Consider the following 41,856-nt stretch of genomic DNA (forward strand, 5'->3'; position numbering starts at 1 on the left):
CCCGCGGAGCGGGTGCCTATCGGCTGCGCCGATAGCAGCGAGCCGGCGCGCTGCGCTCCCCGGCCGCTCCCGCTCCGCGTGAGCGGAGCGGCTCGCTTCGCTCCCCGCCAGCGGTACGCGCTGCGCGCGCACCGCCAACTACAAGGCGAGGGGCCCGCGTTGCGGCCCCCGGTCGCCTGCGCTGCGCTCCGGCCACCCGGCACGCTCCGCGTGCCCAGGCGTGCCACGCTCCGCGCGGCCCACCTACGGGCCTGCGGCCCGAGCGGCAGCAAGGAGGGGGCGGGTGTCCAGTGCGGGAACGCGCGCCGATTCGCCGGCTTCGACCGGTCCCAGCCCGCTGTCGCGGACCGGGCCGTATACGGGGCACCGGGGGCTAGTGTGCGGGGCCGGCTGGAGGATCAGTTGGGGAGGTCGACTACGTCGGCTTTCGGGGGCTCGACATTCAGTGGAGTGTCGAAGTCGCTGAAGGAGGTGACGTTGCGGAAGCCGGGGCTCTTGTACACCACCTGGTAGAGGTAGGGCTTGCCCTCGGTCGCCACATGGAAGGTGTACGTGGCGCTCTTGTCCGTCTTGTCGGTGACGATGAGGCTGGTCGTGGATACCCCGTCGATCTTGCCGGTCTTGCCCTTGACGGCCTTCCCGAACGAGGCGAAGGAGTGAGTGCAGTCAGTCAGTCCGTTCTCGCCGGTCGACGCGGCCGGATCGACGGTCGTCCTGCCCCAGTTCTTCTGATCCTTCCGGCCCTTGGTCTCCATCCCCGACAGCTGCATGTGCTTCAGGTTGGGACGGATGTAGTCGGTGTTGCCGATACGGATCTGCTCGAGCTTCTCCCCCGCACTGCCGGCCGACGTGAAGGAGCAGGTGCCCTTCAGGTCGGTCCTCATCCGGGTGGACCCCCAGCGCCCATCCTCTGTCGTCACGCGCCCCGTGATCGTTACCGCCTGGAGGGACTTCATGGCCTTGTTCGCCTCGGCGAGCATCTGCCCGGCCGACCGCTCCTGCGGCTCCGCGTCCCCGGAGCACCCCGAGAGCATGACGACCAGGGCGATGCACGCGACGCCGGATGCCACAGTGCCAGAAAGTATTCGCACGATCATTCCCCCAGAGTTTGAATCGATCATGATAGCGGCACCGGCCGCCTTGCCCGCGCAAACGTTCGCCCGCATGAGGGACTCCGGGCTGCGCCCGTAGCAAGCGAGCCGGTGCGCTGCGCGCGCGGAGCGCCCCGGCGGCCGGCCTTCGGCCGACCCGTGGCCTCCGCTGCGCACCAGCCACCCCAGCGCACCCGGCACCAGCTCCCGTGCAGGCCAGGCGTGCCACGCCCCGCGCGGCCCACCCACGGGCCTGCGACCCGAGCAGCGGCAAGAGGGAGGGGCGGTCGGGCAGCATTCGCCTGCTACGTTTTCGGGCCTCTCGTGTCACGCAGGTAGTGCAGTGTCAGGAACAACATGGTTGGGAAGAGGACTGATCCGAACCCTGTCAGAAGCAGGATCCACATTCGCGGATCCTCTCTCGTCGCCGTTGCTAGGAATGCTGCTAGCTCAAGGATGGCGAATGCAGCGAACACCCGTGCGTAGGCCTTGAGTTGCTTCGGAGTTTTGCCCTTGCCGAGGAACCAGTGCCCCTGATCTCTTCTCATGGCATCGTGCTTCCCGCAAGACGCACCTCCATGCCCCTGATCGGCCTACGCGGTACATGCGACCGCGACTGAAAACACCCTCAGGTTCTATGTGTTTCTTTCTTGAAAGCAGATAAGCTATGGACTCAGGGCACCCCACCCCGGAGCGCTCCGGGAGATTTTGGAGATCCATCACACGGCCTGACCAGCGATCGGGAGGACGGAGCCACAAGCCGACCGGGTCAGTTCAATCCTAGCTCTCCATAAGCTCCCTAGGTGCAGGTTTCCCGTTTCCCCGCCGCTCCAGTCGACCGGACGGCACCCACGAGAAGGCAGACGGATATGTCGACCACTCACCGCGTTGACCAGCGTGAGGCAGCCCAGCGAGAAGCCATTGACGCGGTCGTGCGTGCCCTCGAATTGCCTGCAAGATCGCTCGTGCCCGAGCGGGGGCTCCGCACGCAGGTGATCATGGCGACCGGGTCCGGGAAGACGAGGGTGGCTGTCCGCAGCGCGGAGGAGCTCCACGCGGGCCGGGTGCTGGTGCTCGTGCCCTCGCTGGACCTGCTCGCCCAGACCGAGGCCGCGTGGCGCGAGGGGGGCCGCCGGGGGCCGATGATCGGGGTGTCCTCACTGCGGGGCGAGGAAGCATCCTTCCCCAACACCACGGACGTGCACGAGCTGGTGGAATGGACACGCGGCCTGGACAAGGTCACCGTCTTCGCCACGTACGCAAGCCTCGGACTCGGCACACTGGAACGGGCACACGCCCGGGGCCTTCCGGCTTGGGACCTGATCGTCGTGGACGAAGCCCACAGGGTTTCGGGACGGATTGGCAAGCCGTGGGCGGTCGTCCACGACAACCAGAAGATCCCGTCCCTGCGCCGCCTGTACATGACGGCCACGCCGCGGCTGTGGCAGCTCGGAGACGAGGACGAGGCCGGCGCACCGGCCGAGCTGGTCGCGAGCATGGACGACGACCCCCAGGGCCCCTTCGGCAGCAGGGCATTCACCCTGACGCTCTCGGAGGCCATCGACCGAGGAATCTGTGCCCCCTACCAAGTCGTCTGCGTCGACGTCACCGACACCGCGCTCCAGGCCGCGCAGCTCCTGGGCGCCGAGAGCCGCTCCGCAGAGGTGCGCGGGGCCCGGCTCGCCGCGCTGCAGACCGCCCTGATGAAGGCCTCCGCCGAGGAGGGCTTCCGCCGCACGCTCGTCTTCCACCACACGGTCAAGGAAGCCGAAGCCTTCGCGGCCGGCCTCACCGACGTCACCTCGAAACTGCACGCGGACGACCCCGAGCTGTACCCCAAGACGATCTGGGCGGACTGGCTGTGCGGGGACCACAAGCCGCTCCACCGCCGTCGGCTTCTCGGGGAGTTCGCGGCCGGGATCGCCACGGACGGCACCGTGGTGGAGAAGTGCTACCTGTGCTCGGTGAAGGTGTTGGGCGAGGGCGTCGACACGAAAAACTGTGACTCCGTGTACTGGGCGGATGTGCGCGGTTCGATGCCGGACCTTGTCCAGGCGGTGGGCCGGGCGCTGCGGATGCAGCCGGGCGAGGGGAAGATGGCCAGCCTGGTCGTGCCGGTGCTGCTCGGGCCCGGCGAGACGGCCGACAACATGCTGACCTCAAAGGCGTTCGGCGGGTTGGCGAAGCTTTTGGAGGCGCTCAGGGCGCACGACGCCAGGGTGGTGGAGAGACTCGCGGAGCAGCAGGCCCCGAGCCGCGTGAGAGGCGTTCAGAGCCGCAGTCAGGGTCAGGAGGGCCCAGGCGAGGGGGATGGGTCAGGGCCGTCGGCGCCCGCCCGGCAGCTGCTGAAGTTCTCCACGCCGCGCGACCCGGCCGCCCTCGCCGCGTTCATCAACCTGCGCGTCCTCAACCCGGAACACGAGCACTGGCGGCGCGGCGTGGAAGCGGCCGCCCTCTACGCCCGCGAACACGGCGACCTGAAGGTGCCGTTCACGTTCCGCGTGCCCGCCGTCGAGGACCAGGAGGTGGAAGTCGCGGTGTGGCCGGCCTCGCTCGCGAACTTCCCGCTGGGGCAGTGGACCGCCGACGCGCGCCGGTTCTACGCCCGCGGGGACATGGACGAAGACCACATCGAGCAGCTGGAGAAGCTCGGCATGATCTGGTCGCACTACGACGTCGCGTGGGAGGAGGGCCTGTCCGCCGCGCGCGGGTGGGCTGCCGAACACGGACACCTCCTGGCACCCGCGGACGCCACGTTCCAGGGCGCGGCGGTCGGGATCTGGTTGAAGAACGCGCGGGCGGCAGCGAGGAGGGCGCAGGAGATCGAGCGGCGGCGTGCTGAGGGGTTGCCGGTGGGGTCGTCGGCCGGGGCGCTGTCGGAGACGCGGCGTGAGCAGCTGGAGGAGATCGACCCGTCGTGGTGCCCGGCGTGGCCGGTGAGCTGGCAGCGCTGCTTCCACCTCGTACGGACACACCTGGACACGGGCGGAGCGCTGCCCACCACGCCGGGTGAGATCCTGCGCCAGGGCGAAGACCTCGGACGGTGGGTACAGACGGTACGGCACGGGTGGGAACAACTCACCAGCGTGCAGCAATGGATGAGCGAACACATCCTCGGGATCACACCCGCGAGCGAGGACGAGAAGCCGCCACGGCCCCGTACGCAGGCCGACAAGTGGATGGCCAACCTGACCGCCGCCCGGCAGTACTACGCACGCGAGGGCCACCTCAACGTCCCGCGCAAACACACAGAGACCGTACTCACCGAAAACGGCCGGGCAGACCAGTACCGCCTGGGAGCATGGATCAACAACCAACGCAGCAGAGCCACCGGACTGACCCCGGAACGGGTGGAGCAGCTATCCAGCATCGGCATGCGCTGGACGTGAGAGGCACCGCTGACACCGCGCGCCGCAGGTCCGAACGTCTGGAATGAGCGAACCAACTGAACGATAGGGCGATCAGCGCAGTGTCGCGATCAGCATGTCTGCTCGATGTAGAGGAGCTGGTGGCCGTCCGCAGAAATGAACTGGAAGGCCCGGTAACTCGGCAGGCCGTCGCTACCGATACGGTCCTTGATACCGGCCCACGCTGCACCCCTTTCCTCTGCGGGCACGCACCGCAGACGGTCACCGGCACCCTCACCGATGATCATCACATCGGCTCCGCGGACAAGCCGCTTCGCCAGTCGCACATCCAACGGGCCCCGGAGGACCTTCCATCGGCATCCGTCCGCGTCGACGAGCTCCCCCGCACCCGCAGGAGACAGGACAAACGGACCGCCGTCGGGTTCCACCGGCTCCAGAGACTCCAGCACCACGGCGAAGCTCACAGTTCTGGGGCGCTTCTTGGGCATCCCAGCAGTCTCTCATCACGCATGACGCAATAGATGCACTGTCACCCGCCCGTTGACGGTCTGCGTTGAGTCTGCGCAATGGCAGTGACCGTCGGCACCGCACTCCGCTGGCCGACGATGCCGCTCGGTTGCCGGCAACTCGCCCACGCTTCTTGATCACAAAGACGTCAGTCTGCGCCGAGGCTACCCCGCACCCGTCAGAAACGGGCCGGGATCGCCGCCGCCCAGTGCCGGACCGGAAGGGTGTAGCAGCTCGATGTGGTCACTGACGGTCTCGTGCCCGGCTTCGGTGGTGGTCACCGCGCGGACCCGGAGCCGGTCTCCGGGAAGGAGAACGATCAGGGCCAGCGGGAACTGGACAGGACGGCAGTGACGGGTGTGCCTGGTCAGGTTTTCCACTTCGAGGGCCGTAGCCCCCGGTGCGATGAGGAGTTGCACGGTTCGCACGAGTTCGTCACCGTCGTCCTCGGGCAGCCTTCTGGTGTGCACCAGGGATTCGGATTCGGTGACGATCGCCATGTCGCGGCCGGCAAGGATCTCCGCCCGGGCCTGCGGATCCTGCGGGTCGACCCCCAGCAGCCCGCCGCTGAGGTGGTCGCAGTCGGCCCAGTCCGCCGTCCCGGCGCCCTCGCTGGGGTCATGCAGGGAGTAGAACAGTTCCTCCGCGAAGTGCCCGTCGTCCCTGCGGTGGACGAGCAGGACGAAACCGAGGCCGTTCTCGGTCCAGACGTCCGCGACGACCGGACCGGCGCCGTGGCACGTGTTGGCGGTCGCTCCCGTGGTGCCGCAACCAAGGGCCTCCCGGGCGATCTTCGCCAGCGGTTGCCGCATCAACTTGCCCTCCATACGGGTGCCGGGCTTCACAGGTAGGAGGAAGGGCGTGCCATGACTCAATCCTTTCACGGGATCGAGTATCTATCGGACACGAGGCGGTGCACATGAAGCAGCTCCTGGGCGCTCTGACACGGCGTCAACACTGCGTTCAGGCAAACCGGCCAGTAATCCAAAGTGGCCTCGGTCACGCCCTGTTGTTAAGGCGTGCGGTGCTGCGGCGGCCGGGCCGACGCAGCCGAGCCTCAGGGCCGACGCGCGTTGACGAACTACCAGCGGGCGAGGTTCCCACACGCCGCCGCCGAGGAGGTCACAGCGGACCTGGCCGCAGCGCAACCCGACACGGGGGTCGCCAGCGAAGGCGGTGCGGCCGGACGTGCCGCCGGAGTGGTGGCAGAGGCCGGGAACCGGCGGAGTGGGAGGCCGATGCACTAAGACCTGTCCCGTAAGTGCTGGTCACAGGTGAGATGATCTTGGGATGGCTGGTGTGATCACGGCGTCGGAGCCCTCTTGGATCGTCCCGTTCACCGGGTTGAGCCCGCGGCAGTTCGGCAGGCTGGTGACAGTGCTCCGGCGCGAGGGTGCGGACGTGGTCCGCAGGGGCCGGCCGTGGAGCCTTCCGCTGGAGGATCGGGCGCTGCTGGTCGCGGCCTACTGGCGCACGAACCTGGCCATGCGCCAGCTCGCCCCGTTGTTCGGGGTGTCGAAGTCGGCGGCGGACCGGATCATCGACCATCTCGGGCCGATGCTCGCCCTGCAGCCCCGCAAGCGGTTCGCCAGGGACACCGTGCTCATCGTGGACGGCACCCTGGTGCCCACCCGCGATCACGCCGTTGCCGAGCGGTCGAAGAACTACCGGTACTCCACGAACCACCAGGTCGTCATCGACGCCGACACCCGCCTGGTCGTCGTGGTCGGCCGACCGCTGCCTGGCAACCGCAACGACTGCAAGGCGTGGGAGGAGTCCGGCGCCAAGGCCGCCGTCGGCATGACGATGACCATCGCCGACGGCGGCTATCCGGGCACCGGGCTCGTCATGCCCCACCGCCGACGCAAGGGCGAAGACCTGCCCGTCTGGAAGGAAGCGCACAACAAGTCCCACAAGAAGGTCCGCGCCCGCGTCGAGCACGCCTTCGCCCGCATGAAGACCTGGAAAATCCTCCGCGACTGCCGCCTCAAAGGCGACGGCGTCCACCACGCCATGCTCGGAATCGCCCGCCTGCACAACCTCGCCCTCGCCGGATAGACCAGCCGGACGTACCGCGGCCAGTCATGCCCGAGACGACCTGAAGATCATTTACGGGACAGACCTTAGGTGCCGACGAGACCGGTCATCAAGGCGGCGCCGTCCCGTTGGGGAGGTCGAGCAGCAGACCGCCGAACGGCCCCCGCCGGCCCAGCGCAGGCTTGCAGCCCGGCCGCGATAGCCGTGGTCCTCTCCGCAGATCCCGCGAAAGATCGCTGCGTGCGCAGCACTGCACTGGCACCGGAACAGAGCCACGCCGCCGATCACATCGGTGCTTCGCGCGGACCAGGCCGTCCGGCCTGAGCGTCAGGACCTGTCAAGCAACCCCGCCCGGAGCCGAGAATCCCCGCGCGTGCCCGTGCGGCGGCCGTCCCCCACCTCTTGGAGGGCGCCCGGCAAAGTTGCTCACCGCCAAGGGAACGGTGGATATCGGAAAGATCGTTCAGACGGCAGAGCAGATCAGACTTCGGTGCGCGGGACCCCGCTCCTGTCCGGCTGCCGTCCGTTTAACCGGCTGCGGGCCGCGGCTCGGGCGTGGCCCGCTGCGCCTGCCGGAGTACGGGTCGCGACGGGTCATGTACCCAGACGTACTGGGTGGCCCCGTGATCGGCAACGGTCATGCCGTAGTCGTAGACGGTGGGGGCTTTGGCTGCGGTCCACTGGTCCCAGGCCTCGCTCAGGGCCTCCACGAGGCGGCCGGGGCCGCCCTGTGTGGCGATCGTCCGGCCGTCGCCGGACGCCGCGAGGACCGCCCAGGAGGAGCCGTCGTGGAGCCAGGCGTTCAGCCCGTCCTCGTCCCATGCGGTCCTGAATCGGAGTTCGGGCATCACCACGCGCAGGTGGAATCCGAGCCCCCAGGGGTCTTCCAACGGTGCGAGGTCCCGGGTGAAGGAGCACTCGGTGTCGCTGTCACTGCCCGCGCGGACGTCCGTGAAGGAGGGGGCGGGGGCGGGCGTGCTGCGGGCAGGCATGAACTGTCCCAGGCCCTGCATCCACCCGCTGGCGGCACTGCCGGTTTTGTTGACGGTGAGGGCCACGTGGCCCAGGTGCCCCCACGGCGTGACAATGCGTCCGCCGGGACGGGTCTGCGCCACCCAGGACCACGGCACCGTGTCGACCGCGTACGTCGCGATGACCCGGTCGTACAGTGCTCCCGCCGGCCAGCCGGCCGTCCCGTCCCCGACGACGACCGGCACCTCCGCGTCCGCCTCTTGCAGGCGCTGGCCGGCCGCTGCCGCCAAGGCGGGGTCCGTCTCGACACTGAGGACATGTCCGGGCCCGGCGCGGGAAGCGAGCAGGGCAGCGTTCCAGCCTGTTCCGGTGCCAAGCTCCAGTACCCGGTGGCCGGGCTCGAGGAAGAGGGAGTCGAGCATGTCGACGACCACGCCGGTGGAGGAGAGGCTTGAGGTGGGGCGGCCGTCGGTGAGCTGAGTGATGGCCGGACGGTCGGGATCGCCGTAGAGCTGTGCTGCCCAGCCCGCCGGGTCCGCGGCCCGGTCGACGGCCCGGTACCGGTGGCCGTCCCACCGCCACAGCCGCTCCGGTGCGAACCATTCGCGGGGCAGCTTCTCGACGGCTGTTCTGATCCACGGTGAGCGTGCGGGCCACGCCCCGCGCTCCTCCAGGACGGCGGCCTGACCGGATGCAGAGGTGACTGAGGCGGTCACTTCTTGTGTTTCCCGTCGGAGGGAGGCGGCTTCGGTACCTGGCCATCGGCGTTGTCCGGCGGCGGGTTGCCCTGGCCCGGCGGCGGCTCCGGCTTCTCGTGCTTGCCCACAGCATCTCCCGGCGCTCGTCGCAATGAGACCCCATCGTGGCGCACCCAAGGGCCGCCCGGTAGTGGGCCGCCGGGCAGAAAACCGTTCGGTTAGTGGTAGCAGAGCACGGTCGCCGTCCCTGCGGGGCCGTGTGGGGCGGACGTGCGCGGCGTGCCCCGCCGACGGCGAAACACCAGAGCGCAGCCCGTCACCCCCATTCACTCGTAGGTGTACAACGTGGGGAATTCGCTCCGGTACTGCCTGCGGTAAGTACCGTCGAAGTGGCAGGCGCTTCTCTTTTGATGCCCTGTCACTTGTGTTCGGTTACCCGTAAGGAGCGGCAATGTCTGGCCAGGATTTCCTCACATTGAAGATCGAGCAGGGTTTCGATCAGCTCGACGTGAACGGCAACGGCATCCTTACCGAGGACGACCACGTGGAGATGGGACGTCGGGTGGCGACCTCGCTCGGCCACTCTGAGGGCTCCCGGCAGGCGGATCAGATCATCGGCGCCTACACCACCATCTGGCGGGACGTGCACGCGCCTTTCGTCCCGGCCGGGAGCCAGGGCATCTCCAAGAGCCAGTTCGTCGCCTCGACCCGTACGCTGGCAGACGACTCCGAAGCCGCCAGGGCAGCCCTTGGAGCGCTCGCCGAAACCTACCTGGCCATCGCCGACATCAACCAGGACGGCCAGATCAGCCCAGAGGAGTTCCTCGCGTTCCAGCGCGGGCACTTCCCCCAGCTCACCGAGGCAATGGCAGCCGAGGCGTTCACCCATATCGACACCGACGGCGACGGAATGCTCTCACCCGCCGAATTCACCAACGCCGTCATCGAATTCTGGTCCAGCACAGACCCCCACGCCACCGGCAACTGGTGGATGGGACACCACCCGTCCCCACAAGGCTGAACCAGCCGCGCCGGCTTCCCGCGGATACTCCAGCCGGTCACCCCCGGACAGGGCACGCTGATGCTGCGCGGCACCCGCAACGGCGCGCAAATCGGCAGCGGCCTATGTGCAACGACGACCGTGGCCCCGGGCACGCCTGCACCCGTGATCATCATCTGCTCCGATCCCGGCGCCGGCATCGCCCACGCCGTTCGCACCGCCCTTTGCCACCGTGGCCACCGAGCGAGGCACCTCCGCCTTGGCTAGGGCGGTGCGTTACGGGACGTGTGGTGCGTGATCCGGCAGGAGTGTCAGCAGCCGCTCGCAGCCGTAAGTCAGCATGTGCAGGCGGTCGGTCGCGGCGGCCAGGCCCGTGGGAGTCGCTGCCAGGGCGTTTGCGGTCTTCTCGTGGGAGACCTTGGCCCGGTCCCAGTCGATGGTGCTGTGGTCCATGGCGTCCAGGGCCGACAGCGTCTCCTCCAGGAGAGGCGGACGTGCCCGGACAGCAGCGACGCCAGGAGTTCCACGTCGTCAAGGCGGGGCAGCGGGTGCGACGTGAGGAGCACGGATTTCGCCTGCCGGACCGTCTCCCTCATCAGGGTGGTGTCGAGCGGGAGGCCGTGCACCTCCTGGGTGGCGGGCACGGCAAGGTGGCGGGAGCCGGCCCCGTCGGCACCGTGGTGTTCCGGTGTGTGGTGCGCGCTCATTGGTCGCCGTCCTCTTCGCTGTCGTCGTGGGTACGACCCTTCAACGGCCCGGCGGGGCAGGCAATGGGGAGAACCCTGACGGCGGTCCGCGAACTCACATTTGTGCAGGCAGGCGCACGACGTCCGCCAGGCGGCGCATGTCCGGCGTCAACGTGCGGCGACGGCTGATGACCTTGGTGAGGATGTCGGCCGCGAGCCGTTGGTTGGGCAGCCACTGGGGTGCCGCCGTCTCGACCCGGAGCAGTGTGTCGACGGCGCCCGCGTAGTTGCGCACGTCCGCTTCGGCGTTCGCCACATCCAGCAGGTGCCGGTTGAGGTTGTTGGACGTCGCGCGCTGCCCGGCGGCCGGCACCAGGGCCGCCAGGCGCAGCACCTCGTCCGGGCGCTGGGTGATCGAGGCGTTCTCGGCGCGCTTGAAGATGACGGTCGTCGGGCCGAACCGGCGCAGGAAGTCGCCGCCCGGGGTGTGCTCGCGCCCCAGGGCCACGGCGGCGGCCTGTGCGAACTTCAGGGCGTCCGCGGCTTCCCCGGGGCGTTCGTCGCGGACGGCGTCTGCCGACAGCCGCAGCAGGATCCACCCCCACGCCGCGAGTTCGTCCGGCGTCGCGCGCGAGAGCCGGTTCCAGGTCGTCCGCCCACCGCACCGCCAGGCTGCGGGCTTCCTCCAGGCGGCCCTGGCGCAGCAGGAGCCAGCACTGCGTGGTGACGGTGGCCGCGCCCTCCAGGCGGTCGGCGGCGCCGTCCAACGCCCGCTCAAGGGCGACGTGGGCGGCGTCGAACTGGCGGGTCTGCACCATGGCCCATCCCCCGAGCTGCAACAGGCGCACCCGCAGGGCGCGTCCGTCGTCGCCCAGGGCCTCCGCGTCCCGCAGCAGCACGGGCAGTACCGCGGCGGCTTCGGCGAGGCGGTCGCTGGAGAACAGCGGTTCGGCTGCGTGCAGCGCGGCGCGCACCCCGGCGAGGGTCGGTGCGTCGTCGAGTTCCACCAGGGCGGGCGGGCCCAGCAGCGCGGTACGCGCATCGGCCCACAGGTCAGCGGTCTGCACGTCAGGGCCGACGACGCTCTCGCGGGTGCCGGCCTGGAGGAACGTGGTGGTGGTACGCAGCGGGACAGCGAGCTTGCGCAGGGTCTCCAGGCGGGGCGTCGTGCCGCGTTCCTGTTCCAGGTCCTCGATCGTGCGCCGGGACACCCGGGCCGCACGGGCCAGTTCGCTCTGGGTGAGTCCCGCACGTTTCCGCAGTCCCCGCAGGCGCTGCCCGACAGTACTCATACCCCGCAGGGTACGACCACCACGGGCTGCTGTGCCGGGCGAACCGGCCACCGCCCACTCCTGCGGGTGAGGACGAACTTCCCGTAGAGCAGGGGGCGTTGCGGGGGCCAGCGCGGACGAAGGCGGTTACATGTCCGGTTCGACAGGCCCCCAAAGCGCCCCGACCGGCAGCACAGAAGCCCGGGCAAGTTCACCTCGGTGACCGTCCCCGGGCTTCGCTGTGCGGTGGTGCGCCCCTCCATGGGAGCGGGGTGCGCGCGAGCCGGCCGCGCTATCCCGCACCCCACCTCGTCCCGCCGGGTTCGGTGAGATCCGTTGCGGACGGTGGGCAGCCGCGACAACAGACCGTACGACACGGGATCCGGGCAGCCCGGTGTCGGACAGGGGGCGCGGCGCACCTATGCCGGGTCTTCAGCAGTCGGCTGGCGTTTGGTGAACCGGTGCCACCAAGGGCGGCGTCGGGGATGCACTGCGCGACCCATCCTGCGGCCGATCAGCAGGTAACCCATGAGGGCACCTGCGGTGTTGAGCAGTACGTCATCAACGTCGAAGGCGCGCCCGGTAATGAGGGCGCCTTGGACGAGTTCGACGAGGATCATCACGAGAGCGGTGGCCGCCGCTACGCGGACCAGTCCTCGCGTCCGGGGTACCAGTACCGGCAGCAGCACACCGAACGGTATCCCCATCACGATATTGCCGCCGAGCTGCTTGACTGTGTCCGGGGCCATGGGATGCGCGAGGTACGCACGGATGGAGTCACCAGGACGCAGGTTATTGTGCGTCAGCGGCACGGACGCTGCCGAGGGTTCCAGAGTCAGCCGGGCCAGAACCACCGCAAATACGACCGTCCCCACAAAAGCCAGCATCATGGCCAGCACCCGACCGAACGTAGAAAGGGGAGGTTTTCTGCGAACCCACTCCCCAGGATCCTCAGCGGTCTTTTCACGCAGGACTATCCGCGCCATTACGAGCTCCCAGCCAGGGGTAGTTTGCTTGGACGTTCCGATATCCGAGCTGTGGAGCGCCGCGCTGGGCGGCGGTTCACGCAGGGGACGTACGTGTCCGTACAGTCGGCTCGCCCAGGAGACGGTGGGCGAGCACGGGGCGCCACAGCGCGTCGTCGGGTACCTCAGCGACCGTGGCGGAATTTGACCATGGATCGGTTTTGATTGTGTCATGGCCGGGTTCGCCGGCGGGATGCCCGGGTTGTTGCAGTCCTTGCCGTTGGCGACGGCAGCCGACGGCCCAGCCAGTGAAGACGGGATCACGACCAGCTCGTGCACGCGTCACGACGGCGCGAGGTCCGCCGCCTTCGGCGACGCTGATCACCCATCCTCGCGGTCTGACTCAACGAGCCAGACCCTCGAAGGGCGTGAACTTTCGGGCGTCGACACCGGTTCACTTTGGGGCCGTCGCTGAAGCCGCTGAGCGCAGCGCCTGACCACGTCCCTGCCCCTGAGCAAGGCATCGCGTAGGCATAACCACCCGTTGAAGCGGGCCGAGTGTATTTCTCTGCCGCTTGCAGGCCCGCGGGTACGGGAGGGTGACTTGGGTGGATAGGGGTCGTTATGGATGCGTCCGGGTCAACGGAGGCACTCCAGTGCCGCGGGAAGTAAGGGTGTTGCATGGCGACCTTGTGTCGGCCGGCCGTCTCGGTTCCGCAATACGTCATCACCATGGAGGAGACGCTCGAACTCGCCCGCTCGCGGCATGCCGATCACCCCCAGCTGGGCCTGGCGTTGCGCCTGATCGAGAACACCGGGGTACGCACCCGCCACCTCGTGCAGCCGATCGCTGAGACACTCGCGCACCCGGGCTTCGAGGAGCGCAACCGGTTGTATGCGGCCGAGGCGAAGGCACGTGTACCGCTGGTCGTGCGGCGCGCGCTGGAGGACGGCGAGTTGCGGGCCGCGGATATCGACATGATCATCTACGTGTCGTGCACCGGGTTCATGATGCCTTCGCTCACCGCTTGGCTGATCAACACGATGGGGTTCCGGGCCGATACGCGGCAGTTGCCGATCGCTCAGCTGGGCTGCGCGGCGGGCGGGGCGGCGATCAACCGGGCGCATGATTTCTGCACAGCTCATCCCGGGGCGAACGCGCTGATCGTGGCATGCGAGTTCTGCTCCTTGTGCTATCAGCCCACCGACATCGGTATCGGATCGCTGCTCTCCAACGGTCTGTTCGGTGACGGTGTGGCCGCCGCGGTCGTCCGCGGGACGGGCGGCCACGGCATCCGCCTGGAACGCAACGGCTCCTACCTCATCCCAGGAACCGAAGACTGGATCACGTACGACGTGCGGGCAACCGGCTTCCACTTCCTGCTGGACAAGCGCGTGCCGGGCACCATGGAGCCGCTCGCCCCGGTGCTGCGCAGCCTCGCAGACCACCACGGCTGGGATGCTTCGGATCTCGATTTCTACATCGTGCATGCCGGAGGGCCGCGGATCCTGGACGACCTGAGCACTTTCCTCCAGGTCAAGCCGGAGGCGTTCCGTCACAGCCGGGCCACGCTCACCGAGTACGGGAACATCGCGAGCGCCGTCGTACTGGACGCGCTGCGCCGGCTGTTCGACGAAGGAGGCGCCACCGACCGGGCGCGCGGCCTTCTGGCCGGGTTCGGCCCCGGCATCACCGCCGAGATGGCGCTGGGCCGGTGGAACGGCACACCACGCCCGGCAGCACCGCAGGGTTCCCGATGACCGCCCACCCACTGATCACGACGGCTTTGAGCAGCGGCCTGGTCGTGCCGCCCGGCGAGGGCCGTGCCCTTCGTGCGGCCGCCCAGGATGTGACGTTCAAGGTGACCGGCGGCCGCTCGCGCTTCTCGTCGAGCTTCGAGGTGCTCGTGCCACCGGGCTTCGACGTCGGCGCGCACGTCCACGCCCGGAGTGAGGAACTGTTCTACGTCCTGGAGGGCGAGCTCGATGTGCTCGCCTTCGAACCGCGGGTGCGCACCGCGGACAGTTGGCGGGGGTGGCGGTCGCCGACGGGTGAGCGTGTGGTCCGTGCCACGCCCGGCACGGTGATCCTGGTCCCGCCCGGCTGCCCGCACGCCTTCGCCAACCCCACCGGCGTCCCGGCCCGGATGTTCTTCCAGTCGTCCCCGCCCCCGGACCACGAGCGCTATTTTGAGGAACTCCTGGAGATTCTGTCCGCCGACGGGCCCGTGGACCACCAGGCCATCGCCGCGCTGCGGCGCCGCTACGACATCGAGCAGCTCACACCGCTGCGCCATGAACAGCCGGTCAGGAGCCAGGAATGAAGAAGGACGCAACCGCGCCGTTGTACGAGGTGCCGGACCTGGCTGCCCTCGACTTCGACCCCTTCCTCCGTGAGGCGCTGCAGGCCGAACCGGTCATCCGGATCCGGCTGCCGCACGGAGCTCCCGGCGAGTGCTGGCTGGCGACACAGTACGACGCCGTCCGGTTCGTCACCTCTGATCCCCGGTTCAGCCGCGACATCGTCGGCCAGCCGCTGCCCAGCATGAACAGATATCTCATCCCGCTGGACCGTGCGGTCAGCTTCGTCGACCCGCCCAACCACACCCGGATCCGCTCCGTGGTCTCCTCGGCGTTCAACCGCTTCGGCACGGCAGCCCTGCGCCCCCGCGCCCAAGCCGTACTCGACCAGCTCATCGACTCCATGATCGCAGCCGGACCGCCCGCCGACCTCGTCCAGCACGTGACCTCCCCCTTCCCCATGCATGTCATCGGAGCTGTGCTGGGTGTGCCGGAAGCAGACCGGCCGCGCTTGCGCACATGGGCCAACACCGTCCTGACCCGGCCGAAGGACGAAGCGGGGGTCGAGCGTGCCCGGCAGGCCAGAGAAGAAGTCCGCTCCTCTTTCCGAGGGCTGGTTCGCGAACGCCGGCTCCAGCCGCAGGACGACCTCCTCAGCGAACTCGCAGCCGCAGCCGACAGCGGCAGGATCGAGGAAGAAGAAGTCCTGGCCCTAGCCATGCTGATGGGGATCAACGGCTGGCACGCGGTGCGCAACCACACCTCCAACATGGTCTACTGCCTGCTCACCGACGACCATCTGAAGAGCCGGCTGCGCTCCGACCCGCAGGCCGTACCGGCGGCCGTGGAAGAACTGCTGCGCTGGATCCCCCACAAGCACGGCGTGGGACAAGCCCGCATCGCCACCGAGGACGTCGAAGTGGGAGGCGTCCTGATTCGCCGCGGTGAGGCCGTCTACGTCTCCTACGTGGCAGCCAACTGGGACGAACGGTGCTACCCCGAACCGCACCGGATCGACATCGATCGCCAAGGCCCGCCCCAGCTGGCCTTCGGCCACGGCCCCCACCATTGCCTGGCACCACTACTGGCCCGCATGGAAGCCGAACTGCTGCTCACCACCCTCCTCACCCGCCTCCCCGACCTACGGCTGGCCACCGACCCCGAAAACGTTCCCTGGCAAAAAGACGTACTCATCCGAGGACCGGAAGCACTACCGGTCACCTGGTAGACCCGGCCCCAAGAGGGCCAGCAGAACCCGCCACGGCAGGCACCGGACCGTTCGACCTCCGTCAGGGCCGGCGACGGAAGCAACTAGGGACGGGCGGCTGTACGGGCTGGCCTTGGCGGAGCCCGGAAGGAGAGCTCGCGAAGCAACTCCGGGAACATGCGGGAGGGGCCCGGTGCCATCCGGCACCGGGCCCCGAAGGAACTGCTACACCATCTGCCGGCCCCAGGACTGCGCCGGCTCACTGTTTCCGCCCGCCGGGCCTGCGTGCTGCCCGGAGTGCGGGGATCGCGGTTGCTTGACCTCAGACCACCTCACTTACGCGATGTCCTGCGGTACCCGGACTCCTAAGCTCGTGCGTCCGGGCGATCCTGATGGCGCTCTGAGTGTTCCTCCGTTCATCCCTCTGGAGGCGAGTTTCACTCAACTGCGGGTACTGCGAACTGCTGTTACCGCGAACTACGGGTAATACGTACTGCGCCTGTGGCCCAAGAGGCGCCACATTCTCCGGCAGCCAGCCCCGTCGCCCGTCCTGCGTCTGCTCTGGCTCAGAACCCCACTGCCGGACCTCCCGGTGCGCGCGCCCGCAGCCGACGCCTTCACCGAGGTGCCACTCACCTACCTGCACTGCTGAGTACTTCCGAGTACTGCGTACTGCACCTGCGCTGCTGGTGATGGCCCCTGATCACTGCGGGCCACCCGGTCCGGCCGTCAGTCCCGTCGCCTCCATGCCACTCACCGGCTTCGGAACTCCACCACCGCACCATCCTGCGAACTGCAACTGCTTACTGCTGCCAGGCAGTTCATCTCTGCCCGGCCCTGCTGTCCCTCTGGGTTACAGGAGAAACATAACCACACCACGACCCAATGTCTACTCCCACCATGGGAGATTTTCGCCCGTGCTGATCTGAGGGAATGTCTTTCAGTCATACACGTAACCTGGGTGAAGGACTCTGCCGCCACCGCAGCGCCAGGTCCTCAGCGCCCTCGAACGCCTCCACCAGCACGCACCCACCCCATCCCCTCCCTCACCGGCAGGGCCCGTGGCGGACCCCGAGGCCACCCCCGGGCTGCGTCCACGCGTGCTCCGCCACCCCTTTGCAGCACAATCGCGCGGACGGTCCGATCACGCATCGCCAGTAGCCAGCCTGCCCCAGGGGCCGACTTGGCTGCGCAACAGGCGTGTTGCTCGTGCGGAGCGCCGGAGTCCGGACCGCGAAGCGGACACCGGGGCCCCAGGCCGCGTAGCGGGAACGTCACCGGGACCCGGTCGTCTGCGTCGTGGGGCAGGTGGAGCGCACCGCACCGGTCCTGGTGGTCGGGGCCGGGCCGAAGAGAGACCGACTGGCCAGCGCGTCGAACGTGATCTCATCGGCAACCAGGACAGCACCTCGGTGACGGCGGGCGCCGGTACGCGCGGGCTCGTGCACCTGCTGGAGCTCCTGGGCCGTCAGGAGCCGCATAGGGCAGGCGGGGGCAGCCGCATGGCCTCATGCTCCTCCGCTCTGCGTTCTCTGCCGGGCAGCGGCTGATCGAAGAGGCCATCGAGGACCACCGGCCTCGACAGGTGCATGATGCCCGTCGGCAGGGTGGGAGACTGGCGCGTAGTCGCTGTCCTGACTGGCCGCCCCCGCCGAAGGACGGGGCGAGCTGGGCGCGCCGGTGTCGTCCCTGCGGGCTGAGATCCTGCTTGCCGGTGGTGCATGCGTTTGTCGATTCGAGGCCTGTGTGGCTTCGCTCTGGTGGGGATGGTCATGGCAGTAGAGGTGCATGTCGGCGGTGGGCTGGAGCCCGGGCTGCGGAGCAGGGCGTGACGGCGCCCGATGTGGCTCGGGCGCTGAGCGGTCTGCTGGAGGCCAGTCACACGGCGCCCTTCGAGCAGTTGCCCCGTTTGCTCGACAGCGCCGCGAAGGAGGCAGGTGCGGGCGGGGCGTGGCTGTTCGTGGCAGACCTTCAGGAGGAGGTGCTGCGTGAGGTCACCGGCTTCGGTCTGAGCGCCGGCGAGGGCGGCGAGGAGTTTCCGATTGAGGGCACGCTGCCCGGCCGCGCCTATCAGACAGCTGTGGTCACAGCGCCGGCCCGCGGCGGGGCGTGCTGGGTAGGGGAGACTGCCCTGGTCCTGGAGGAGGGACACGGCCTGGGCCATGCCGCGGCTCAGCATTCCCGCTCTGCTCCGCCGCAGCGGCTGCTACACCACAGCCCCGGACCAGCGCACCGCTGCACGACGCGTCCGGCGGCGCAGAGGCGAGGGGTGGTCGTGTTGGCGCCGTCGGCACGTACGGTGTGACCGGCGGGGGCGGGGAACGGCGCCGGCCCGCGGGGGTGCGGACGCTCGGGGAAGACGCGGAAGGAAGGGGTGGTTCTGATACAGGCCTCGGGATCGCGTACCCGGCACGACCACCACCCCGCAGACCTCGGGGGCATTCACAGCCGGACACATGCAGGGAGAACACATCAGGGACGGGCCCGCACCACGGACTCCCAAAGAGCGCGGTGACGTGCGGACCTGACGTGCAACCCGGGCCGGAAAAATCCACGAGCCCCGAAGGCGCATACGACATCTGCAAGCTGCGCCCAAGCTCGGGACGCACCCCCAGCCTACGCCCGCCCCGACACCCGGACAGAACTGTCATACGGTCCCCGCACATCCTGCACGGCGGACACACGAACTTGGGCAGCTACCGGTCCAGCATCAGCGCCTGCGGCGGAACGCCGTACGTCATCGTCGGCGGCCCGTCTGCAGAGCCGGACATCATCATCGGTCCCGGTAGGCGCTGCACCACGCCGGATGGGCGGGAGTACGCCACCACGCGGGGCACCGGAACCTGGAGCGCGCCGGGTCCAGAGAGCCCGGTGATGGTCAACGGCCTGTACGCGGTGGAGGCCGGCACGCCTGCCCGGCTGCTTGCCACGCTGCCTGCGCTCGCGGGCACGTGAGAAGGGGCACCCACAGGCGCCCCTCCGCCCAGCCCATGGTGCTGTTGAGCTGAAGAGCACGCCCGTCCCCGCTCGCCACATGGAGCAGAAGCAGAGCGATCCCGTGTCGGTAGCTCCCCGTACTGCTGGGCGGGAACCGGAGCGTGGTAGGTGAAGGCCACGTCGTCACCGTACGAGCGCGCACTGACAGAGGGGATCGACTTGCCAGATGCCCTGAATCGGACCCGGCGTTACGGACCGTCGATGACGTTCGGACGGCCCGCTGGTTAGTCTTCGCGTTCTGCCCCGCTGCGTCAGACGCAGCAAGCGTTTTCGTGAGAGGTCGTCATGAGCCGTAATCCCTGTGGTGAGATGAGTGCCGGTGGGGTCGGCCCTCGCGTGGGCTTCCTGCCTGTGTCGAATGGCATCGATTCTCTTTCGGAGGTTGTCTCCCGGCTCGCGCGACCTGACAGGGACGTCACCGCCCGGGATCTGAAGTACGCGGTCCTCCACCTGCAGGCCGCCACCAAGGTGTTGGTCAAGGCACGCCTCCAGACAGCCCACTGGTCGCCCGTGGTGAAGGACCTCAGCAAGTGCACCAGGGAGAAGTACGACGAGGGAAAGTGCGAGAGCGCCACCATCGCTGAGTCGATGCGCCGGCTCGTCGACGTGATCGGGCTCCCGATCGAGAAGAGGGACCGCGAGGCGGTGGAAGAACTGGGGAGGCTCCGCAACCGTCTTCAGCACTGGGGCCTGCAGGAGACAGCCGCCCTGGTGAGAAAGCAAGCAGCGAGTGTGCTGGACTTCCTCATGAGGTTCCTGGACGAGCAGCTGATACCCCAGCTGGGAGAACAACAGATCGCCTCCTTGCAGGAAGAGATGAACCTCGTTCGCCATGGAGTGCGGAAGATCGGCACCTACGTGGAGACCCGCCGCGCTCGCTTGCGTGACGAACTCAAGGAGCACGCCGACACGGCAGTGCGATGTCCGTCGTGCCACGAATGGGCCCTGGTGGTGGAGCAGGAGAACAGCAAATGTCACTTCTGCTCTCGCGCCTGGGACAGCAAACAGCTCGCGTACGCCTACGAAGAGCGCTTCGAATCAGGGAGCACCGCAGACGAGATTTCCTCAGGTGACTGCCCGAAGTGCTGGAACCGAACACTCATCATCGGGGTACGCACAGCAGCAGCTCGTGACCGGCGGATCGACATGTGCTTCTCCTGCGTCGAGGTATTCACGGGACTCCGCATGTGCACGTGTTCCGAGTGGTTTCTCCCCAGGGACGGAGAGGACAGCTGCCGCCGATGCATCGACCTGTACATGGAGGGATCTGGTAAAGGCTGGGCTGAATGGGTCGCGGTCTGCACGGGCGAAGAACCCCCGGCCAGGGGAGGAACACAACCGATCGCACAAGCAGGTCCGGATCCGCGCGGTGACGCGGACTGAGTACGCCCGGTGCAAGCCACTGGACTACGCTGCCGCCGTCACTGAGGGACTGCGCCGGGCACTGAAGGGGGATGCGGCCTATTCGGGGCTCATCACGAAGGATCCGCTGCACACGGACTGGAGCACTGAGTGGCTCCATGGCGGTCTCCACACCCTCGGAGGGCTGGAGGAGGCGCTAGTGCTGTATCAAGCAAGCGTTCGCCCTGTTGTAGTCCTGTGCCATGGAACCTCAGCGGGAACGAGTCGATGGGCTGTTAGAGTCCGGGACCGACGAAGGGGGGCCGCTCGTGGCCAAGGTCAACATCAGTCTTGATGCCGAACTGGTAGTGGAAGTGATGGTCCTGGCCGGGGTCGGCTCGCCCCAGGACGCCGTCGAAGCGGTCGTGCGCGACTACATCGCCCGTGGACACCGCACCGAGGCGCGCACCGAGCTCAAAGAGCAGAGCCTGCGCGAGGTCGGGGTCAAACCGCAGGAGCCTCAAGGCTGACCACTGTGATCGCGAGACGTCGTTCCAGCTCCGTTGGCACGTGCCCGGCCGGCTGTGGCGAGACCGCCGCGGCGACGACCGGCTCCTACGCGTCGTCTCCAGGAGGGCGAACGTAGCCTGATGCGGCACTAGGCGGTCACATGGAGCCTCCCCGCCGCCACTGCCGCCCTCTGACCCGGCGCGACAGCGCGGGTTCAGGGCGCGCCTGGCCGCGTTGATGACGTTGTGGGCGGCAGCCCCGTACACGGCGGCTTCCACTCGCTGAGCAGGGCTTTGTGATCAGGATGACGGTCCCTACCGGTGGATACGGCCCTGGCTACGATGGAAAGCGCCCTGACCTTGGCAGTTGCGATGGTGGGGTCAGGGCGTTGTCACGGGGTGGCTACCCGAGCCAGACGATGTTCAGGACCGTCAAGCTGTGCAGAGGCCGGTTGATCCAGTAGGTCAGGGAGAGCTGGCCGACGGCCGCGTAGCGGACGTCCTCGCCCTCATCGTCGTCCGTGTCGAACTGAGCGAACCCCCACGGATCTGCGGCGGCCGCGGCCAGGATGTCCCACACGGTGTCCGCGGCGTGCCCGGGCAGGGCGTCGAGGGCCTTGGCGGCCGGGGCACAGACTCGGACCGCGTACGGCGACGGGCTCACCGGCGCCGTCGGCGGAGCTCCGCCAGGTCGACGGCGTCGCTGTCGTCGTAGCCGGAGGCGACGAACGCATCGACGGCCGGGGCGTGCGCGATGCGGCCCTGCCAGTTCTGGAGGACCTCGTAGAGCCGGGCGAGGGAGAACGTGCGCCGCGATTCCTCGAGGGCGGCCGCCCACTCGTGCTCGAAGGCCGGCACCCAGGTGCTCGCACGCTTGTCGGCGCGCAGCTGGGCGAGGAGTTCGGCCGGAGCTCCCGGGGCGGGGGCGTACGGCGTGAGGGGTGCGTGGTCGGGCTGCGCGCTCATCTGGTCCTCCCGGCGGGTCGTCACCTCACGGTACGCGCGCCGGGTGGCCGTGGATGCGGGCATGGGCGGATCTCCTCCTAGCGGGTGCGCAGGGTGCGGACGGCGGCCTGGGCGTGTCGCGCAGCGGGTGATCCTGTTTGTCCCAACTGGCGGCCACGTAGTTGAGAAGTTCGGCCGTGGCGCGTTCCGAGTCGCGCGGGTCGCTGGCGAGCAGCTTGTCGGCGGCGAGTGCGACGTCGAAGGCGGGGTGGGCAGGTCTTCTGGGGCAAGGGCGTTGCCGCGGTCGACGTCCAGAGCCATGGGCGGAGATGTGACTGAGCCGTGCAATTGGCGAATGAGCGTCTGAGTTGGCGCGAGTGGCAAGCTCGTGTCCGAAGTGGAGGATCCCGGTCCTGACAGGGTGAGGGCCCGTCAGGTGTCGGCGCGGCGGTGGCGCTGGTAGTGGCGGGCGGAGCGGGCTCGGTTGCCGCAGGCTGCGGAGCACCATTCCCTGCGGGGGTGGTTCTTGAGGAAGTACAGGACGCATCCCGGGGCCAGGCAGGCTCGGAGCTGGTCGCGGGCGTCCTGGCTGAAGAGCTCGATTGATTCTTCAGCGACGGCCGAGACGACGGCGAAGGCTGCCTGACCACTGGTGCGGGTGTGGCGTGAGGGTGCCTGGCCGGGTGTCCAGGACAACGCCGACCAGTGAGGTGTCTCGCCGGCGGCCTGGTTGAGCACGGTGACGGCTGCATGCAGTTCGCGCGTGCAGGACGCGGCTGCGGGGCGCGGGTCCTCGACGGCCTCGGCGGCCAGCCGGCGCAGAGCGTCACGCAGGCTGATCAGCTGGTTGCCGAGGCGGTCCAGGTCGGCAGGGGCGAGGGCATCGAGGTTCTCCGGCGTCATCGGATCCGTTCGGGAAGAGACGGCGTGCAGCCAGGACCTCGTGCCGTCAGGATCGCGCAGCGCGTCGTGCACGCCGTCCCGGTCGGCCCAGATGGTGTTCATCAACTCCACCGGGAGCGGCTCGTCCAGCAGCCGTGCGTTCGTGCTCATGTCACCGAGACTATCGCACTTCTAATGGTTGCGCCCCCTTTCATCCGTTGACGCGAAGGCGGGTACGTGTCATGGTTCCCCTAATGGTTGAAGGCGCACCCAAGCGTCAGAGTTACAGCGATTGAAGGAGTGCCTACTCATGGCCGTTTTCGCCCCCGTTGAGCCCGCTACTGCGACCGGCAAGGCCGCCGAGCTGCTTGCCGATGTACAGAAGACCCTCGGCCTGACGCCGAACATGACCAAGGTGATGGCCAACAGTCCCGCCCTACTCACGGGCTACCTTGCCTTGTCCGGTGCACTGGCCGGCGGCGTGCTGAGCGCCCCGGTCCGTGAGCGTCTCGCGCTGGCCACCGCCGAGTACAACCGCTGTGAGTACTGCCTGTCGGCCCACACCTACATCGGTGCGAACACCGCCAAGATCGACTCCGGCGAACTGGACGCAGCCCGCGACGCTAAGGCGTCCGACCCGCACACGCAGGCGCTGTTGACCCTGTCCGACGCCATCGCCCGCGGCCACGGCCAGGTCGACGACGCCGCTCTCCAGGCCACCCGCGACGCCGGCGCCACCGACGCCGAGATCGGCGAGGTCATAGGCCACCTGGCCCTGAACATCCTGACCAACTACTTCAACATCCTCGCCAAGGTCGACAACGACTGGCCCGTGATCACCCCGCGCATCGTGGCCTGACCCGCGCCCGCCCCGCCGACCTGACCGCACCGCACCGACTGGGGTCAGGCCGCGGTCACACCCCTCGCCCACCCCTCGGCGCTCCAACGGCAGCACCTGGGAGGAGAACAATGTCCGATCCGGTACACAACACCACTGCGGGGTTCCACGAGGGTGAGCTGGTCGTGCAGCGCCATGCGGGCGTGGCCAAGGACGCGGCCCGACTCTCGGACATGCTGGCCCCCGCTCAGCTGCGCGGCGGCGTGATGCGGTTCCTGGCGGAGAGGACCTTCGCGGCGATCACCGCCCGCGACACGACCGGCATGCTGTGGATCTCCCCGCTCACTGGCCCGCCCGGTTTTCTCCGCGTCACCTCACCGGCGACCCTCGATGTGCGAACCCTGCCCGCCGAGGGCGACCCGCTTCATCACCTGCCGACGGATCAGCCGGTGGGACTGATCGTGGTCGAGTTCGCCGCCCGTCGGCGCCTGCGGATCAACGGCACTCTGTCCCACACCGGGAGCGGCGCGCTGCGCATCGCCGTGGAACAGGCCTACGGCAACTGCCCGCAGTACATCCAGCACCGCCGCCTCGAACCCGCACCCGGCGCCCCCTCCGGCGCGGAGCCGGTGCGGCACGGAAGCACCCTCACGCAGGATGACCTCGACCTGATCCGCCGGTCCGACACCTTTCTGATCGGCACAACCCATCCCGCCCGCGGCAACGACGCCTCACACCGCGGCGGGCCTGCTGGATTCGTCCGCGCAGAGGACGGAGGGCTGTGGTGGCCCGACTACCGGGGCAACAACATGTTCAACACACTCGGCAATCTCGAGGCCGACCCCACCGCCGCTCTGCTCTTCTGCGACTTCACCACCGGCCGCACCCTGCACCTGTCCGGTCGGGCCGCCCTGGAATGGCCCCAGCCGGGCGCCCCCGGCGATGACGACCGCACTGGCCGCCGCGTTCACCTCGCCCCCCAGCAGCTGGTGGCCGGCCGGCTGTTGCCGCTGCGAGCCGACACCGTCACCGCCGCCCCCGACAACCCGCCGCTGACCGACCAGCCCTCCGCACGGTGAAGGACACCTCCCATGACCGACGCGCGCCCGCCTTTTCCACCGTTCGATCTCGACAGCGCCCAGGCCAAGGTCCAGGCCGCCGAAGATGCCTGGAATACCCGCGACCCGCACCAGGTCGCCCTCGCCTACACCGAGGACTCCGCCTGGCGTAACCGGGACGTGTTCCTCACCGGCCGCGACAAGATCGTCGTGTTTCTCACCACCAAGTGGGAGCGCGAACTCGACTACGCCCTGCGCAAGAGCCTGTGGGGCTTCCGCGAGAACCGCATGGCCGTCCGATTCCAGTACGAGTGGCACAACACCGAAAATCAGTGGTTCCGCTCCTACGGCAACGAACTGTGGGAGTTCGCCGACAACGGCCTGATGCGCCACCGCGAGGCAAGCATCAACGACCTGCCCATCAGCGAGGCCGACCGCCGCTACCGCGGCCCCCGCCCCGAAGCCGAGCGCCACCCCGGACACAACCTCCCCCTCACCTGAACCACCGCCCGGCCCCGGGGCCGGCGTCAGCCCCCGTACACGTCACTGCCGTTCTCCCTTTGTCCTGCAACGGGCCGACGGCGCCACTCCAAGTCCATCGGCCCGGGCGTCCTGGCCAGCGTCTGCCGGGTCTCGGTGAACGTGCCCGTCTCTCCGGTGCCGCCGACGACCTGCCAAGCCACCGTCCAGGTCGAGGTGGCGGCCCCCCGGTACGGCTGCCCCAGCGGGCGGGCGAGTTCGGTGTAGCGGTGCCCGCAGTCCGGGGACGGGGACGTGCCCCGGGCCGGGGAGTACGGGGTGCCCGGACCCGCGCAGGTGACCGTGGCCGTCGCGGAGACCGTCACGCCGCCCGCCGTCGCCGTCGCCGTGGTCGGCCCGTACGTCGACTCCGACGGCTCCACCCTCGTGTGCACGTGGTTGGTTTCCGGCCGGAGGTGGGCCGGAGGTAACCACGCAACTAACCATGGACTCACCACGGCCATCAAGCGACCGGCCTCCGCGGGCGTGCGCGGCCCCGGCCAGTACTGCGGTCGGGCCTTCCCCCATGAAGGTGGGCACGCGGTTATTGGTCACGCGGCGAGCGTGAGTTTAGCGGTGTGCCGTCGTTCGTATTCGTCGGGGCTGAGGTGGCCGTTGGTGGAGTGTCGGCGGCGGGTGTTGTAGCGGGTCAGCCAGGCGAAGACCGTTCGTCGGCAGGTGGCCGCGTCGCCGTAGTCGTGGGCGCCCTGGAGGGTCTCGCGTTTCAGGGAGGCGTGGAAGCTCTCGCAGGCGGCGTTGTCGGCGCTGGTGCCGACCGCGCCCATTGACCGGGTGACCTCGAGCTGGTCGCAGAGGCCTGCGTAGGCCCGGGATCCGTACTGGGCCCCGTGGTCGGAGTGGAACACCGCTCCGACCAGTGAGCCGCGGGTCAAGACGGCCATCCGCAAGGCGTCGGCGACCAGGTCCGTGCGCATGTGGTCGGCGATGGACCAGCCGACGATCTTGCGGCTGAAGCAGTCCAGCACCGTCGCGAGATAGAGGAACTTCCCTCCCTGGAGCGGGAGATACGTGATGTCGCCCATGAGCTTGCGCCCGGGTTCGGTGGCGGTGAAGTCCCGCCCGAACAGATCCGCGACCTGCTCGGACGCCGGGTCGGGGAGGGTCGTGCGGACACGTCTGCGTAAGCGGACACCCGCGATGGAGAACGTCCGCATGATCCGTGCGACCCGCTTCTCGTTGACCCGGTGTCCCTTCTCGCGGAGCTCGGCCGTCACGCGCGGGGACCCGTAGGCGCCGCCGGACTCGCCGTGGACGCGCCTGATCTCGTCGGCCAGGACTTGATCCTCCTGTTTCCATGCCGGCCCCTGGATTCGGCCCTCACCTTCGCCCGCATGCAAGCCCTGGCTCTGCGCTACGAACTGCACCCCGACTGGAAGGAACACTGGCACCCCTGAAGCGCGGCATCCGCCCGAGACAGGCGCCGCCACCCGTCGTGCGAAGCAGTGTCCTCTCTGCCTCGCGCGACTCATGCACGTCAGGCACCTGTCTCGTCTGCCACTGGACGTCACGCAGGCGAGGTTTCTCCTGTCCCACCCGGTGTTACCCCTACAAGGCGGGGCAAACGCCCGCCAAGAGCATCCACCTCACCGGAGGACGATCATGACCACTGCTGTCAAAGCCATGCTGGACACCCACCCCGCCGACCTGGGCAACGTCGACCGCGGCAAGCTCATCCGCTGTATCGAGGAATGCCTCGCCTGCGCACAGGCATGTACCGCCTGCGCGGACGCCTGCCTGTCGGAGGACATGGTCGCCGAGCTGACCAAGTGCATCCGCACCAACGCCGACTGCGCCGACATCTGCACCGCCACCGCCGCTGTGCTCTCCCGCCGCACCGGCTATGACGCCGCCGTCACCCGCGCGACCCTTCAGGCGTGCGCCACCGTCTGCAAAGTCTGTGCCGACGAGTGCGGGCGCCACGCAGAGCAGCACGACCACTGCCGCGTGTGCGCCGAAGCCTGCCGCCGCTGCGAACAGGCGTGCAACGACCTCATCACTTCCCTGGGCTGAGCCACCGGCCGGCTCTCCCGGGCAGCAGCCCCTGCTTCCCCCCAGGCTCGTGGACCAGCACCGCCGAGAAAACCTGAATACCCGCCGACTCCCGGTGAACGGCGAATCTCGCACAGACCGCTGTCACGATCTCCGGGCCGGGCAGCCCGGCCCACCTCGCGCGTCAGAACCGTCGGCGGTCTCGGGGGGCTGGGTGCGTCGCGGAGGCCGCACACGCCGGCGCGCCGGGTGGGCGAGGCCCGGGTAGGGGGATGTTCTGCTTCGTGACGGCTGGCTTTGGGCTGGATCGGATCGGGTACGCGACGCGGGTCCGCGCCCGTAGGCACGGGTACCGCGTGTTCTCGTGTGACATGCCCGGTGCGCCGAAGGCACGAGGCATGGGATGTCGATCGAGGTAAGGACGGGTGTGTGGTGGTGCACGGAGCATGGGTTGCCGGTGCGTGGGGGCTCTTCGCGGGAATGGCGTTGCTTCTGGGCGCGGCGGTGAGTTCGTTCGTACGCGTGCCGCGACGGCTGATCGCGTTGGTGATGGCGTTCGGCAGCGGCGTGCTGATGTCCGCGGTGGCGTTCGAGCTGATTGCGGAGGCGTACGACCGTTCGGGAATGTGGCCCGTCGCGGCGGGTGCGCTCGGCGGGGCGGTCGTCTACTCCGGAGCCAACGCCCTGCTCGCACGGCACGGGGCCCGGCACCGCAAGCGGTCCGGCGGCCAGCAGCCCTCGGAGAGCGAACAGCCCGGGTCGGGCAACGCCATCGCTCTGGGCGCACTGCTCGACGGCATCCCGGAGTCCATCGTGATCGGCACCAGTCTCCTGGGGGGCGGCCAGGTGGGCATCGCCACGGTGGGGGCGGTCTTCATCAGCAACCTGCCCGAGGGGCTGGCCAGTTCGGCGGGGATGCGCAGCGCGGGACGCAGCCGGAAGTATGTGTTCGCGTTGTGGGGCGGTATCGCCGTGATCAGCGGACTGGCGGCCCTGGCCGGGTACACGCTGCTGGGCGACGCCTCCGCCTCGGTGCTGGCGGTGATCACGGCCATCGCGGGCGGCGCGATCCTGGCCATGATCGCCGACACCATGATTCCCGAGGCCTATGGAGAAGTGCACCTCCTGACCGGGCTGGTGACCGTCGTCGGCTTCCTCTCCGCATTCGCCCTCTCCCAGATCTGAGAGGCGACGCATCCGCGCCGCGGGCACGGGGCCACGGACAGGCAAGCATGAGCGCAGCCGGGAGCCCTTGATGCGGGTGGAGCAGGCGTAGCGCAAGGCGTTGTCCGAGGGGACGGACCAGGCGCGCTTCCGTGAGGCCACCACCGAATCCGAACACGACCGGCCCCGCTGCTCGCCCCCTCCCAGTCCTGTTGGGCGGGTGTCGTACCGGGCGGGGTGATGTTCCCGGTTTTGACGGCACTTGAGTCCTGGCGGTGGGACGATGGGTGTGCTTCTCCCGTTAGGGCTGGATGTGCCGCGCCGCCCACGGCGATAAGGAGGCCACCAAGGGTGTGTCAAGGACCCGGAACACGGACCACGAACGTCTGGCAGCCGGACTCGCGGTGGCGGGGGCCGGCCGGGGCACTGACCGCGGACGCGGACGCCCTGGAAGCCCGCTAGATCGCCGACAGCGACACCATGAACCGCTGGCGCCCGCATCCGCGTCGAACCCCGCGCTGGTCGGGCACGGGGACTGCGGTCACCTTGCTCGACGACCGGCCGTTGCACCTGCCGGCCAGCTCTCCCGGGCAGCAGCCCGTCCGTGACCGCCAACGACCAACAGGGCACACCGAGCGAGGGAGAAACGGCATGAGGACCCAGCTCGAGCGAGAACTGACCGAGGAAGCCGCGGCCCCGGCCCGCACACAGCGCACCCAGGCGAGCTGAAGCGTGGACACACTCACCGACCTGACGCATTTCCTACGTGTCCGGTGGAGCGAAGAGGAACGCCAGAGCGCCCTCTTCCACGAGTTCGGCTGCTCCGCCCACGACACGCCGCGCACCCGCTTCTGCGACTGCCCCAGCCCTGCCCGGATCCGTGCATGTACCGGCATCAAGCGACAGATCCTCAACCGGCTGGAAAAACGGATCGCACACGAGCGCCGGCAACAATGCTGGCCCCTGGACTCGACCCTCGCCTTCGCCAGCATGCAAGCCCTGGCCCTGCCTTACGAACTGCACCCCGACTGGACGGAACACTGGCACCCCTGAGGCGCGCCATCCGCCCCCACCCGTCGTGCGAAGCAGCGTCCCCCCTGCCTCCTCGCACGACGCGCGCCCCTTCGCGAGCAAGCACCTGGGAGCGGGAGTTCCCACAGCACCAGTACCCCGAAGAGGTCACACAGTGGCCCCCCTGGTTTCCCCGGAGCCGGAACAACCAACCGCCGGGCCTTCTCTCAGCTGCGAGCGCCTTCGCATCCCGCCAGCATGCGAGGCGCGGACTCATCCAGCTCTCTTCCGAAGCCAGCATCAAACGTCTTCCGCGGACACCCACTGCCAGCGGGGCGCGAGCGCTTGGCGAACCCGAGGGCCGGACCCACGCCCTGCGCCCTTCAGGTCGGCCTGTCCTCCGCGGAGGCAGGAGGTCACGCTGCGGTGCTCCGCTGGCGGAGGGCGTTGATCAGCTGCTGGCGGTTCATCTTCGACCGGCCGGGGATGTCGGCCTTGGATGCCAGCTCGTACAGCTCGGTCTTCGTGTGGCTCTCCAGGCCGTCGGCGCCGCGATGCCCGGCACCGGCCTTCTTTCCCGGCTGCTTCTTTCCCGCGCCGTCCCGATTATGGGTCGGTAGCCGGTGCAGCTGACCTGCGGGCTCCTTGTCCTCCCCTCTGGAGGAGCGGGCCTGCTCGACGCTGCGTTGGAGGGCTTCCATCAGGTCGATGACGTTCGTTGCCTCTGGCGGGCCGGCTTCGCTGACGATCTCCTGACCGTCCCGTTTGGCGTCGACCAGGGCTTTGACGCGTTCTTCGGATGTGTCGTGGAACTGCTCCGGATCCCAGTCCATGCTCAGGGCGTCGATCAGCTGCTGGGCAGTCTCGATCTCCTGGCTGGTGACCTTGGTCTGCCGGTCGGGCAAGACATCCAGCTCCTCGCGCGGGTCACGGACCTCATCCGCCCAGTGCATGGTGTGCAGGATCAAGACATCGTCCTGCGCGCGCAGGGCGGTCAGGTACTCCTTGTTGCGCATGGTCATCGTGGCGATACCGGCCTTGCCCGATCTTTCCAGGGCAGCACGCAGCAGCTCGTAGACCTTCAGGTACTCCTTGTCCTGCGGGGCGAGGTAGTAGGTGCGCTCGAAGAACACCGGCTCGATCCGGTCCAGGTCGACGAAACCGGCCATGTCGATCACCCGTGATTTGCCCGGGGCGATCTCTTCGAGCTCTTCCGGCTCGACGATTACGTACTCCCCGCCGCCGAGGTCGTAACCCTTGACGATGTCGCCGCTGTCGAGCTCTTCACCGGTGCTCTCGTTGATCTTGTTGTAGCGCACGCGGTCTCCGGTACCGCGCTGCAGCTGATGGAAGTGCACCGTATGGTCCTCGGTCGCGGTGTAGAGCCCGACGGGCACGGTGACCAGCCCGAACGTCAAAGCGCCGGTCCAGATCGCTCTCGCCATCATCGCCTCCGTCGTCGCATCGAAGCTCACCTTCCATCGTCGGTTAGCCGCTTCACCTGCGCAGCCGCAGCCTCAGCACGGCGCCGTGCTTCGCGCATGCGGCGGTCGGCATCACGCGCCCGGCCCCGGGCCTCCCGCTCCTCGGTCCGGGCCTTGCGCTGCTGCTCCTCGGTGGACTTCAGCTCCTCGGCCAGCTCGGTGACGCGCTGCTTGAGGTTCTGCACCAGTTCGCCGGCGTCCTGGGCCTGGCGGCTGATCGCGGCGGACTCCTTCTCACGCTGCCGCAGATCCTCTTGGGCGTCCTCGGCCTCCTGCCGGGTGCGATCCAGCTTCTTGCGCCGGCGCGCTTCTGCGTCGGACGCATCGCCGCGCGCCGGTGCAGCCTTCGGGGTCCGGGATGGTTGAGCTGCTCCGGCTGAAGCGCCTTGGGCGGCGGCGAACCCGGATGTGGTGCTGAGCGGCTTGACCAGGCGGCCCGCGGCCCACTCCGTTGCGGCCTGCGGGTCAGCGAGAACGGCATGCAGGGTCTCTTCCACCTCCTGCTGGACATCCTCGCTGACCTCGTGGCCCGCCTCGGCCGTCAGCTGCCGGGCCTGCCGGGACAGTGCACCGATCAGCACTCGCTGCTGATGGGTGAGCTCACGCAGCTGCTCACCATCCAGATTGTGATGCGCTTGGCGCAGCTGTTCGCCCAGCCGGACCAGTGGCCCCACCTCACCCGATTGCTCGCGCACCAGCAGGTTGCTGGCCCAGGCCGAAAGCGTCGGGCGGCGAAGCGCGGTGATCCTCTTCGCGAGGTTGCGGTCCCCGGCCGTGCGGGCGGCCCTGGCCCGCTCATTGCGGGCTGCGGTGAAATCTTCCGGCCGCAGGCCGTAGAGCTCGTCGGCGACAGACTCGAAATCCACCCGCGCCCTTTCGGCCTACTCGCACCCCTCGGCGGATTCTATTTCTTTGCGGCTTTTATGCTGCACGGCAACGGTCCCAGCGGCGGTGAAAGCCGCACCGAAGAGAAGGAAGCCGGCCGCGACGGACGACCTGCCCGGCGGCGCCGTTTCCTCGGAATACGATCCGCGCGTGTCGCTGGTCCCCACAGTGCCGTTTGCGGCCTCAGTCACCGCGGCTGGCCTGGATGCGGTTCTCGTGGAAGTGCTCCCAGTCCATGACCAGGCGGAAGCGGCGGTGGGCATCCAGACGCTCCGCGTCGGCTGGCTCCTCGCCGTGCTGGACACGGGCGTTGCGGGATTTCACAAGTTCCGCGAGAGCGAGCCGGACGTCGTCGACGTCCTGGGCCTGTGGCTGCGGCGAGTCGGTCCAGGGAGCTGAGGTGGGGTCTCTGCCGGTTCACCCAGATCGTCGACCAGGTGGTCGATGAGACTGTCGGCAACCGGGCAGTGCACATCGTCCAGCCGGTGCCGCCCGGCGTCTCATCGCCGCGGGGACCAGCGTCAGGCAGAGGAACGAACTCACCGCCGCGCCCAGGGTCATGAGGGTGAGCGGGGTCCAGTTGCTGCGGTCCCGGCTTCGTCCCCGCGTTTCCCAGCCGTACCGCCGTGTCAGTTGTTGAAGACAGCCTTGCTGACGTCATTGGGCCCGTCGAAGCTGTCCTCCTCAAGGCTGTCCAGGCGCTCCACCAGCGCTTGGTCCGCCTTGTTGGTGCGTGCGCATTCCACCAGTGCTTTCCGGTCGGCGGGGTAGTCCATGCCGCTGAGGGCCTTTTGCACGTCGACGGGGCTGAATTCGGCCATGGGAGTCTCCTGAAGTAGGTTCTTTTCTTCTGTCTATCCCGCATACAGGAGTCCGGCAAGACGAGTCATCCATCAGTCCATCGGCCGGGTGATCCCGGCGGCTGCGCCCAGATCCGCGTGGCTGGCGGCGCCCGAGTGGCGGTGCCGGCGGCCAGTCCCCGCGCCGCGATACCCACTCGGTGGCGGCCGTGCGCCCGACTCGTACGGGCCGCAGACGGCCGGGCCCGCAGTTGGATGAGACGTTCGGGTGTGGGCGTCTGCCGTGGGGAAACGTGTGATAGCGAGTGTCCGTTTGGGCTTCTCGGTTCGTGCTGGCCGCCAGAGTGCCACGCGGGGCTGTGCGCGGGGCAGGCGGTTGCGGGTGGCCCCTTGTTGTCTGGCAGGTTGACCGCATGGCTTCGCTTGAGGACTCGGCACGCATGCTCCACGCCTTGCTGCGGGCCAGTCATCTGTCGGCGTTCGAGGAGCTTCCTGCACTGGTGGCGTACCACGCCGGCGAGGCCGGGCTGCGCGGGACGCGCGTTTACGTGGCGGACATTCAGGAGGTGGTGTTGCGGGAGGCCACCGGGCAGGGACTGGACGCCGGGCATGGTGGTCGGGAACTGCGGATCGACGCCACGCTGGCGGGCCGGGCCTTTCGCGATGGGCAGTGTTATTCCGCGCCGGCCGGCGGCCGGGTGCAGCACTGGTTGCCGGTGTCGGACGGAGCCGAACGCCTCGGCGTGCTGCGTGTCGACACCGACGGTAAACCGGATGAGCACACGCAGGTGACGATGGAGGGCCTGGCGTCGCTGGTGGGCCTGCTGCTGGCTTCCAAGCGCCACCACAGCGACTCCTATGCCCGTTTGACCCGGGTCCGTCCAATGTCGGTGTCTGCGGAGATGCAGTGGACGCTGACGCCGCCGCGGACGTTCGCGGACAAGCGGGTGACCGTCACCGCAGTGATGGAGCCTGCCTACGCCACTGCTGGTGACGCCTTCGACTACGCCCTGGCCGGGGACACGGCTCACCTGGCAGTTTTCGACGCCATGGGCCACGACGACGCAGCCGGGCTGACCGCGAACCTGGCCGTGGCTACCTGCCGTAACCAACGTCGCCAGGGCAACGGCCTCACTGAGGCCCGCGACGCCATCGAAGCCACGCTGATCGAGCAATTCGCCCAGTCTCGCTACGCGACCGCCGTGCTGGCCGACCTGGACCTCCATACCGGTGTGCTGACTTGGATCAACTGCGGCCACCATCCACCGGTCCTGATCCGCGGCCGACGCTGGACTACCCACCTGCACTGCACCCCGACCCACCCGGTGGGCACCGGCCTCGGCCTTCCCGCGACGCTGTGCCGCGAACAGCTCGAGCCCGGCGACCAACTGCTGCTCTATACGGACGGCATCATCGAAGCACGCGATACGAGAGGGCGGGAATTCGGTCACGACCGGTTCGTCGACTTCATCATCCGCCACCAGGTCGACGGCCTGCCCGCACCGGAGACCCTGCGCCGCCTCGTGCACGCGGTACTCGAGCATCACGACGGGCACCTCAACGACGACGCCACGGTCCTTCTCTGCGAATGGCACGGCGCCCCGCAAACCGCTGCACCCGCACAGACCCCCGGGCGCTGCGACTCGGCCGGCCCTGAGGAGAGCTGACCGGGGGGGTGCTGCCGACTGAAGTGCCTGAGACAACATCCTCAGCATGGGCGGAAGAGCCCGCCGAGGGCACGACGGCACCCGCCGCCACGGCAAGCTTTCCACCCGGCCTCTCTTTCGCCCGTCTCTGGTCGGCCGCCGTCACGGAGCCGCTGCGCATCCCGGTCACTGCTCACCGCCCCGGTCGGCTGTTGCGCGATCTCGATCTCCTCGCTGGGTGGACCGACCTGGTCTGCTGGTTCCGGCAGGACTCCGAGTCCCTCGCGCGCGACACATACCCCGTCCGCCCAGTGCATGGTGCGCATGAAGCCGGCGGTCGGCGAACCAGCCCAGAGGATCTGCAAAGTCTCACCAAGGCCGCCGAGCTCTGCGAACGGGCATCGAAAGCGGAGATCCCGGTCCGGGCGAAAATCAACCCACGACCAGCTGATCAAGGTGCTCCAGAAGGCGGCAACCGCAGCCTCACCCGCGGTGCCTTGGGCTTCCTCAATGAACCGCTGTGGGCAAAAGAAGGAGGGCCCAGTCCCCATGGAGGGGACCGGGCCCATACGGCGCGCTTACGCCACCGGGAGAAGCGGCAACGTCACTGGTTGCCGCCGCCGGACTCCTGACCGCCCTTGCGGCCGGCCTCCGAGGCACGCTCGCGGTCGTTGGCGAAGTTGCCGCCGGACTCCTGACCGCCCTTACGGCCAGCCTCCGAGGCACGCTCCGGGTCGTTGGCGAAGTTGCCGCCGGACTCGTGCCCGCCCTTGCGGCCGGCCTCCGAGGCACGCTCGCGGTCGTTGGCGAAGTTGCCGGAGTTGTCGGACGCAGTCATGACTGCTCCTTTCACTCAATCGCGGACCTTGACAACAACACGGGTGCCCAACAGCTTCGGGGCTAATCACCCATTTAACTCCCCTTTGCCAACTCCTCGTCACCACCACCGGCCCCTCACTGCAACCACCCACCGACCTGCAACAACAGGTAACGTCCGCTCCCCTCCCAGCACCGGCGCAGCGTGGCGAGCAGCGGGCGTCCTCAGCGGGGCGGTCATCTCCAGCACCGGCACCCCGGGCCTGCGGCGCGCGCACCACGAGGTCGGCACGCTGCACGTAGCTGCTGCCGAGCCGATGGGCGATTTCGGTCTGGAAGCCGAGCCGGTGGCCGATCCGCGTGCGGTGGAGTTCGGCGGCCGTCGAGGTGACCGCCGGGGCGTGGTCGCCGTAGCCGGTACTGAGCAGCCGGTGACCGGGGCGTCCTTCTCTTCGCGGTGCGCCGAGACCCGCGGCGAGGTGGGGGCCAGCTCTCCGAGACGCAGGCCGCACCCGAGGGCCGGCGCTCGGAACTGCCGGTGCTCGACCTTGCCGCACGCGCCGGAGCTCCGAGACGGTGTGGGCTGCCACCGGCAATCAACCTCGGCGCAGTACCGTTCGACGACAAGGTACGGATCTTTGGTCAGGTCCAGCCCAGGGTCTGTGTGAACAGGCGGAACCTGTGCCCGATGCCGGAGCGTCGCAGGTAGGCCTGTCACAGACGGTCGACATCGGCAGGGTCGGCGTCCGTGCCGGGCCACCTAGTACTCCAGCAGCGTTTCGCTATATGCCTGGTCAGGGGCGCCGTCGGAAGTGTAGTTGGCTGATGGTGTGTCAGGGGCGGTCTTGGCGGACCGCCCCTCCAACGAGTGGCGGCGTCGCTGGTAGTGGCCTTGCCGGGCGACGGCCTGCTCGCGGTCATGGCCGGGTCGGTCCGGTGAGTCGTGGCCGGCGCGTCGGGCGCTCGCGGTGGAACGGGAGACAGTGTGTAGTTCCAGTCACCGTGGAAGGTGTTGGGTGTATCGGAAGGGGCGTGGGACTCGGCGGGTGTGACGCTGATGCCGAGGTCGTAGCTGCCTGCGTCCAGTTCGGCCCCGATGGTCAGGCCGGTCCTGGTTGTCGTGGCGGCGATGGTTTCGAGGACGACCTGGTAACTGGTCAGCGGTCGTCCTCGCCAGTTCGCGGTGATGTGACAGAACATCCGGTGTTCTATCTTGTTCCACTTCGAAGTTCCCGGCGGTAGGTGACGGACCGTGATCTCCAGGCCGCTCTCTCGTGCGAAGGCGGCAAGGTTGCTTTTCCAGGTCCAGCGGCGGGGGTCGTTGGAGCCGCCGGAGTCGGCGGTGATCAGGAGCTTGTCGGCATTGGGGTGGTCCGCCCGTCCGCGGTGCTGCCACCAGCGTCGGATGGACTCCACCGCGAACTCGGCGGTGTCGTGGTCGGTGCCGACGTTGACCCATCCGCTGTTGTTGGCAATGTCGTAGATCCCGTAGGCAATCGCCATGGGCTGGTCGTTGGCGGTGAACGTGTGGCAGTCCACCTTGATCGCGTTCTTGCCCGGCCGCCAGGTGCGACCGGGCCGGTCCCGGTTGCCGAGCCATTCCTTGGCCTTGGTGTCGACGCTGATCACCGGCTGGGCATCGTTGAGGAACGCGGCGGCGGTGGCATTCAGGTGGGTGAACTGGGCATCGCGGTCCGGATGGCTGATGCCCTCTGTTGTCTTCGCGGTTCCCTGCAGGCTGTAGCCCAGGGTGTGCAGCAGGTGTCCGACGGTTGAAGCGCTGACCGGGTGGCCCTGTGCGGTGAGGGTCGAGGCCAGGGCCCGTAACGACAGTGTGGTCCATCGCAACGGGGAGACGGGGTCGCCTCGGGTGTGCGGCTCGATCAGCGACTCCAGCGCGGGCATCAGGCCAGGATCGGTGTCTGTCAGCCGCTTGCGGCCCGCACCTGGAGCCCGGACGCGCAGGGTCGGTGAGGAGCGACCGTCCAACTCGGCCATACCTCGCGCGATGGTTGCAGTGCTGGTGCCGGAGGCGGCGGCGACCCGGACAATCCCGCCACGGCCGAGGGCCGTCGCCTCACTGGCCAGGTACAACCGACGGCGGCGCTCATCGAAGTGCGGCAGAATCTGATCGAACTTGGCCCGCAGAGCACCAGCGGCAACACGGCCTGACAGACACAGAGTCATGTCTCAGGCTCCCACCAATACCCCTCCGCCGAGCACTTATTGAAATACGGGCCCCGGCGGTGCCGGAGTACTGGCGCTGGACGCCTGCGGAGGTAGTGCCCTTCTTGAGGAAACCGGTGTCATCGAGGATGAGCACCCCGCCGTCCTCGCCGAGTTCGTCAGCGACGTATGTCTGCAGGTCGTCGCGGACATCGTCGGCATTCCAGTTGGCCCGGCTCAGTAGGTTCGGCCAGTTGCCAGCCGTTCTTGCGGCCGACCGGGCCGAGCAGGGCGCGGACGTAGTCACGCATGCGGCCCCGCAGGTCGGCGCGGCCGAAACGGTGGCCGATGCGCAAGAAGAGGTCGTTGACTTCACGGTCCCAGGTTGCGTCGGCAAGGTCGTCGATCATGCGGGGAGGCTTCCCTCATCACCGCTCAGACAGTTCCCGCCGCCACTCGTTGGAGGGGCGGTCCGCCAAGACCGCCCCTGACACACCATTAGCCAACTACACTTCCGACGGCGCCCCTGACCAGGCCATATAGCGAAACGCTGCCGGAGTACTAACGAAAAACTCAGTAATCACTCGTCCGGTCACAGGCCCAGGACCGTCGCCACCAGTTCGCTGCGGCTGCGGACACCGGTCTTCGCGAACACACTCTTCAGATGGTCCTGCACGGTCGCCGCGGTGATGTGCAGTTCCACGGCGATGGTCCGCGACGGCAGACCGGCGACGACTCGCGCCAGCACGTCCCGCTCGCGCGGTGTAAGCCCGTACGCGAGCAGCAGTATCTCGGCCACGTCGGCGGCCGGCGCCGGATGTACCGTCACGGCGATGGCCGCCGGGTGCGGGCCACCACTCAGCGGCGAGGCCTGGACGGAGAGCCACCGGCCCGAGCGGCTGCGGATGCGTCCGTACGCCGGCAGCTCAGCGCCCCTTCCCCGTGCGGCCACCTCCAGGATCGCGGACGGCAGTTCCGCCTGCGACGGGCCCAGCTCGTCCCGCCAGAGTTTCGCGGCCAGGTTCTCCGAAAACAGCCGCAAGTCCTGGTCGAGCAGGAGCACTCCGGCCTCGGACGGGCCCGCAGCGGTGTCGTCGGGTGCCCGGTGGGCGGCCCGGCGCAGGGCCACACCGACCGGGGCGGACAGCCGCCGCAGGACGCCGACGTCGGCCGGGGTGAAGTCGGGTCGCCGGCCGCCGCGGAAGAGGGCGACGACGCCCCAGCATCGGCCGTCCACCACGAAGCCCGCCCGCAGCTCGTGCCGTGCGTCGATCATCGGCAGCACGGTCCGGTAGCGGTGGCTGGATTCCGGATCACCGCCGGTGGCCGCACCCAGCGTGCCCGCGGAAACCTCGGAGCGGGCCAGCGCCGCGAACTTCAGGACGTCGTCCACCAGGTACTCGTTGTGCGCGGCGGCCGCGGCCGCCTCCGGTACGAGCCCGGCGCTGACTTGGTCGGCGGTCAGCAGCGTCATCGGGTCGATCGTGCTGAAGCAGTAGGAGTCGGCCGGGATGAGGCGTGTCAGCCGGTCGGCGATCCGGCGGCGCAGTATTCGGGAGTCGAGGTCGAGACGGCAGATCGCCTCGATGTCGCGCACGGTCTCGCGCCGGGCCATCGGGGAACTCACCCTTGCCACGGTATCCCAGAAATGTGGGAGGGCCGCCCGACCTCCAGGCGCCTACCGTGGGTCCGAGAAACCCCAGGTCACCGGAGGTACACCGACATGTCCCCGTCCATGCTCAACGTCGGACTGGATCCAGCGCTGGTGGACGACGCGCCCTCGTCACGGGCGGCGTTCCCTGAAATCGACGCCGAGGCGGTCCGGGCCGGAATGGCCGCGGGCCGGGCTCGGCTCGAGGAGCTCGGCCTCAGCGTCGATGTCTGCCTGCTCGACTACGGCCGCACGGCCGAGGCGGTCTTTCGCGCCGCGTTGACCGCCAAGGACTACGACATCGTGCTGATCGGCGCCGGCGTCCGGCTGGACCCGGAGCTGACCCCGCTGCTGGAGGTGCTGGTCAACACCACCCACGAGCTGGCACCCGACGCGAAGCTCTGCTTCAACGTCAGCCCGACGACGGCTGTCGAAGCCGTCCAGCGGTGGTGGCCCGAACACAAGCCGCTGGTCTAGGCGCTCCATAGCACTCAAGAGACGATTCGATGAACGGGAGGCGGTCTTCCGCCATGTCGGCAAGAGCACTCGAGGACAAGGTCGCACTGGTCACCGGCGGCAGCCGGGGCATCGGCCGGGCGATCGCGGAGCGGCTCGCCCAGGACGGCGCCGCCGTCGGCGTCACCTACGCCCGCGACGAGACGGCGGCGAGCGAGACCGTCGGAAACATCCGCAAGAACGGAGGACGGGCCTTCGCACTCCAGGCGGGGCTGGGCGAACGCGGCGACGCGGCCCGCCTCTGGGCCGCCTTCGACGCCGCGGGCACGGAGCACGTGCCCGACGGGAAGCTCGACATCATCGTCAACAACGTCGGCATCGGGGATTTCGCATCCCTGGAGTCGTTGACCGAGGACGCCTTCGACAAGGTCTTCGCCGTGAACGTGCGTGCACCGTTCTTCGTCACGCAGCAGGGACTGCCGCACCTGCGCGACGGGGGCCGGATCATCAACATCTCCAGCTCCGTGGCCCGCCTGGCCACGCCGGGAATGATCGCCTACGGCGCCACCAAGGGAGCCCTGGACAACTTCAGTCTCGCCCTCGCCAAGGAGCTGGGCCCCCGGGGCATCACGGTCAACTCGGTGGCCCCCGGAACCGTCCTCACCGATGCCAGCGCGGCCACCCTGCTGGGCGATCCGCATGCCGAGGCGCAAGCGGCGTCTCTTGCCGCCCTCGGCCGGATCGGGCGGCCGGAAGACATGGCCGACATCGTGGCCTTCCTCGCCTCCGACGACGCACGCTGGGTAACCGGCCAGGTCATCGACGCAACGGGAGGCACGGCCCTCTGACGTGCTAGGAGAGGAACACCGTCAAGCGGCTGATCAACAAGATGAAGGCCTGGCGTGGCATCGCCACCCGGTACGACAAGTCTCCCGACAGCTACCTCGCCGGCCTCCACCTACGCGCCTCGATGATCTGGCTTAAGGACCTCACCCGAGCCACCCATTGATCGGAACTCAATACGGTCCCTAGTAGTTGGTGGCCCGGATGGGGAGGCGTCCGTGGTCGTGTGCGTAGGCGGCGAAAATGTGTTCGGGATTGCCCTCGATTCTGAGGAACTGCCGTCCCAGTACTGTCGCGAGGCTTTCCAGCGCGTGGGTCAGCATGGCTGCGCTCATGCGGACATCGTCTCTCCGCGATTGGCGGCCCTCGGCTGCGAGATCCGCGGCGTAGCTGGTCATCGCGGCCAGGGAGGGGCTGTCGTCGCTGTCTGGGAAGTAGTACATCTGGGAGTGTTGGTTCAGGTCGACGCTGACCTGGCTGACCTGGACCGCCAGGCTTTCCAGCAGGTGGGCAATGAACGCCGTGTCCACCGGGCTCACGGTCTCCCGTGCGGTGCGCAGCGATGCGAGGTGGAGGGCCAGGACGCGCCTGCGGGCCAGGGCCGGGTAGGTCTGTCCCACCCAGGAGACCGCCGCTGTCAGGAGGGCGAATCCGATCAGTGCCTGGAGGGGGGCGGCGATGCGGAGCCAGGCATCGGTCGGAACGATATCGCCGAAGCCGAGGGTGGCGACGCCGACGAGTGAGAGATAGAGCGCGTCGAGAAGGTCGGCACGCTGTCGGGGCTGGAGGCCGGGGCTGAAGGAGAAGCCTTCGGGCATGTGGGCGAAGTAGATGAGCGTCCAGCCGGCCACGACGATCGATGTCCATCCCAGGATCACCGCGACCATGGCGGTCGGCCCGGCGACAGCGGTGAGGCCCGGCCTGCTGACGCGCCGGGACAAGCGCCACAGCCCGTGCAGCATCAGCGCGCTCAGACTGCCGCGTCCGCTGGGATGCCACAGCGTGTGGAACACGTCGCGCAACGCCACCAGAACCAGACCAACTCCTGCCGCAGAGATGAACCAGTTCATGCGGCTACCTCAGTGTGGCCCGTGACAGCTGTGCCGGGCGCACGAGTTCTGTGGATCACGGGCGTGGTGGACATGCGATTGATCATGGCAGAGGCGTTTCGCGTGGATGGGACTTATCGAGACTGCATCGAACAGCGGGCTCCGTGCCTCAGCGCGTGCCCGGCTTGTCTCCGTTCACACGCGGACCTCTCGACCCGCCCCGGAGCGGGTGCTCGGTCCCCGGGCGTCCCTGAACCGCGGGCTCTGCGGCGTCCCGCCGACGACGCAGCGAAACTCAGGGGCGGCTTGAACCGGGCGGAGTTGAGGGAGTCCTGCGGACGGACTCCGCTGCTGCACCGCCCTGACCGGCTACGACTCCCCCGCCCGACCGACCGTCGTACACGGCAGCTCCCTCACCCGCATGCCACGGCGGGATGAGCGTCGGGTGGACAGCGGTACCAGAACTCGCAGCGGTGTGCGGGCCTCAGCCATCCGCCACTCACACCCGCTACGCGCCGGGCCATTTGGGCCGTCCGGGGCATCGGGGCGTGTACCTACACATGCCTGCGGCGGCGAAGGGGAAGCGGGGTGGCATGGTGGACATTCTGCTCACGGTTGCCGGTGCGCTCACTCTCGTCGTGGCGGCGTTCTCGGCGGTCATTCAACGGCTGCCGCTGAGCGGC

At 68.6% G+C, this 41,856-nt stretch carries 41 protein-coding genes and 3 pseudogenes; 22 read left to right on the top strand and 22 right to left on the bottom strand.

What is annotated here, in order from left to right; translation table 11 throughout:
* Positions 1–398: 398 nt before the first annotated feature.
* Positions 399–1,091: a hypothetical protein gene (locus tag HNQ79_RS30965; RefSeq protein WP_185036304.1), complete on the bottom strand. Its 693-nt coding sequence runs from the start codon at positions 1,089–1,091 to the stop codon at positions 399–401.
* Positions 1,092–1,960: 869 nt separating this feature from the next.
* Here HNQ79_RS30965 and HNQ79_RS30970 point away from each other — a divergent pair.
* Positions 1,961–4,480 carry a DEAD/DEAH box helicase gene (locus HNQ79_RS30970; RefSeq protein WP_185036305.1) on the top strand — a complete coding sequence of 840 codons (2,520 nt, stop codon included), beginning with the start codon at positions 1,961–1,963 and terminating at the stop codon, positions 4,478–4,480.
* Between the two features lie 89 nt (positions 4,481–4,569).
* Here the strand turns inward: HNQ79_RS30970 and HNQ79_RS30975 are convergent, their stop codons facing one another.
* Positions 4,570–4,947: a hypothetical protein gene (locus HNQ79_RS30975; RefSeq protein ID WP_185036306.1), complete on the bottom strand. Its 378-nt coding sequence runs from the start codon at positions 4,945–4,947 to the stop codon at positions 4,570–4,572.
* Positions 4,948–5,130: 183 nt separating this feature from the next.
* A complete protein-coding gene (locus HNQ79_RS30980; protein ID WP_185036307.1) occupies positions 5,131–5,778 on the bottom strand; it encodes a hypothetical protein in 648 nt (215 codons plus the stop codon).
* A gap of 478 nt (positions 5,779–6,256) precedes the next feature.
* Here HNQ79_RS30980 and HNQ79_RS30985 point away from each other — a divergent pair, with 478 nt between their 5' ends.
* Entirely contained in the window at positions 6,257–7,024 is a 768-nt protein-coding gene (locus HNQ79_RS30985) for a transposase (RefSeq protein ID WP_185036308.1), read from the top strand.
* Between the two features lie 506 nt (positions 7,025–7,530).
* Here HNQ79_RS30985 and HNQ79_RS30990 read toward each other — a convergent pair.
* On the bottom strand, positions 7,531–8,691 hold the full coding sequence (locus tag HNQ79_RS30990; protein WP_185036309.1) for a methyltransferase domain-containing protein: 1,161 nt from the start codon (positions 8,689–8,691) through the stop codon (positions 7,531–7,533).
* 433 nt (positions 8,692–9,124) lie between these two features.
* Between HNQ79_RS30990 and HNQ79_RS30995 the strand changes: the two genes are divergently transcribed.
* On the top strand, positions 9,125–9,694 hold the full coding sequence (locus HNQ79_RS30995) for an EF-hand domain-containing protein (protein ID WP_185036310.1): 570 nt from the start codon (positions 9,125–9,127) through the stop codon (positions 9,692–9,694).
* Positions 9,695–9,949: 255 nt separating this feature from the next.
* Here the strand turns inward: HNQ79_RS30995 and HNQ79_RS31000 are convergent, their stop codons facing one another.
* The 4 genes and pseudogenes from HNQ79_RS31000 to HNQ79_RS31010 form a co-directional block, all read right to left on the bottom strand.
* On the bottom strand, positions 9,950–10,126 hold the full coding sequence (locus tag HNQ79_RS31000; RefSeq protein ID WP_185036311.1) for a hypothetical protein: 177 nt from the start codon (positions 10,124–10,126) through the stop codon (positions 9,950–9,952).
* A 348-nt stretch (positions 10,127–10,474) separates the two neighbouring features.
* Positions 10,475–10,867, bottom strand: coding sequence for a hypothetical protein (locus HNQ79_RS34655; RefSeq protein WP_308437378.1), 393 nt, complete (start codon positions 10,865–10,867; stop codon positions 10,475–10,477).
* A 658-nt stretch (positions 10,868–11,525) separates the two neighbouring features.
* Positions 11,526–11,651 (bottom strand): annotated as a pseudogene (locus HNQ79_RS34660) (helix-turn-helix transcriptional regulator); the annotation flags it as partial.
* Positions 11,652–12,049: 398 nt separating this feature from the next.
* Entirely contained in the window at positions 12,050–12,616 is a 567-nt protein-coding gene (locus HNQ79_RS31010; RefSeq protein ID WP_229923791.1) for a VanZ family protein, read from the bottom strand.
* A gap of 660 nt (positions 12,617–13,276) precedes the next feature.
* Here HNQ79_RS31010 and HNQ79_RS31015 point away from each other — a divergent pair.
* The 8 genes from HNQ79_RS31015 (at position 13,277) to HNQ79_RS31045 (ending at position 20,971) form a co-directional block, all read left to right on the top strand.
* On the top strand, positions 13,277–14,356 hold the full coding sequence (locus tag HNQ79_RS31015; protein WP_185036312.1) for a type III polyketide synthase: 1,080 nt from the start codon (positions 13,277–13,279) through the stop codon (positions 14,354–14,356).
* Positions 14,353–14,919, top strand: coding sequence for a cupin domain-containing protein (locus HNQ79_RS31020; RefSeq protein ID WP_185036313.1), 567 nt, complete (start codon positions 14,353–14,355; stop codon positions 14,917–14,919). The genes HNQ79_RS31015 and HNQ79_RS31020 overlap by 4 nt, the downstream gene beginning before the upstream one ends.
* Complete coding sequence (locus tag HNQ79_RS31025; protein WP_185036314.1) at positions 14,916–16,124, top strand: cytochrome P450; 1,209 nt, start codon at positions 14,916–14,918, stop codon at positions 16,122–16,124. The genes HNQ79_RS31020 and HNQ79_RS31025 overlap by 4 nt, the downstream gene beginning before the upstream one ends.
* A gap of 1,807 nt (positions 16,125–17,931) precedes the next feature.
* Complete coding sequence (locus HNQ79_RS31030; RefSeq protein ID WP_185036315.1) at positions 17,932–18,408, top strand: hypothetical protein; 477 nt, start codon at positions 17,932–17,934, stop codon at positions 18,406–18,408.
* A 383-nt stretch (positions 18,409–18,791) separates the two neighbouring features.
* The gene (locus HNQ79_RS31035; protein ID WP_185036316.1) at positions 18,792–19,058 is read left to right on the top strand and encodes a cupin domain-containing protein; all 267 of its coding nucleotides are present in this window, start codon (positions 18,792–18,794) and stop codon (positions 19,056–19,058) included.
* 327 nt (positions 19,059–19,385) lie between these two features.
* Positions 19,386–20,483, top strand: coding sequence for a hypothetical protein (locus HNQ79_RS33345; protein WP_221508333.1), 1,098 nt, complete (start codon positions 19,386–19,388; stop codon positions 20,481–20,483).
* Positions 20,470–20,796 (top strand): replication initiation protein, encoded by a 327-nt coding sequence (locus HNQ79_RS33350; protein WP_221508334.1) that lies wholly within the window; start codon positions 20,470–20,472, stop codon positions 20,794–20,796. The genes HNQ79_RS33345 and HNQ79_RS33350 overlap by 14 nt, the downstream gene beginning before the upstream one ends.
* Positions 20,771–20,971: a type II toxin-antitoxin system VapB family antitoxin gene (locus HNQ79_RS31045; protein ID WP_185036318.1), complete on the top strand. Its 201-nt coding sequence runs from the start codon at positions 20,771–20,773 to the stop codon at positions 20,969–20,971. Before HNQ79_RS33350 ends, HNQ79_RS31045 begins: the two co-directional genes overlap by 26 nt.
* A gap of 382 nt (positions 20,972–21,353) precedes the next feature.
* On the opposite strand, the gene HNQ79_RS31050 is transcribed toward HNQ79_RS31045, so the two are convergent.
* The 3 genes from HNQ79_RS31050 to HNQ79_RS34270 all read right to left on the bottom strand — a co-directional run bounded on the left by HNQ79_RS31050 (position 21,354) and on the right by HNQ79_RS34270 (position 22,948).
* Positions 21,354–21,614, bottom strand: a complete 261-nt coding sequence (locus HNQ79_RS31050; RefSeq protein ID WP_185036319.1) for a hypothetical protein — start codon at positions 21,612–21,614, stop codon at positions 21,354–21,356.
* Positions 21,611–21,916 (bottom strand): DUF6247 family protein, encoded by a 306-nt coding sequence (locus HNQ79_RS31055; RefSeq protein ID WP_185036337.1) that lies wholly within the window; start codon positions 21,914–21,916, stop codon positions 21,611–21,613. Before HNQ79_RS31055 ends, HNQ79_RS31050 begins: the two co-directional genes overlap by 4 nt.
* A 411-nt stretch (positions 21,917–22,327) precedes the next feature.
* A complete protein-coding gene (locus HNQ79_RS34270) occupies positions 22,328–22,948 on the bottom strand; it encodes a CGNR zinc finger domain-containing protein (protein WP_185036320.1) in 621 nt (206 codons plus the stop codon).
* A 139-nt stretch (positions 22,949–23,087) separates the two neighbouring features.
* Here HNQ79_RS34270 and HNQ79_RS31065 point away from each other — a divergent pair, with 139 nt between their 5' ends.
* The 3 genes from HNQ79_RS31065 (at position 23,088) to HNQ79_RS31075 (ending at position 25,174) form a co-directional block, all read left to right on the top strand.
* Positions 23,088–23,636, top strand: a complete 549-nt coding sequence (locus HNQ79_RS31065; RefSeq protein WP_185036321.1) for a carboxymuconolactone decarboxylase family protein — start codon at positions 23,088–23,090, stop codon at positions 23,634–23,636.
* Positions 23,637–23,746: 110 nt separating this feature from the next.
* Complete coding sequence (locus HNQ79_RS31070; RefSeq protein WP_185036322.1) at positions 23,747–24,694, top strand: pyridoxamine 5'-phosphate oxidase family protein; 948 nt, start codon at positions 23,747–23,749, stop codon at positions 24,692–24,694.
* A 12-nt stretch (positions 24,695–24,706) separates the two neighbouring features.
* A complete protein-coding gene (locus HNQ79_RS31075; protein WP_185036323.1) occupies positions 24,707–25,174 on the top strand; it encodes a nuclear transport factor 2 family protein in 468 nt (155 codons plus the stop codon).
* A gap of 26 nt (positions 25,175–25,200) precedes the next feature.
* Here HNQ79_RS31075 and HNQ79_RS31080 read toward each other — a convergent pair whose 3' ends face one another.
* Positions 25,201–25,587, bottom strand: a complete 387-nt coding sequence (locus tag HNQ79_RS31080; protein WP_185036324.1) for a hypothetical protein — start codon at positions 25,585–25,587, stop codon at positions 25,201–25,203.
* Positions 25,588–25,743: 156 nt separating this feature from the next.
* Positions 25,744–26,523 carry an IS3 family transposase gene (locus HNQ79_RS31085; protein ID WP_376700008.1) on the bottom strand — a complete coding sequence of 260 codons (780 nt, stop codon included), beginning with the start codon at positions 26,521–26,523 and terminating at the stop codon, positions 25,744–25,746.
* On the opposite strand from HNQ79_RS31085, the gene HNQ79_RS34275 reads away from it, so the two are divergent.
* From HNQ79_RS34275 to HNQ79_RS31100, 4 genes are all read left to right on the top strand, one after another.
* Entirely contained in the window at positions 26,461–26,607 is a 147-nt protein-coding gene (locus tag HNQ79_RS34275) for a hypothetical protein (protein WP_229923792.1), read from the top strand. The genes HNQ79_RS31085 and HNQ79_RS34275 overlap by 63 nt on opposite strands.
* 205 nt (positions 26,608–26,812) lie before the next feature.
* Positions 26,813–27,223: a four-helix bundle copper-binding protein gene (locus HNQ79_RS31090; protein WP_185036326.1), complete on the top strand. Its 411-nt coding sequence runs from the start codon at positions 26,813–26,815 to the stop codon at positions 27,221–27,223.
* A 459-nt stretch (positions 27,224–27,682) separates the two neighbouring features.
* Positions 27,683–28,387, top strand: a complete 705-nt coding sequence (locus HNQ79_RS31095; RefSeq protein WP_185036338.1) for a ZIP family metal transporter — start codon at positions 27,683–27,685, stop codon at positions 28,385–28,387.
* A gap of 711 nt (positions 28,388–29,098) precedes the next feature.
* A complete protein-coding gene (locus tag HNQ79_RS31100) occupies positions 29,099–29,419 on the top strand; it encodes a DUF6221 family protein (protein ID WP_185036327.1) in 321 nt (106 codons plus the stop codon).
* A 374-nt stretch (positions 29,420–29,793) separates the two neighbouring features.
* Here HNQ79_RS31100 and ku read toward each other — a convergent pair whose 3' ends face one another.
* The 4 genes from ku to HNQ79_RS31120 form a co-directional block, all read right to left on the bottom strand.
* Complete coding sequence (gene ku / locus HNQ79_RS31105) at positions 29,794–30,852, bottom strand: non-homologous end joining protein Ku (RefSeq protein WP_308437377.1); 1,059 nt, start codon at positions 30,850–30,852, stop codon at positions 29,794–29,796.
* Entirely contained in the window at positions 30,849–31,727 is an 879-nt protein-coding gene (locus tag HNQ79_RS31110) for a hypothetical protein (RefSeq protein ID WP_185036328.1), read from the bottom strand. Before HNQ79_RS31110 ends, ku begins: the two co-directional genes overlap by 4 nt.
* 202 nt (positions 31,728–31,929) lie before the next feature.
* Positions 31,930–32,070: a DUF6042 family protein gene (locus HNQ79_RS34280; RefSeq protein ID WP_229923790.1), complete on the bottom strand. Its 141-nt coding sequence runs from the start codon at positions 32,068–32,070 to the stop codon at positions 31,930–31,932.
* A 305-nt stretch (positions 32,071–32,375) separates the two neighbouring features.
* Positions 32,376–32,567 carry a DUF2795 domain-containing protein gene (locus HNQ79_RS31120; protein ID WP_185036330.1) on the bottom strand — a complete coding sequence of 64 codons (192 nt, stop codon included), beginning with the start codon at positions 32,565–32,567 and terminating at the stop codon, positions 32,376–32,378.
* Positions 32,568–32,959: 392 nt separating this feature from the next.
* On the opposite strand from HNQ79_RS31120, the gene HNQ79_RS31125 reads away from it, so the two are divergent.
* Positions 32,960–34,213: a PP2C family protein-serine/threonine phosphatase gene (locus HNQ79_RS31125; protein ID WP_229923789.1), complete on the top strand. Its 1,254-nt coding sequence runs from the start codon at positions 32,960–32,962 to the stop codon at positions 34,211–34,213.
* A gap of 583 nt (positions 34,214–34,796) precedes the next feature.
* On the opposite strand, the gene HNQ79_RS34980 is transcribed toward HNQ79_RS31125, so the two are convergent.
* From HNQ79_RS34980 to HNQ79_RS31145, 4 genes and pseudogenes are all read right to left on the bottom strand, one after another.
* Positions 34,797–35,030: a con-10 family general stress protein gene (locus tag HNQ79_RS34980; RefSeq protein WP_185036331.1), complete on the bottom strand. Its 234-nt coding sequence runs from the start codon at positions 35,028–35,030 to the stop codon at positions 34,797–34,799.
* Positions 35,031–35,878: 848 nt separating this feature from the next.
* Positions 35,879–37,195: pseudogene (locus HNQ79_RS31135) on the bottom strand (ISAzo13 family transposase); the annotation flags it as partial.
* Positions 37,116–37,550 carry a transposase gene (locus HNQ79_RS31140; RefSeq protein WP_376700007.1) on the bottom strand — a complete coding sequence of 145 codons (435 nt, stop codon included), beginning with the start codon at positions 37,548–37,550 and terminating at the stop codon, positions 37,116–37,118. The pseudogene HNQ79_RS31135 and the gene HNQ79_RS31140, both read right to left, overlap by 80 nt.
* Before the next feature lie 216 nt (positions 37,551–37,766).
* Positions 37,767–38,801, bottom strand: coding sequence for a LuxR C-terminal-related transcriptional regulator (locus tag HNQ79_RS31145; RefSeq protein WP_185036332.1), 1,035 nt, complete (start codon positions 38,799–38,801; stop codon positions 37,767–37,769).
* Positions 38,802–38,897: 96 nt separating this feature from the next.
* Here HNQ79_RS31145 and HNQ79_RS31150 point away from each other — a divergent pair, with 96 nt between their 5' ends.
* From HNQ79_RS31150 to HNQ79_RS31160, 3 genes and pseudogenes are all read left to right on the top strand, one after another.
* Positions 38,898–39,302 carry a hypothetical protein gene (locus tag HNQ79_RS31150; protein WP_185036333.1) on the top strand — a complete coding sequence of 135 codons (405 nt, stop codon included), beginning with the start codon at positions 38,898–38,900 and terminating at the stop codon, positions 39,300–39,302.
* Between the two features lie 53 nt (positions 39,303–39,355).
* Entirely contained in the window at positions 39,356–40,129 is a 774-nt protein-coding gene (locus HNQ79_RS31155; RefSeq protein ID WP_185036334.1) for an SDR family oxidoreductase, read from the top strand.
* Positions 40,130–40,137: 8 nt separating this feature from the next.
* Positions 40,138–40,290: pseudogene (locus tag HNQ79_RS31160) on the top strand (IS5/IS1182 family transposase); the annotation flags it as partial.
* 19 nt (positions 40,291–40,309) lie between these two features.
* Here the strand turns inward: HNQ79_RS31160 and HNQ79_RS31165 are convergent.
* Positions 40,310–41,194 carry a potassium channel family protein gene (locus HNQ79_RS31165; RefSeq protein WP_185036335.1) on the bottom strand — a complete coding sequence of 295 codons (885 nt, stop codon included), beginning with the start codon at positions 41,192–41,194 and terminating at the stop codon, positions 40,310–40,312.
* Positions 41,195–41,856: the final 662 nt, after the last annotated feature.

This window comes from Streptomyces candidus (genome assembly GCF_014207445.1).
Lineage (GTDB): Bacteria > Actinomycetota > Actinomycetes > Streptomycetales > Streptomycetaceae > Streptomyces > Streptomyces candidus.

Excerpts from the sequence above, each read along its gene's own strand:
- HNQ79_RS30970 (WP_185036305.1), top strand. The coding sequence starts at position 1,961 with ATGTCGACCACTCACCGCGTTGACCAGCGTGAGGCAGCCCAGCGAGAA.
- HNQ79_RS30975 (WP_185036306.1), bottom strand. The coding sequence starts at position 4,947 with ATGCCCAAGAAGCGCCCCAGAACTGTGAGCTTCGCCGTGGTGCTGGAG.
- HNQ79_RS30980 (WP_185036307.1), bottom strand. The coding sequence starts at position 5,778 with ATGCGGCAACCGCTGGCGAAGATCGCCCGGGAGGCCCTTGGTTGCGGC.
- HNQ79_RS30985 (WP_185036308.1), top strand. The coding sequence starts at position 6,257 with ATGGCTGGTGTGATCACGGCGTCGGAGCCCTCTTGGATCGTCCCGTTC.
- HNQ79_RS30995 (WP_185036310.1), top strand. The coding sequence starts at position 9,125 with ATGTCTGGCCAGGATTTCCTCACATTGAAGATCGAGCAGGGTTTCGAT.
- HNQ79_RS31000 (WP_185036311.1), bottom strand. The coding sequence starts at position 10,126 with ATGGACCACAGCACCATCGACTGGGACCGGGCCAAGGTCTCCCACGAG.
- HNQ79_RS31010 (WP_229923791.1), bottom strand. The coding sequence starts at position 12,616 with ATGGCGCGGATAGTCCTGCGTGAAAAGACCGCTGAGGATCCTGGGGAG.
- HNQ79_RS31015 (WP_185036312.1), top strand. The coding sequence starts at position 13,277 with ATGGCGACCTTGTGTCGGCCGGCCGTCTCGGTTCCGCAATACGTCATC.
- HNQ79_RS31020 (WP_185036313.1), top strand. The coding sequence starts at position 14,353 with ATGACCGCCCACCCACTGATCACGACGGCTTTGAGCAGCGGCCTGGTC.
- HNQ79_RS31025 (WP_185036314.1), top strand. The coding sequence starts at position 14,916 with ATGAAGAAGGACGCAACCGCGCCGTTGTACGAGGTGCCGGACCTGGCT.
- HNQ79_RS33345 (WP_221508333.1), top strand. The coding sequence starts at position 19,386 with ATGAGCCGTAATCCCTGTGGTGAGATGAGTGCCGGTGGGGTCGGCCCT.
- HNQ79_RS31055 (WP_185036337.1), bottom strand. The coding sequence starts at position 21,916 with ATGAGCGCGCAGCCCGACCACGCACCCCTCACGCCGTACGCCCCCGCC.
- HNQ79_RS34270 (WP_185036320.1), bottom strand. The coding sequence starts at position 22,948 with ATGAGCACGAACGCACGGCTGCTGGACGAGCCGCTCCCGGTGGAGTTG.
- HNQ79_RS31065 (WP_185036321.1), top strand. The coding sequence starts at position 23,088 with ATGGCCGTTTTCGCCCCCGTTGAGCCCGCTACTGCGACCGGCAAGGCC.
- HNQ79_RS31070 (WP_185036322.1), top strand. The coding sequence starts at position 23,747 with ATGTCCGATCCGGTACACAACACCACTGCGGGGTTCCACGAGGGTGAG.
- HNQ79_RS31075 (WP_185036323.1), top strand. The coding sequence starts at position 24,707 with ATGACCGACGCGCGCCCGCCTTTTCCACCGTTCGATCTCGACAGCGCC.
- HNQ79_RS31090 (WP_185036326.1), top strand. The coding sequence starts at position 26,813 with ATGACCACTGCTGTCAAAGCCATGCTGGACACCCACCCCGCCGACCTG.
- HNQ79_RS31095 (WP_185036338.1), top strand. The coding sequence starts at position 27,683 with ATGGCGTTGCTTCTGGGCGCGGCGGTGAGTTCGTTCGTACGCGTGCCG.
- HNQ79_RS31120 (WP_185036330.1), bottom strand. The coding sequence starts at position 32,567 with ATGGCCGAATTCAGCCCCGTCGACGTGCAAAAGGCCCTCAGCGGCATG.
- HNQ79_RS31125 (WP_229923789.1), top strand. The coding sequence starts at position 32,960 with ATGGCTTCGCTTGAGGACTCGGCACGCATGCTCCACGCCTTGCTGCGG.
- HNQ79_RS34980 (WP_185036331.1), bottom strand. The coding sequence starts at position 35,030 with ATGACTGCGTCCGACAACTCCGGCAACTTCGCCAACGACCGCGAGCGT.
- HNQ79_RS31150 (WP_185036333.1), top strand. The coding sequence starts at position 38,898 with ATGTCCCCGTCCATGCTCAACGTCGGACTGGATCCAGCGCTGGTGGAC.
- HNQ79_RS31155 (WP_185036334.1), top strand. The coding sequence starts at position 39,356 with ATGTCGGCAAGAGCACTCGAGGACAAGGTCGCACTGGTCACCGGCGGC.
- HNQ79_RS31165 (WP_185036335.1), bottom strand. The coding sequence starts at position 41,194 with ATGAACTGGTTCATCTCTGCGGCAGGAGTTGGTCTGGTTCTGGTGGCG.